The organism is uncultured Granulicatella sp. (assembly GCF_963515615.1).
Classification (GTDB): Bacteria; Bacillota; Bacilli; order Lactobacillales; family Aerococcaceae; genus Granulicatella.
Map to the genome: position 1 here is coordinate 1 of NZ_CAUPZT010000009.1, position 46,213 is coordinate 46,213.

Consider the following 46,213-nt stretch of genomic DNA (forward strand, 5'->3'; position numbering starts at 1 on the left):
GTTTCAGAATTTTATAGTGCTTTCTTCTATTTTTGAGACTTTTTGCCCAGCCTCTCGGCAAGCTCGTATATTATCCGACAAATATCATGTGATATTACCAACACTTAATGGTCACGGAGAAGAATATCAAAAAGAGTATATTTCAACTGAAAATTCCGCACAGCAAATTATGAACTATATAAAAAATAATTGTGATGGAAAATTGTTTGCTGTGGGTGGTGTTTCTTTGGGAGGTCAAATTGCTATTGAGTTATTATCACTAAATAGTGATATAGCTCAGAAAGCAATAATAGACGGTAGTATATGTATTCCTCAGCCAAAGCTGGCAAGAGTTAGTACAATTATTGTAAAATTATTCGGAAAACTTATGTTTAGCAAATATGCAAGTAAAATTCAGTTGAGTTTAATGAAAAAAATGTATCCCAATATGGCTTATTCGGAAGAAATAGAAGGCTATTATATGGAGGATATGCCAAGGATTCCGATTAAAACATTGGTGACTATGTATCAAACATATATGGGAGAATATAGGCTTAAAAATTCTATTACAGAAAGTAAATCACAGGTTCTATATATTTATGGTGAAAAAGAAATGGGTTGCGTTAAGGAATCGGCTAAGCTGTTTCAAAAAATGCATCCTAATTGTACTGTATATGAAGCGAAAGGATATAACCACGGTTATCTATCGGCTTATCTGCCTTTGGAGTGGATGAATTTGGTTAATCCATTTTTGGAAAACGATGTTCATTATAATAACTAAACTATGAAGTTATATAATAGTTCCTAGGTTTGTCGACTTCTCATAAATTTTGTTTAAAAAGTATTATCAGTGAAAAAAAAGCAAATACAATATAAAAGAAAGCAGAAAAATCTTTTTGTAGCCAAGAGACTCGCAAGCGAGGCTACTGGCAACCTCGCAAACAAAAAGTATTTTTTGCTTTCTTTTATTACGTAAAAAATGTATGCACTTTCTTATAAACATGCGAAGAAAGTCTCTCAAAACCTTGACAAATCGCTAATTTCACGCTAAAATAATGTAACGCAATAAGTGTAACTATAGTCTTGCGGGAAACTGAAATATTGTCCAGAAATCCCGTGAATATAAGGAGAAACAAAAGAATGAGCACTCTTTTTAATAAGGGATAAAGAAGTTCTTTTGGTTTTTTTTTGTTCTAAAACGACTTACAGGCAGCATTTGTTACGAAAATTTAACAATGTAATAAATTTGTAATATTTATTCATAAAATTACGATATAGGGGTGGAAGAGTTGGCACATCATGATGTGAAATACGGTAAACACCGTGTGCGTAGAAGTTATGCACGAATCAGTGAAGTATTAGAATTACCAAATCTAATTGAAATTCAAACTGATTCTTACCAATGGTTCTTAGATGAAGGGATTCGTGAAATGTTTAAAGACATCTCACCAATCGAAGACCATACAGGTAATTTATCATTAGAATTCTTAGATTATGAATTACATGCTCCAAAATATAATCTTGCTGAAGCAAGAAATCACGACGCAAATTATGCAGCACCAATTTATGTGAAAATGCGTTTAGTGAACAAAGAAACTGGAGAAGTAAAAGACCAAGAAGTCTTCTTTGGAGATTTCCCATTAATGACAGAAATGGGTACATTTATCATTAATGGTGCAGAACGTGTTATTGTATCTCAATTAGTACGTTCACCAGGTTCATACTTCCATGACCGCCCAGATAAAAATGGTAAAGCCTTATATGGCGCAACATTAATTCCTAACCGTGGTGCATGGTTAGAATACGAATCAGATTCGAAAGACATTTCATATGTACGTATTGACCGTACTCGTAAAATTCCATTAACTGTACTTGTTCGTGCATTAGGTTTTGAATCAGATGACACAATTTTAGAAATCTTCGGTGAAAGTGAAACATTACGTTTAACATTAGATAAAGATGTTCATAAACGTATGGATGAATCACGTACAGAAGAAGCCTTAAAAGACATTTATGACCGTCTACGTCCAGGAGAACCAAAGACAGCTGAAAGTTCACGTAACTTATTAACAGCTCGTTTCTTTGATCCACGTCGTTATGATTTTGCGGCAGTAGGTCGTTATAAAGTAAATAAAAAATTAAACTTAAAAACACGTTTATTAAATCAAACAGTTGCTGAAAACATCGTACATCCTGAAACTGGAGAAATCGTTGTTGAAGCAGGAACAGTTCTTGAAAAAGAAATTATGGAAAAAGTAGCTCAAGCATTAGAAGCAGGAGCAAACTTATTTACATTATATCCTTCAAGTGAAGGGGTTATCCAAGAGCCTGTAACGATTCAATCCGTTCAAGTGTATTCACCACAAGACCCTGAACGTATTATTAAAGTAATCGGAAATGCGAATATTCCAGATGAAATTAAATGCGTAACAGCAGCTGATGTTTTAGCTACAATCAGCTACTTCTTAAACTTATATGAAGGAATCGGCTCAACAGACGATATCGACCACTTAGGAAACCGTCGTATTCGTTCAGTTGGTGAATTATTACAAAACCAATTCCGTATTGGTTTATCTCGTATGGAACGTGTGGTTCGTGAACGTATGTCTATTCAAGATATAGCGACAGTAACACCACAACAATTAGTAAATATTCGTCCTGTAGTAGCAGCAATTAAAGAATTCTTTGGTTCATCTCAATTATCTCAATTCATGGACCAAACAAACCCATTAGGAGAATTAACACACAAACGTCGTCTATCAGCCTTAGGACCTGGTGGTTTGACTCGTGACCGTGCCGGATATGAAGTTCGTGACGTACACTATTCTCACTATGGTCGTATGTGTCCGATTGAAACTCCTGAGGGACCAAACATCGGGTTGATTAACAGTTTATCATCATACGCTAAAATTAATAAATATGGATTTGTTGAAACTCCATACCGTCGTGTAGACTGGAAAACTCATAAAGTAACCGATAAGATTGATTACTTAACAGCAGATGAAGAAGACCGCTATGTAGTAGCGCAAGCAAACTCACCATTAAATGAAGATGGAAGCTTCGTAAATGATGTAGTAATGGCTCGTTACGTATCAGAAAACTTAGAAGTTCCTGTAGAACGTGTAGACTACATGGACGTGTCTCCAAAACAAGTAGTTGCTGTTGCGACAGCATGTATCCCGTTCTTAGAAAACGACGACTCAAACCGTGCGTTAATGGGTGCCAACATGCAACGTCAAGCAGTTCCGTTATTAAATCCAAAAGCACCATTTATTGGTACTGGTATGGAATATGTAACAGCACATGACTCTGGGGTAGCTTTACTATGTAAACGTGAAGGTATCGTAGAATTTGTTGATGCAAATCAAGTACGTGTACGTACTGCAGATGGTTCATTAGACCAATATAATATTACTAAATTCCATGGTTCAAATGCTGGTATGTGTTATAACCAACGTCCAATCGTTTCAAAAGGAGACAAAGTAGAAGTTGGAGAAATCTTAGCAGATGGTCCTTCAATGGAACAAGGTGAATTAGCATTAGGACAAAACGTTCTAGTTGCATTCATGACTTGGGAAGGATACAACTATGAGGATGCGGTTATCATGAGCGAACGTCTTGTAAAAGATGACGTATATACTTCAATCCATATTGATGACTATGATTCAGAAGCTCGTGATACAAAATTAGGACCAGAAGAAATTACCCGTGAAATTCCAAACGTTGGGGAAGATGCATTGAAAAACCTTGACGAAAACGGAATTATCCGTATTGGTGCGGAAGTTAAAGATGGGGATATCTTAGTTGGTAAAGTTACTCCTAAAGGATTAACAGAACAATCACCAGAAGAACGTTTATTACATGCTATCTTCGGTGAAAAAGCTCGTGAAGTACGTGATACTTCATTACGTGTTCCTCATGGCGGCGGCGGTATCGTTCGTGATGTACGTGTGTTCACTCGTGCAGCTGGTGATGAATTAGCGCCTGGAGTAAACAAATTAGTTCGTGTATACATTGTTCAAAAACGTAAAATCAATGAAGGGGATAAGATGGCCGGACGTCACGGTAATAAAGGGGTAGTTTCTCGTATTATGCCGGAAGAAGATATGCCATTCTTACCAGATGGAACACCAGTTGACATCATGTTAAACCCATTAGGGGTACCATCACGTATGAACATTGGACAAGTATTAGAGTTACACTTAGGGATGGCAGCTCGTGAATTAGGCATTTACGTCGCAACACCAGTATTTGATGGTGCTCAAGATGAAGATGTTTGGGGAACAGTTGCAGAAGCAGGTATGGCTCGTGATGCGAAAACAATTTTATATGATGGACGTACAGGGGAACCATTCGATAACCGTGTATCAGTAGGGGTAATGTACATGATTAAACTTGCCCACATGGTTGATGACAAACTTCACGCTCGTTCAATTGGACCATACTCATTAGTAACTCAACAACCTCTTGGAGGAAAAGCTCAATTTGGTGGACAACGTTTCGGAGAAATGGAGGTATGGGCGCTAGAAGCATATGGTGCTGCATACACATTACAAGAAATCTTGACATACAAATCAGATGACGTTGTTGGTCGTGTGAAAACTTACGAATCAATCGTGAAAGGTCAACAAATTTCTAAACCAGGTGTACCTGAATCATTCCGCGTATTAGTAAAAGAATTACAAGCATTAGGTCTTGATATGAAAGTACTAGATGAAAATGATGAAGAAATTAAGTTAGAAGACATGGATGATGACGCTCGTATGAATTTCAATGATGTTGAAAAAATGAGTGAAAAGAAACGTATTTTAAATGAATATTCTGACCGTATTGCTGAACTTTCTTCAGATAAAGTAGAAGTTGAAGAAACAACAGTAGAAGAAATTGAAGAAATTCAAGAATCAGAAGATACAGATGTAACTTTAGACTAAGAATAACTATTGGAATCGTAGGGCAATTCCAAAGAAGAGGGAGGTTGGCCCCTTGATAGATGTAAATAATTTTGAAAGTATGCAAATTGGTTTAGCGTCTCCTGATAAGATTCGTGAATGGTCATATGGTGAAGTAACTAAACCAGAAACAATCAACTATCGTACTTTGAAACCAGAACGTGATGGTCTATATTGTGAAAAGATTTTTGGACCAACTAAAGATTTAGAATGTTCATGTGGTAAATTAAAGAAAATTAACAATAAAGGAAAAGTGTGTGATCGCTGTGGCGTTGAAGTAACTCGCTCAAAAGTTCGTCGTGAACGTATGGGACATATCGAATTAGCAGCTCCAGTATCACATGTTTGGTACTTTAAAGGAATTCCTAGCCGTATGGGACTTGTGTTAGACATGAGTCCTCGTGCGTTGGAAGAAATTATTTATTTTGCAAGCTATGTTGTTATCGATGCTGGTGACACAACATTGATGAAAAAACAATTATTAAGTGAACGTGAATACCGTGAAAAACGTATGGAATTCGGAACTCGTTTCCACGCAGCAATGGGTGCTGAAGCTGTTCAAGAATTATTAAACAATGTTGACTTAGAAGCAGAAATTGCAGAATTAAAAGAAGAGCTAAAAACAGCTCAAGGACAAAAACGTACTCGTGCAATCCGTCGTTTAGATATTTTAGATGCTTTCCGTGAATCAGGAAATAAACCTGGTTGGATGGTAATGGATGTTATTCCAGTTATTCCACCAGATTTACGTCCAATGGTTCAATTAGAAGGTGGACGTTTTGCAACAAGTGACTTAAATGATTTATACCGTCGTGTAATTAACCGTAATAATCGTTTGAAACGTTTATTAGAATTAAATGCTCCACGTATCATCGTTCAAAATGAAAAACGTATGTTACAAGAAGCGGTAGATGCTTTAATCGATAATGGTCGTCGTGGTCGTCCAGTAACAGGACCAGGTAACCGTCCATTGAAATCATTAAGTCATATGCTTAAAGGGAAACAAGGTCGTTTCCGTCAAAACTTACTTGGTAAACGTGTAGACTACTCAGGACGTTCTGTAATCGTAGTAGGACCAAACTTGAAGATGTATCAATGTGGTTTACCAAAAGAAATGGCGATTGAATTATTCAAACCATTCGTAATGAAAGAATTAGTAGAACGTGAAATTGCTGGAAATATTAAGAGTGCAAAACGTAAAATTGAACGTTTAGACGATGATATTTGGGCAGTTTTAGAAGAAGTGATTCGTGAACACCCAGTTCTATTAAACCGAGCACCTACTCTTCACAGATTAGGGATTCAAGCATTCGAACCAACTCTAGTAGAAGGTCGTGCAATCCGTCTTCACCCATTAGTGTGTGAGGCCTACAATGCCGACTTCGACGGAGACCAAATGGCGGTTCACGTGCCACTTTCACAAGAAGCTCAAGCAGAAGCTCGTTTATTAATGTTAGCGGCACAAAATATCTTAAACCCTAAAGATGGAAAACCAGTAGTTACTCCATCTCAAGATATGGTTTTAGGAAACTATTACTTAACATTAGAACAAGAAGGTCGTGTTGGAGAAGGTATGTACTTCAAAGACATGAACGAAGCAATGTTAGCATACCAAAATGGATATGTTCATTTACACAGCCGTATTGCAATTCACGCAAGTGCGCTTCCTCATAAACCATTTACAGAATGGCAAAAAGAACGCATGTTAGTAACTACAGTTGGTAAATTATTATTCAATGAAATTATGCCTGACGAATTCCCTTACTTAAATGAACCATCAATGGAAAACTTAGAAGTAGCTACTCCAGATAAATACTTCTTAGAACCAGGTTCAAATATTAAGGAAGAAATTGAAAAACGACCAATCGTTTTACCATTCAAGAAGAAAAACTTAGGTCAAATTATTGCGGAAGTCTTCAAACGTTTCCACATTACAGAAACATCAATGATGTTAGACCGTATGAAAGACTTAGGATATAAATATTCAACTCGTGCTGGTTTAACAGTAGGGATTGCAGATATTTCTGTTGCAGGAAATAAAAAAGAAATTCTTTCAGATGCACACAATCAAGTTGATGAAATTTCTAAATTATTCCGTCGTGGTTTGATTACAGATGACGAAAGATATGAACGTGTTATTGAAACATGGAATGCTGCAAAAGATGAAATTCAAAGTGCATTAACAAAAACACTTGGTTCTCGTAACCCGATCTTCATGATGAGTGACTCTGGAGCCCGTGGTAACATCTCTAACTTTACACAGTTAGCGGGGATGCGTGGATTGATGGCAGCCCCGAATGGTAAGATTATGGAATTACCAGTAACATCAAACTTCCGTGAAGGTTTAACGGTTATGGAGATGTTCTTATCAACACACGGTGCCCGTAAAGGGATGACGGATACAGCCTTGAAGACAGCCGACTCAGGTTACTTAACTCGTCGTTTAGTAGACGTAGCGCAAGACGTTATTATCCGTGAAACAGACTGTGGTTCTGATCGTGGTTTAACAATTTCAGCTATCCGTGAAGGAAATGAAATGATTGAAACATTAGAAGAACGTATGATTGGACGTTATGCTCAACGTTCTGTAAAAGATCCAGTAACTGGAGAAGTATTTGTTGGTCACAATGAATTAATTACAGAAGATATTGCTCGTAAAATTATGGATGCTGGTATTGAAGAAGTAACAATCCGTTCTGCATTTACATGTGATACGAAACATGGTGTATGTAAACATTGTTATGGACGTAACTTAGCAACAGGTTCAGAAGTAGAAGTTGGGGAAGCAGTTGGTACAATTGCCGCTCAATCTATCGGGGAACCTGGTACTCAGTTAACAATGCGTACCTTCCATACCGGTGGGGTAGCCGGAGATGATATTACTCAAGGTTTACCTCGTATCCAAGAAATCTTCGAAGCTCGTAATCCTAAAGGGGGAGCAACGATTACAGAAGTAACAGGTGAAGTTGTATCGATTGATGAAAATGCAGGAAGCCGTACGAAAGAAATCACAATTAAAGGTGCAACAGATACTCGTACGTATACTGTTCCATTTACAGCTCGCTTAAATGTTGAAGAAGGACAAACAATCCATCGTGGTGAACCATTAACATCAGGTTCTATCGATCCAAAAGAATTATTACGTGTTCGTGATGTATTATCAGTAGAAAACTACTTATTACGTGAAGTACAAAAAGTATACCGTATGCAAGGGGTAGAAATCGGCGATAAACACGTTGAGGTAATGGTTCGTCAAATGTTGCGTAAAGTTCGTGTAATGGATCCAGGTTCAACTGAAATTTTACCAGGAACATTGTTAGATATCGCAGACTTTACTGAACGTAACCGTTCTGCAATTATGAATGGTGAAGTTCCAGCGACTGCACGTCCAGTATTACTTGGTATTACAAAAGCTTCATTAGAAACAAACAGTTTCTTATCTGCAGCTTCATTCCAAGAAACTACTCGTGTGTTAACAGACGCATCTATTCGTGGTAAGAAAGACCACTTACTTGGACTTAAGGAAAATGTTATCATTGGTAAGATTATTCCTGCTGGTACAGGTATGGCTCGTTACCGTAATATGGAAACAAGCACTTCTACACCAGTTCAAACAGAAGAATTCGTTGAGGCTACTGAAGAGTTAGCGGAAGGAATTGTAACTGAAGGAACAGTGGAAGAAACAACAGAAGCTTAATAAAATAGAACTAGACTTCCTTAGAATAGTAGTATAGGACGCAAGCAGACCTTCGGTCTCATTGCTAAATTTTGAGCCTAAGGTCTCAAAATTTCCTAGTAAAAGTAGCCACAAAAGTGGCTGCTTTTACGCACACTACTATAGGAAGTCTTTTCTGTTGGACGTGAATTTATGAGAGAACGTAAGGAATTAGACTTCCTTAGAATAGTAGTAAAGGACGCAAGCAGCCTCGCGAAGCGAGTCTCATTGCTAAATTTTGAGCCTAGAGTCTCAAAATTTCCTAGTAAAAGTAGCCACTTTTGTGGCTACTTTTACGCATACTACTATAGGAAGTCTTTTCTTTTTGATTTTTTTAGCGAACGTTTTCAAAAAGTATAAAATTATGGTATAATCTTACAGTTAAGGTATTCAAATGATACCTATAAGGAGGAAGAGAGATGCAAAATTATTCAGAAGAAGGATTACAATATCATTTAAACATTCGTAAAGGAGATGTAGGTAAATACGTTATTTTACCAGGAGATCCGAAACGTTGTGCGAAAATTGCTGAACACTTTGAAGATGCAAAATTAGTAGCAGATAACCGTGAATATGTAACATATACAGGATACTTAGATGGAGAAAAAGTTAGTGTAACTTCAACAGGGATTGGTGGCCCATCCGCTTCTATCGCTTTAGAAGAATTAGTGAGAAGTGGTGCAGATACATTCGTTCGTGTAGGAACTTGCGGCGGAATTGATATCGATGTAAAAGGTGGCGATATTGTGATTGCTACAGGTGCAATTCGTACTGAAGGAACAACTCGTGAATATGCGCCAATCGAATTTCCAGCAGTTGCAAACTACGATGTCGTTACAGCATTATTACAAGCAGGGAAAACATTAGACTATACAACTCACGCTGGTATTGTTCAATGTAAAGATTCATTTTATGGACAACATGAACCAGAAGTAATGCCAGTTAGCTATGAATTACAACAAAAATGGGAAGCTTGGAAACGTCTAGGAGTAAAAGCTTCAGAAATGGAATCAGCAGCTTTATTTGTAGTAGCAAGCCATTTAGGTGTAAGAGTTGGCTCAACATTTTTAGTAGTAGGAAACCAAGAAAGAAATGCAGCTGGATTAGAAAATCCAATTGTTCATGATACAGAAGCAGCGATTACAGTTGCTGTTCAAGCATTACGTAACTTAATTGCACAAGATCGTCAAAAAGCATAAGGAAGGTGAATCACATGGAATTAAAAGAAATTTTAGCAACTGTTGATCATACCTTATTAACACAAAATGCTACGTGGAAAGAAATTCAACAAATTTTAGATGATGCGATTCATTATGAAACAGCTTCAGCTTGTATTCCTGCAAGCTATGTAAAACAAGCAACAGAGTATGTGAAAGGTAAATTACCGATTTGTACGGTTATTGGATTCCCTAATGGCTATTCAACAACAAGTGTAAAAGTTTTTGAAACAAAAGATGCCATTGCCAATGGAGCAAGTGAAATCGATATGGTCATCAATATTACGGATGTAAAAAATAAACGCTTTGACTTAGTAGAAGAAGAAATTCGTCAAATTCATGAAGCTTGCCAAGGAAGAATCTTGAAAGTAATCGTAGAGATTTGTTTATTAACAACAGAAGAATTGATTGGATTATGTAAAGTAGTGACTTGTGCAGGAGCAGAGTATATTAAAACATCAACTGGATTTTCAACAGGTGGAGCTACATTTGAAGCAGTAGCTTTAATGAAAGAACATGTAGGTCCTTCAGTGAAAATCAAAGCTGCAGGTGGAATTTCAAGCTTAGAAGATGCAGAAAAATTCATCTCATTAGGTGCTAGCCGTTTAGGTACAAGCCGTATTGTAAAAATCGTTAAAAATCAAGCAGTTGAAGAAAATAGCTATTAGAAATTTAATCAAAGAATGTAGGTTAAATCCTGTGAGTAAGAAATTACTTGCAGGATTTTTTGTGTTATAAGGGGATTGAAAATAAAAAAAGAAAAGAGTAGAATGAGATAAAGTTTAGGTATACCTAAAAATAGGAGTTGATAGAATGGGAGAATTATTTGAAAATAAAGTTTCTAAAACGATGCTAATGACACTACAAGCAAAAGCTTTAGAAGGTTCGCAAAAGAATCGGTTGTTTATTGATCAAAAAGCCGAAGAAATGATGAAGCAAGTTCCATCAATGGTAAAGGTTTCTTTTTTTGATCGAATTGGAGTTTGTTTAAGAACGAAATATTTTGATGATTGCTGCAAGAATTTTATTGAGAGTCATGAACATCCAGTCATCGTTCAATTAGGTTGTGGTTTAGATGATAGGCAAGGAAGAATTGGAGCAGAAGATATTCCATTTTTTAATGTAGACTTTTTAGATGTCATTACATTAAGACAAGAGTTTTTTGAAGAAACAGCTACTTCACAGATGATTGCTGACTCAATATTAGATGATAAATGGATTCAAATTGTTAAAGAACAATATCCAAAAGGAGACTACTTATTCATTATTGAAGGCGTGTTAATGTACTTTAATACAAATGATATTAAGGAATTAGCTTTAAGATTAGAAAGAGAATTTCATCAATATGAATGTTATTTCGATACGTTACAACATCATATGGTTGCTACTAAAAATAAACAAAAAGAATTTAGAGAACAAGGGGTTAAAATGCATTGGGGACTTTCTTCTCAAGAGGAGTTGTATGATTTGTTTGGTAAACATGCAGAATTATTGAGTTTAGATTATACAATGGCACAATATCCAAACCGATGGAAAGTAGTACATCGTATCGTTTCATTTATCCCGTTTATTCAAAAAGCCGCTATCTTAATAAAGATGAGAATTTCTAGATAGTATGTATTTAGAAATATAATATGATATTTATAGTAGTAAGAAACATAAAATGGAAATTTGAGACTATAAGCTCAAATTTCCATTTTTTTACTAATCTTTTCTTCAACTCTGGCAAGTTCTACAGAATCGGTTAATTCTAAGAACATAGGCGTCCCAACTTACCCTTTCTTCGCTAATAATGTCGCAAATCTGAATCGAAGACGATTGCCGTTTTCGTCTGTTTTGTGGAGTTCACCAAAGTCTTCATTATATTTTAAAATTTCCCAACCGGCATAATATTCTAGTAATTCACCTTCTTTGAATGTAAATGGAAAATTCAAAGGACAAGGTGTATCTTCAGTAGACATAGCAGCAACAATTAGATTATATCCACCAGGAGCTGTGTGTGATTGCATATTTTCAATAACATCTGAAATCACTTCTTCGTGTAAAAACATCAAGACAACTGTAGAGATAATCCAATTATATTGACCTCCAGGAATATCTGCAGATTCAATATCATACGGTTCAATTTCAAGTGAAAGTCCTTCTTGAGTAGCTACTTCTTGTAATTTTTGTAAGCTTGAAATATTCCAATCAAGTGAAGTAACATCGTATCCTAAAGAAGCAAGGTATAAACTATTACGACCTTCTCCACTTCCTAAGTCAAGAACTCGTCCTTTTGGAATAAGAGGCTGAGCAGCTAATACTTCGGAGTGAGTCTTTGTATAGCCATATTTTTTGGCAAAATAATCTTCTTTTTTACAGAAAAACTCTAAATAACATTTGATATCGTCACTTGTTCCTGCAATTCGATGCCACTGTTGTGGTTCAACTAGTGGAATAGGAGTAGTCGCATTTAATTGTACAGTATCAATGACACTACCATCTTCATTTAAAAATTCAAACGTAATTTCGCCTTTTAAAATATGAAGTTGCGCCCAAGTTCCAACCTTTGTATTATGCATTTTTTTAAAAGGTTCGGGTAAAGTGTCCAACGTCCATAGTGGCATTTTTTTATAAGAAATTAAATTATTCATGTATATCACCTCGTAAGTTTATTGTAGGGAAAACTATTGGAATATGCAAGAAAAAGGGTATAGGTAAAAATTATAATAAGTGATAGGAATCTAGAAATTGACTGGAACAGACTTTGCTGGTATTCTAGTTTCATAGTCATAACGGCACTGTGACAAGGAGAGTAAAAGTGAATCTATTTTAGAGAGTCTCGGTTTGCTGAAAAGAGATAATAGTTGAAACTTTGAAGATGGCCTTTGAGTGCTAATCGTTGAATCATGAGACGATTACGGGAAAGCCCGATACAGCTTATCAGTTAGAAAGATTAACTGACAGAGATAGGATTTGTGAAAATGCTATGAATAAAGGTGGTAACACGAGAGAACTCGTCCTTTGGTTGGTGAGTAAGACCAAAGAGCGGGCTTTTTATTTGCTTGAAAGGAGAAACAAATGATTGAATTAAAAAATATTGATGTAACATTTCAGCAATCAGGTAAAACGGTCGAAGCTGTAAAGCAAGTAAATATTACTATTGAAGATGGAGATATTTATGGCATTATCGGATACAGTGGTGCTGGAAAAAGTACATTAGTACGTACCATTAATTTATTACAAAGACCAACAAATGGAACAGTAATCGTTTCAGGAGTAGAGTTAACAAGTCTTAAAGAAGCTCAATTAAGAGATGCTCGTAAAAAAATAGGAATGATTTTCCAACATTTTAACTTGATGAATACTTTATCGGTATTTGAAAATGTTGCCTTTCCATTAAAACGTTCAGGATTATCTAAAGCGGAAATTAAGCAAAAAGTTGAGTCATTGCTACACTTAGTAGGATTGGAAGATAAGATTACTAGCTACCCAAGACAATTATCTGGTGGGCAAAAACAAAGAGTTGCGATTGCAAGAGCATTAGCTAATGATCCAGATGTACTACTATGTGACGAAGCAACAAGTGCATTAGACCCTAAAACAACTGAATCTATTTTAGAACTTTTGAAAAAAGTAAATGAACAATTAGGCATTACAATCGTAATTATTACTCACGAAATGCAAGTTGTAAAAGAGATTTGTAATAAAGTTGCTGTAATGGAACAAGGACTAATTATTGAGCAAGGATCAGTATTAGAAATCTTTACAAATCCACAAAAATCGTTAACAAAAGATTTTATTGATACAGCTACACATATCAATAAAGGAATTGAAACAGTTCTACAACATGAACATTTACTAAACTTAAATCCAGGAGATGTTCTTGCAAAAATTTCATTTGTCGGTGCTTCAACTGGAGAACCATTAATTACGAAATTATCAACTCAATTCCAAGTAGCAGCGAATATTTTATTTGCCAATGTTGAAGTTATTCAAGAAACAGCAGTTGGAACTTTACTAGTAGGATTATCTGGTGAAGCTGAAAATATTAAAAGAGCTCTAGAACATATTCATCAATCGGGTGTTCAAACAGAAATTTTAGATGAGCCAAAGGAGGTTGAGTAAGATGAACTTACACCAATGGTTTCCAAATATTGATGCACGTGTAACACAAGAAATCATTAAAAGTACAATTGATACATTATTAATGGTTGGAATTACAGGACTGATTGCTGGAGTGTTAGGGATTGCCTTAGGAGTCGTGTTAGTCGTTACTCGAGAAGGAAATATTTTAGAAAATAAAGTGTTATACGCTGTATTAGATAAAGTAGTGAACTTATTCCGTTCGATTCCATTTATCATTTTAGCAATGTTATTAATCCCATTAACAAGACTTATTGTTGGAACAACAATTGGAATTCCGGGGGCAATTGTACCACTAGTGATTGCAACTGTTCCATTCTTCTCACGACAAGTGCAATTAGCGCTTTTAGAGGTAGATAGAGGAGTGATTGAAGCTTCGGTAGCGATGGGATGTACACCATTAGAAATTATTTTCCGAGTGTACTTAAAAGAAGGATTGCCAAGTTTGATTCGTGCTTCTTCTTTAACAACAATCAGCTTAATTGGTTTAACAACAATGGCTGGCGCGTTTGGAGCTGGAGGGATCGGGAACTTAGCAATTTCAAGAGGATATAATCGGTTCCAAGGGGATGTCATCGTAGTTGCGACAATTATTATGTTGATTATCGTATTTATCAGCCAAGCAGTCGGCGACTTCCTAGAAAAAAGAGCCACGAAATAACAAGATACAAGACCGAGCGTTCTGAAATGAATCACTGGAGCGACGCACATAAAGCATCGTAGTGGCGTGGGGGTGGCGTGAAGTGGATGTCATTTCAGTGAGGTCGAGTTCAATTAAAACAAGATACAAGGCCGAGCGTTCTGAAACGAATCACTGGAGCGACTCGATTAGAATAAAATTTTAAAACAAGAAAGAGGAAATTATATATGAACATTAAAAAATTATTTGTAACAGCATTAGCAGGATTAACATTAGCAGCATGTGGACAAGCTGCACAAACTTCTTCAAACTCAAACCAAGCAGCAGATGCTAAAAAAGAAGCAAAAACAGTTAAATTAGGGGTAAACGCAGGAAACCATGATGTATGGGATGACGTTATTAAACGCTTAAAAGAAAAAGAAAACATCAATGTTGAATTAGTAGAATTTACAGACTATGTACAACCAAACCAAGCATTAGAAAATGGAGATGTTGACTTAAACTCATTCCAAACAATTATTTACTTAGAACGTTTCAACAAAGAACAAAATACTCATATCAAACCAATTGGATATACAGTAATTGCTCCAATGGGTGTGTACTCTAAAAAAATTAAAAACGTTAGCGAGTTAAAAGATGGCGATACAATTGCAATCCCAGAAGATACTTCTAACAACTCTCGTGCATTACGCTTACTACACGCAGCTGGCGTAATCAAATTAAAAGATGTAAATAACACATTAGCAACTAAAGATGATATTGTAGAAAATCCTAAGAAAATTAATATTAAAGAATTACCAGCTGGACAAACAGCTCGTGCTTTAGACGATGTGGCAGCTTCATTAATCAACAATGGTTTCGCAGTTGAAGCAGGATTCCAACCAACAAAAGATTCAATCTTTATCGAAGAAATCACAGATTCATCACAACCATATTACAATGTTATTGCTGCTAAAGAAGGTAACGAAAATAACGAAGTTTACAAAACAATCGTTAAATACTACCAATCACCAGAAACAGCTAAGAAAATTGAAGAAGTTTCAAAAGGTGCAAACGTACCAGTTTGGGAAAAAGCTTCTTTAAAATAATCGATTAATTAGATTATTGAACTATTTATTTTATCATCATTTATCTCCTAAGAGGCATGCTCGTCATGCCTCTTTATTACAATAGAAAGAAGGAATTTTAATGAGTACGATTAAAGAAAAAGCATTTGCCCTAAAAGAAGAGTTAGTAGTCTTAAGAAGACATTTTCACGAACATCCTGAAGCTAGTTTAAAAGAATATAAAACAGCAGAAAAAATTCAAGAAGAATTAACAACATTAAATATTCCGTTTGAAAAAATTGCAGATACAGGAACATTAGCTATTATTAAAGGAGAAAAAGGAGAAGGGAAAACAATTCTTCTTCGTGCAGATATTGATGCCTTAGAATTACCAGATTGTACGAATAAATCGTATTCTTCGAAAAATGAAGGATTAAATCATGCATGTGGTCATGATGCTCACATAGCAATGGGATTAGGGACAGCAAAAGTATTAAATAGTATTAAAGATACATTTGCAGGAACAGTGTATATTGCTTTTCAACCAGCTGAAGAAATTGGAGCAGGTGCAAAACAATTTGTAGCTTCAGGAAAAATTGATTCAATTGATGAAAGTTTTGCTATTCATGTGAATTCAGGATTACCATTAGGTTCATTTGCAGTTCAAGGCGGACCTGTGAATGCCTCTTGTGATATTTTTAAAATTAACGTTAAAGGAAAAAGTTCGCACGTAGGTCGTCCTCATTTAGGGCATGATGCATTAGTGACAGCTAGCGAAATCGTTGTTGCGCTGCAAACAATTGTTAGTCGTGAAGTGGATCCAGGAGATAGAGCAGTAGTAGGTGTAGGAAAATTATATGCAGGTACACGTTATAATATTGTCGCGAATGATGCTTTATTAGAAGGGACAATTCGCGCCTTTAGTCATACTACAAGAGCTCATTTAAAAGAAGCAGTAACAAGAATTGCACAAGGAATTGCGGCTACACATCGTTGTGAGGTAGAAATTGATTGGTATGATGCAGCGGCTCCAGTGATTAATACTCATGAATTAGCAGAGAAATTTCAAACAGTTGCTCAATCCATTGATTCGATTAATAATATTATTACCAAATATGAATTAACAATGGGTGCGGATGATTTTGCAGATTATTTAGTTGGAAAACCAGGAGTATATGGACTTTTAGGAAGTCAATCAAGTGTAGAAACAGCTTATGGTCATCATCATGAAAAATTTGATATTGATGAGGCTGTTTTACCAATTGGAGTGGAATTAGAAGTAAGTTATATTTTAAATCGTTTAGCAAATTAGAAGTAGAACAATATGGAAGAAAAAATTTTGAGTATTTTAGAAGAAATTTGCGAAGATAAAGTTGTCTATGAAGATAAGGATATTAATTTAAAAGAAGAAGGATTGATGGATTCATTAGCGTTTGTAGAATTATTGGTAAGGTTAGAAGAGTTTGGACTTGAAGTAGCTCCTACTGAAGTGACTTATGGGGAAATTGATACGCCGAATAAGATTATTGAATATGTGAAAAAAAGAATATTAAAATAAATCAAAATCACCATAAAAATTACAGTAATCACTCCAGCAGTATATCAATCTTAGCAGCTCTAGGATTAGTAGTACCAAAAGGTAAAAAAAGAAGATAAATAAAAACTGAATTCTTAACTAAAAAAGGATGAGAGGTATTGCCCATCATCCTTTTTTTGTGTTTTTATAATCCTTTTAAGACTTCTTCAATCGTTGCTTTATCTTTTACTTCATCGATAACATTTTTGATTTTTCCTTCTTGATCCACAAAAATCATGGTTGGAATGGAATGAATTTCTAATGCTTTTTGGAAGCTTTTTTCTTTGTCTGAGTAATAGTTGAATGCTAGTCCTTTTTCTTTTAAGAAGGCTTGTGCTTTTTCAGGAGTTTCTCCTTTAACGAGTAAGTTGACTAAGACGAATTCAATAGAATCTTGATATTCTTTTCTTAATTCATTTAGAATAGGGAGTTCTTGCTGACAATTTGGACACCAACTTGCCCAAGCGACATAGACAATTTTCTTTCCTTTAAAATCAGCAGGAGTTTTTTGCTGAGTATCTGCTGTTTCAAATGTGAAGTTCGGTAAAACTTGTCTAATTAAATCAGTAGTAGTTTTTTCTTTTGAGGTAGTGGTTGTAGCAGTTGTCGTACTAGTGTTAGTTGTAGTTGACGTTGTTTGGCAACCGGCAGCTAGTACAAACAGACTTCCGAATAGAATAGAATGAGTTAGGATTTTTTTGTAGTTTTTCATAAAGTATCTCTCCTTTAAAACGTTACGTTCATTGTATCACATTGGTGGGAACAAAAAAAGGAACCTTCTCATGAAGATTCCTTTGACTATGATGATTATCCTTGAATACTGAAAGTATATTTGTGACCTTGAGTTAAGCTATGGTAGAAGCCTTTTCCTTCATATAATTGGAATACTTGTACTCCAGCACGTTGTGAATCATCTGGATACACATTTTTAACAAATGGATTTCCTGCTAAGATTTCTTCTAATCCTTCTTTTCCGATTTCACGAACTTTTCCTTCGATACGAATGACTTGAATTAAGTAGTCATCGTGTGAAAATGCAGCAATTGCAACATTTGGATTTTCTTGTAATTGTTTGTAGAAATGAGTTTCTGGGCTTGTCATAAAGAATACCCCATGTTCATTTGCAACACCGATATGAATTGGACGAGAATGAGGTTTTCCGTCTTTATCCACGGTAGCAAAAATAGCTACTTCCAAGTCTTCTAAAATGCTTAAAATTTCTTCTGTATTCATATTAACACTCCTTATTTAATAATTGTTTTATTTGTTTCTCGATTGATAAGGGAGAAGTAGTTGGTGCAAATCTTGCGATGACTTCTCCGGATACATCTATAAGGAATTTTGTAAAATTCCATTTAATCGAACTGCCTAATAGTCCTTTGGTTTCTTCTTTTAATAGTTTGAATAATGGATGAGTTTCTGGGCCATTAACGAGTACTTTTCCAAACATTGGGAAAGTGACTTGATAATTGAATTGACAACTTGAAGCAGCTTCCAGTGCGCTTAATGTTTCTTGATTACCAAACTGATTACAAGGGAATCCTAGAACGCTAAATCCTTGTTCGTGGTATGTTTCGTATAAGTTTTGTAATTGGGCAAACTGTGGAGCTAATCCACATCCGCTAGCGGTATTGACAATGAGAAATACTTGCCCTTTATAGGCTTCTAATGTACTTGTTCCATCTAAAGTAGGAATTTCTATTTCATAAATTGACATGACTTCCTCCTATATTAAATGATAATGTTTTAATCCTTGAATAATGCCCCCTTTATCGTTGTCAGCACAAACATAGTTTGCTTTTTCTTTTAAAAGGGGAATAGCATTTCCCATGGCGATAGCAATATCAACTTCTTGGAACATTTCTAAATCGTTGGCGCCATCTCCAAAAGCGTATGTCATGATAGAATCCGTATTTAAGGTGTGGATTAAGGCTCGAATTCCTGTTGCTTTAGAATTTCCAGCGGTAATAACATCCAATGCATAAGGAAAATTCCGGATAAATCTTAATTCTGGAAAAGCTTGTTGATAAGCTTCATCATTATTATCTCTTGAAAGTAAGAGCAACATATTAATGGCTTCTTCTTTATAAAATGTTGGAATAATATCCGGTGCTGGTGTATGAATATATTCATAGGCTTCTTTGGCAAATGGGACTGATTCGATCATTTTAAAGGCATTAACATTATAACATGTAATTCCATGATGATTTTCTTTTGCAAATTGCAGCAGTCCTTCAATCGTTTCTTTTGGAATTTCATGATGAATCATTAATTCACCTTTGAAAATAACGACTTGTCCATTCATAAAAATTCCAGAATGAATGTTCGTAGAGCGTATTACTTCCGAAACTTCGATAGGAGATCTTCCTGTTGCAAGAAGTGGTTCATATCCGTTTTTCTTTAACTGTTGAATCGCTTCTATAACTTCAAGGTCGACTTGACCTGTTTTATTTAAGAGAGTTCCATCCAAGTCAAAAAACACTAAACCTTTCATAAAAACCTCCTTTTCATATTACGTTCATTATATCACGAAAGTGGAGGGAATAGGTGTTTGATGCTTAAAAAATCACCTTACACTAAAGAAATTAAGGGCAATTGGTAGTAATTACGCTATTTTTATGGTAGAATTGGAAAGAATATTAATAGAGGAGGAAGATCCTTTGTATCAAACAATTTTAACATTGATGATTATTATTAGTGTGTTACTAATTATTATTGTAGCTATGCAACCATCGAAAACAAATGCAGCAAATTCATTATCAGGCGGTGCTGAGCAATTATTCGGAAAAACAAAAGCACGTGGATTTGAAGCATTCTTAATTCGAGTAACTGTTGGATTAGGAGCAATCTTTATGATTTTAGCAGTAGCCTTAGCGTACATTTCATCAAAATAAAAATGATTAAGCACAATGTTGAAGGAGTATCTCTAAGACATTGTGTTTTTCTATATGGAAAATATCAATTAAAGGTAGGAGTGAACAACTTGGAAACAATTTGGTTAGAGGAAACAACAAATAAACGGGCGGTTATTTTATTTCATGCATATACTGGGAAACCAACAGATCTGAGAATGTTAGCTTCCTTTTTACATCGTCATGATTATGCAGTTTATGTACCAGCATTTAGTGGACATGAACATTCAAATGCGTGTGAAATTTTAAAAGAAACACCAGAAAAATGGTATGAAGATGCAAAACAGGCAGTTCAATTTGTGAGAAATCAAGGGTATTCAACGATTGCTGCACTAGGATTATCGATGGGTGGTATTATGGCAGCAGCACTCGCAACTGATCAATTAGTGGAAATTGCGGGAACATTTTGTTCTCCTGTTTCAAAAAGAAATGCGCAATTACCAGATTTATTAAAGAGTTTTATAGCTTTTGCTACTCATTCTGGGATGTGTGAAGATGAAATGTTCACATTAGGGAAAAAAGCAAAGCAACAATTATTAGAGTTACATGATTTTTCAGCTAAAGTGGCAGAAAAACTAGAACAAGTGACAGGTCCTTTTTATATTGCGCAAGGGGAATTAGACAGATTAGTCGATCCAGAAGTATCAATTGAGATGAAAGAAGCATTAGTGAATGCTGCTGTTGATTTTCATTGGTTTGAAAAATCAGGGCATGTTATTACAGTCGGAAAAGAAAAAGCAGAATTTCAACAATCTGTATTAGAATTTTTAAACCAACAAGAATGGAGGTAAGAAATGAGAGAATCATTGAGAACTATTTTGGTGTCCTTTTTTGAGGAATATACACCAGAAAGTTTTTATGTAAAAGAAATTAGTGAACATTTTGGGATGAATCAATCTCAAGATTTTAAAATATTAGTAAAAGAATTAGCCGCTTTAGAAGAAGAGGGCGTTTTAGAATTAAATCGAAATGGAAAGTTTGGATTGAATCCTTTGAATCAAACATTAAAAGGGACGTATCGTGCCAATGACAAAGGATTTGGATTTGTCACAGTAGTCGAAGGAGAACCAGATATTTTCATTCCTCGTGGAGATACGATGAGTGCAATGGATGGGGATGAAGTAGAATTAGTGATTACAGAACCAGCAGATAGCTATCGTCAACGCTCTGCGACAGGGAAAATTGTCCAAATTATTCAACGAAATACGACTCAAGTGGTAGGAATTTATACTCGATTTAGTTCTGAAACTGCTGAAGATACAGGATATTGTGGTGAAGTAGTCGTTAAAGATAAAAAATTAGCAGGCACTCGCTGTTTAATTCGTCCAAATGGATTGCATCCAGTAGATGGAACAGTGGTTATTGTAGAATTAACGAAATATACGAATGAAAAAAATCGTTCTTCATTAGAAGGAATTGTTGTCAAAGAAATTGGGTATAAAGATGCCGTAGGAATGGATATTTTAATAATTTTACAACAATTACATATTCCAACAGAATTTCCACAAGAAGTGATAGACCAGGCTAATCTTGTTCCTGAAGTCATCACAGATGAAGATCGACAAGGGCGTAAAGATTTACGTGAACAATTAACGGTGACAATTGACGGGGCAGATGCCAAAGACTTAGATGATGCCGTGGCATTAACAAAACGTGAAGATGGAACATTTGAATTAACCGTTTCGATTGCGGATGTATCCTATTATGTAATAGAAAATTCAGCCATCGATAGAGAAGCATTTGAACGTGGAACAAGTGTGTACTTAACAGACCGAGTCGTTCCAATGTTGCCACAACGATTATCAAATGGAATTTGTTCATTACATCCACATGAAGAGCGACTAACGATGTCTTGTCGTATGGAAATTGACCGTAGTGGAACGATTTATCAATATGAAATTTTCCCAAGTGTCATTCGTTCAGACATGCGATTAACGTACAGTTTAGTGAATGAATTGTATGAAAAAAAAGAAGTAGAAATTCCAGAAGAAATTCAGCAAATGTTGTTAGATATGAGAGAATTACATCATATTTTAGAAAGGCGAAGAAAAGAACGTGGAGCGATTGACTTTGAAACGCATGAAGCAAAAATTATTGTGGATGAACAAGGAGTACCAATTGATATTCAAATTCGTGAACGTGGAGTTGCAGAACGATTAATTGAATCGTTTATGTTAGCAGCCAATGAAACAGTGGCGATGCATTATCAACGCAGAAATATTCCATTTATTTACCGTGTCCATAAACAACCACAACAAGAAAAAATGCAACGTTTCTTAGAGTTTGTCACAGCATTTGGCATTAATATTAAAGGAACAAGCGACACCATTAGTCCGAAAAAACTGCAAAAAGCTTTAGATGAAGTAAAAGGGGAAACATATGAAGCAGTTGTATCGACAATGATGTTACGTTCTATGAAACAAGCTAAATATGATATTACACCTTCTGGACATTATGGATTAGCAGCAGAAGATTATACTCACTTTACTTCACCGATTCGTCGTTATCCAGACTTAATTGTTCACCGTATGATTCGTCAATACGAAGGTACTGGAAGTTTCTTATCGAAGCAACAAGAAGAATTAAATGCTTCTAAATTAGAAAGAATTGCGGATCAATCGAGTAAAATGGAACGTTTAGCAGTTCAAGCAGAACGTGAAGTAGATGCGATGAAGAAAGCTGAATTTATGGCTGATAAGATTGGACAAGAGTTTGAAGGAATTGTTAGTTCCGTTACCAAGTTTGGAATGTTTGTGGAATTGCCAAATACTGTTGAAGGTTTAGTGCATATTACGCATATGAATCAAGATTACTTTAACTTTATTGAAAGTCATATGGTCTTAATTGGTGAGAGAACAGGAGTAACTTATCGAATTGGAGATCGTGTTAAAGTAAAATTAATTAAAGTTGATGTAGAAGCGCATGAAATTGATTTTATTTTAGCGGCGGATAATGCAGATTTGATTAATCAAAACAAACGTCCAATTAAAGGAAAAGAAGCGCCTAAGAAAACTGCGAAAAAAGAAAGCAGAAGTAAAAAATCAAAGAGGTCTTCCAAAAATAAAGGAAGACAACATTTTAAAGCGCAAGCAAAGCAAAAGCGTAGAAAAAAACATTCGTAAGGAGAATTCGGATGCCAAAAGGAACAGATAATAAAGTTTTAGCGCAAAATCGTAAGGCGAATCATGATTATACGATTTTAGATACGATTGAAGCAGGTTTAATATTAACGGGAACGGAGATTAAGTCGGTTCGTCAAGCTAGAATGAATTTGAAAGATGGTTATTGTAGTTTTAAAAATGGAGAAGCTTTTTTAGTAGGGGTTCACATTAGTCCGTTTGAGCAGGGGAATATTTTCAATCATGATCCGCTTCGTACGAGAAAGTTGTTATTGCATAAGAAACAAATTCAAATGCTTGAGCAAGAGGTAAGACAGGCAGGAAATACGGTTGTTCCATTGAAGGTTTATATTAAAAATGGGGTTGCCAAGTTGTTGATTGGAATTGCGAAAGGTAAGAAAAACTATGATAAACGTGAAGCGTTAAAACAAAAAGATATAAAACGAGATGTACAGAGAGAGTTAAAAAACTATAGGTAGACTACGAAAGACTTCCTGAGATAGTAGCATAGGACGGCAGCAGACCTTTGGTCTCATGCCTAAAAATCAAGCCTAGGGTCTTGATTTTTCCTTGTGAAAGTAGCCGAGTTTCGGCTGCTTTCACGCATGCTACTATGAGGAAGTCTTTCTCCGTTTTTCCGTAAATTAATGAGGGTACGTTTAGGAGGTGGACTTCCTTTATAGTGACAAAGGACGGCAGCAGCGCTTCGGTCTCATGCCTAAATTTCGAGCCTTGGTCTCAAAATTTCCTAATAATAGTAGCCGATGTTTTGGCTGCTATTATGCATGCTACTATAAGGAAGTCTTTCACGCATGCTACTATGGGAAGTCTTTCTCCGTTTTTTCGTAAGGAAAAGTAGAGTGCATATTATCACTTCCTGTCATGCAGAAAAACTATGGAGTATAATAGTTAAAAACTATATTAAATATTCATCTAAAGTTGTTGACAATAGCTTGAATATATATTATATTATCTACAACAGATAAATAACTGATGCAATGAACAGATAAGTAAATAAAAGCGAACGTAAAAAGAGAGTCCGGTTGGTGAAAAAGGATGCAGGAACTTTATTGAAAATGGTCTGGGAGCAACAGAAGTGATGAAGCTTCTGCGAATGGTGCCCGATACCGTACTAGAGTATAAATATGTACTTATAGAGTAACAAGCTGTGAAGTTTGTTAAAAATAGAGTGGTAACGCGATCCTTCGCCTCTAGTTAAAAACTAAGGTGGAGTTTTTTTATGGCTCAAATACTTATAACATCAATTATCTGATTCGACGATTGACGGAAAGCGCGCCCGTTAATCATCATTAATCAATGGAAAAGAAAAGGGGAATTTATTTATGAACATTTCAAAATTAATTAAAACAGCAGCGTTAGGATTAGTAGCTACAACATTAGTAGCATGTGGAAACGGAGCATCTCAATCAAAAGATACAGCAACAACAGCAGCTCCAAAAGTAGAAGATAAAAAGATTACAGTAGTAGCTTCACCAGCACCACACGGTGAAATTTTAGAAGCAGCTAAATCAATTCTTAAAAAAGATGGATATGATTTACAAATCAATATCGTAAACGACTACGTAACACCTAACCAAATCGTGTTCGGAGGAGATGCAGATGCTAACTACTTCCAACATACACCTTACTTAGAAAAATTCAATAAAGAACACAATGAAGATTTAGTAAGTATCGGTAATGTACACATTGAACCAATGGCTATTTACTCTAAAAAATATAAATCTTTAGCAGATTTACCAGAAAACGCAACAGTATATGCTTCAACAAACCCAGCTGAAGTTGGTCGTTTCTTATCATTCTTCACTAAAGCAGGTTTAATTAAATTAAAAGATGGTGTTAAACCAGTTGACGCTCAATTAAGTGATATCGTTGAAAACAAAAAGAACATTCAAATTAAAAATGAAATCGCTCCTGAATTATTAGTTTCAACATTTGAAGCTAACGAAGGAGATGCAGTAATTATCAACTCAAACTTTGCAATTGATGCAAAATTATCTCCTAAAAAAGATTCAATCGCATTAGAAGATGAAAGTTCACCATATGCAAACTTAGTAGCAGTTAAACCAAAAGATAAAGATTCAGATAAAATCAAAGCTTTAATCAAAGCATTACAAAGTGATGAAATCCGTAAATTTATCTCTGATAAATATTCAGATGGGTCTGTAATTCCTGCAAAATAATGGATAGAATAAAAGGTGTGGCACGCGCTATTTTGCCACACCTTTTTAGAGTATAAGGAGAAGAATGATGATTAAAATACAAGAAGTTTCTAAAATTTATCATGGTAAACAAGGAACAGTTGAAGCAGTAAAAGATGTTTCGTTAGACATTAAAAAAGGTGAAATTTTTGGAATTATTGGTTTTTCAGGAGCAGGTAAAAGTACATTAATTCGTTTATTAAATGGTCTTGAATCTGTTACAACTGGTCATATTTTTGTCAATGATAAAGATATTACTACATTAAAGAAAAAAGAATTATTACAAGAACGTCGTAAAATTGCGATGATTTTCCAACATTTCAATTTATTATGGTCACGTACAGTAGAAGAAAACATTGCTTTTTCATTAGAAATTGCAGGAGTAGCAAAAGATGTTCGTCAAAAGAAAGTAGCAGAATTAATTGAAATTGTAGGCTTAACAGGAAGAGAAAAATCTTATCCATCTCAATTATCTGGTGGACAAAAACAAAGAGTGGGGATTGCTCGTGCATTAGCCAATGATCCAGAAGTATTATTATGTGACGAAGCAACAAGTGCATTAGACCCAAAAACAACAAAAGATATTTTGAACTTATTAGTTGAAATTAATAAACGTCTAGGATTAACGATTGTATTAATTACACATGAAATGCATGTTGTTCGTCAAATTTGCCATCGTGTTGCTGTAATGGAACAAGGAAGAGTTGTTGAAACTGGAGAAGTATTGGAAGTGTTCAAAAATCCTCAACAAACTATTACAAAACAATTTGTTGGTGAAGAACGTTCTGAACAAGATTTAGCAGATGTTTTTGATCATTTATCAACTTCACTTCGTCCGGGAGTAGCTGTTCGTATTCAATATTTAGGGGATACAACAGCAGAAGGAATTTTATCAGAAGTTATTCGTAAACTAGATGTTTCAATTTCGATTTTACAAGCGCATGTAAATGTAACGCAAAAAGGTGTGCTTGGAAGTATGATTATTTTAATTGAAGAAGACTCTGCTAAAGCTGAAGAAGTGATTGATTACTTAAGAAAAGCAGAAATTATTGTGGAGGTACTAGAAAATGTTTAATGTGTTTTTAGCTCAAACGAGTTTTTCAGAATTATTCCAAGAGATGATTAGTTTTAAAAATGTAGATTGGAATGAAGTGATTAAAGCGACAAATGAAACAGTTTATATGAGTTTTCTATCTACTTTCTACGTATTTATTATTGGTTTAACATTAGGGTTATTTTTATATTTAACAAGTCCGGGTAGAAGTTTAGAAAATAAATGGGTGAATTTATTCCTTTCTGGAATTATTAATATTTTCCGTTCGGTTCCATTTATTATTTTACTGGCTTTATTAATGCCATTTACGAAAGCGTTGATGGGGACTATTTTAGGGCCTAAGGGTGCGATTCCTACTTTAGTCATTAGCGCAGCTCCTTTCTATGCTCGTTTAGTGTCTATTTCATTAAATGAGATTCCTTCTGGGGTTGTAGAAGCGGCTGAATCGATGGGGGCTACGACTCGTCAGATTATTACGAAGGTGTTAATTCCTGAATCTCTTCCTGCATTAGTGTCTGGTATTACGGTAACAACGATTGCGTTAGTGGGTTCTACTGCTGTTGCGGGTGTTATTGGTGCTGGGGGATTAGGGAACTTGGCTTATATGATTGGTTTTACTCGTAATAAGCAGGATATTATTTTTGTAGCTACGGTTGCGATTTTAATTCTTGTATTCTTGATTCAATTTGTCGGAGACTATGCAGTGAAGAGAATCGACAAACGTTAGAAATTTTGAAATAGACTTTGCGTGATAATAGCACCGGACGGCAGCAAACAGCTTTGCTGTTTCATGCCTAAAATTCGAGCCTTGGTCTCGAATTTCCCGGTAATATAATCTACGTGTGTAGATTATATTACTTATGCTACTATGCAAAGTCTTTTCTTATGGACGTATATTTATGAGAGTCCGTATATAAATTAGACTTCCCAAGTGTAGTAGCAGGGGACGGCAGCAAACCTACGGTTTCATGCCTAAAAATTGAGCCTGTAGTCTCAATTTTTCCTGTCATATAAGCCATTTCTGGCTTATATGACTAGTGCTACTAAGGGAAGTCTTTTCTTGTGAACGTTTTTTATTTAGAGTACGTATCTGAAATAGACTTCCTTTAGTAGTAACGGTTGTACGTTTCCTTGTTAATGCCGTCACACAATCTTTTATCCGTACAAAAAATAAAAATACAACGGACTTTTCAAGTAGCATTGGTAATAGAAACTGTTACATCAGTTTCTATTACTGGGAAATTTGAGACCGAGGCTCAAATTTTAGCCAAGAGATTCGCAAAGCGAAGCTACTGGCGTCCATTGCTACAGCCCCAAAAGTCGGTTGTATTTTATTTTTTATATAAATGATGCAGATGAAAATAACCTTTTCATGAAATTTACATTATTTACATAAAGACAAGTGGTTGACAAGTGCTTGTTTTTCCTTTATCTTATGTATGCAAACCGGTTCCACATCGTGGTTCCCAATTGAAAAAAGAAAGGATAGTTCAACATGAATTATGATGTAATTGCAAAAGAAGTCCTTGAAAATATCGGTGGACGTGAAAATGTTCAATCTGTCGCACACTGTGCAACACGATTAAGAATTATGGTTCTTGACGAAGCAAAAATCAATAAAGAAGCCATTGACCAATTAGAAGGTGTAAAAGGAGCATTCTTTAACTCAGGTCAATACCAAATTATCTTCGGAACAGGAACAGTCAATAAAGTCTATGAAGCTGTTGCTCGCTTAGGAGTAGCAGAATCTTCAACAGCACAAATGAAAGAAGAAGCGAAAAAACAAGGGAACTTATTCCAAAGAATGAGTAGAACATTCGGAGACGTATTCGTTCCAATTATCCCAGTTTTAGTAGCAACAGGACTATTCATGGGATTACGAGGATTATTAACAAATCCAATTTTCCTAGGATTATTCGGAATGACACCTGACGTCATCGACAAAAACTTCTTATTATACACACAAGTATTAACAGACACAGCCTTTGCATTCTTACCAGCATTAGTAGCATGGTCAACATTTAAAGTATTCGGCGGTTCACCAGTACTTGGAATTGTTTTAGGATTAATGTTAGTAAACAGTGCCTTACCAAACGCTTATGTAGTAGCTGCCGGTGGAGCAGAGCCAATTGTATTCTTTGGTTTCATTAAAGTAGTAGGTTACCAAGGAACAGTATTACCAGCATTCTTCGTAGGAATGATTGGTGCTAAATTAGAAAAATGGTTACGTACAAAAGTTCCAGATGCATTAGATTTATTAGTAACACCATTCTTAACATTCTTAGTAATGAGTGTTCTTGGATTATTCATCATTGGACCATTCTTCCACTCAGTAGAAACAGTCGTATTAAACGCAACTGAGTTTGTTTTACAATTACCATTTGGTCTAGCAGGAATTATTATTGGTGGATTACAACAAGTCATCGTAGTAACTGGAGTACACCACATCTTTAATTTCTTAGAAACACAATTATTACAATCTTCAAAAATTGCTACAGGAGTGGAATTAAATCCATTTAATCCAATTATTTCAGCAGCAATGGCTGCACAAGTAGGAGCAACATTAGCTGTTGCTTTCAAAACAACAGATACAAAATTAAAAGCTCTAGCATTACCATCAGCATTCTCTGCTGCATTAGGAATTACAGAGCCAGCAATTTTTGGGGTTAACTTACGCTTTGGTAAACCATTTGTAATGGGATTAATCGGAGGAGCTACAGGAGGATTCTTAGCAGCTTTATTCCAATTAAAAGCAACAGGTATGTCTGTAACAGTATTACCAGGGATGTTATTATTCTTAAATAGCCAATTCCCATTATATGTATTAGCAATCGCAGTAGCCTTTGCAGTAAGTTTTGGATTAACATATACAATCGGTTATAGCGACGATATGTTGAAAAAATAAAAACAGTAAAATGTAAAAAAGAAAGTCGAAGCGTCACATGATAGCTTCGACTTTTATGTAGATGAGGAGTATCAATGAGTTTAGTAAGAAAAAGTAATACTGGAAAATATGGTTTAGTGTATCATATTGTTCCTCCTTATGGATTAATGAACGATCCAAATGGATTAATTTATTTTAAAGGACAATATCACGTATTTTTCCAATGGAATCCAACAGATACAAAGCATGCGAATAAACATTGGGGACATCTTATTTCGGATGATATGATTCAATGGAAAAGAGTCGAATTAGCATTAGCGCCAGACCAATGGTTTGATAAAAGTGGGGTATATTCTGGTAGTGCATATGTTCATAATGATCAATTATGGTTATTTTATACAGGAAATGTAAAAGATGAAGAAGGAAATGCATCAAGTTATCAATGTTTAGCAGTCTCAGAAGATGGGATTCATTTTGAAAAGAAAGGTCCATTATTTGAACATCCAAAAGGTTATACAAGACATGTGCGTGATCCAAAAGTTTGGTATGATTCTCGTGTCGATCATTACTGGATGGTTGTAGGAGCTCAAACGGAAGATTTAAAAGGAGATACATTAGTATATCGTTCAGAAGATTTACTTCATTGGGTATTGAATGGTTCTATTAGTGTTGAAGAAAAAGACTTCGGATATATGTGGGAATGTCCAGATGTGATTACATTTGAAGAAAAGGATGCATTTATTTATTCTCCGCAAGGAATTGAAGCTCAAGGAGAACGATTCAATAATTTATATCAAACTGTAGTGCAATTAGGTCAGTTTACAATTGATGGAAAATTTGTTGTGGAAGAGGACAACGTAACTGAAGTTGATGCAGGATTTGATTATTATGCTCCGCAAAGTTTCCAAGCAGAAGACGGTCGCATTCTTCAATATGGTTGGATGGGAATTCCAGAAGGAAAAGAAGGCCTTATCCCAACAATTCAAGATGGCTGGATTCATACGTTAACCATTCCACGTGAAGTGTCGGTTCAAAATGGAAAATATCTTCAAAAACCTGCACGTGAATTATGGGGTTTAACAACAGATGTTCAAAAAATCCAATGGAATGCGACTCGATTTGAATCGGTCTTTTCTTCACCTGCACAAGTGTGGACAGTGAATTGGAAAGAAGCCGTTCAGGACAAATTAACGATTCAATTACGCAATGAAATTTCAATTCAATATGATGCAGAATCTCAAGTGTTGTCTGTCAGCCGTACCGATTGGGAAACAGGAGAAAAAGAAACAAGAGAAAGAACCTTACAATCTCCTTTGCAACATCTAAACGCATGGATGGATTACTCAAGTTTAGAATTATTTGTTAATGAAGGAGAAGAAGTATTTACGCTTCGATTCTTTACAGAAGAAGATTCTTTAGACTTCCTAATTCAACAAATAGTTGAACAAGAAATGGTGATTGAAGTCTATAGTATGAAAGAAAGTGGATTTATCGTAGAGTAAGGCACTACAAAAAAATTCCGTTTTGAAATGAAGTAATGAGAGTCGTATGAGTGAGAGATACAAAAGAATTTTTTCCGATACGTAGGATGGAAGCAACTCGAAGTGGAGGGCTCATACTATTCGCTATCGGGAATGTTTTTTTGTGTGACCAAAACACTTGCTTTCTAGCCGTTTTTTCGGTAGTATAATGCATGGAATAGTAAGTTCTTTAATGGGTACAGAAAGTTCTTCATGGCTGAGAGAGAACCCCCGCTTTTAGAATTGAACCTACCAGAATATTGATTATGAAAATAATCCGGTTCACGTACCGTTATCACGTTCCAAGAGACATTTAACAATGAAAATGTAATTAAAGGTGGTACCGCGAGTCATTCGTCCTTTTATAGGGGGAATGGCTCTTTTTGTTCCACAATCATTAGAAAAGGAGTGCTACTATGGCAGAAAAAACAAACTTACAAAGAGAAGATTTCTCAAAATGGTATATTCAAACCATTCAAAAAGCTGATTTAATGGATTATTCACCAGTGCGTGGATGTATGATTTTTAAACCAGATGGTTATGAAATTTGGGAACATATTCAAGAAGAATTTAACCGTCGTTTTAAAGAAGAAGGAATTCGTAATGCATACTTCCCAATGTTAATTCCAGAAAGCTTCTTCACAAAAGAAGCAGATCATATTGAAGGATTTGCGCCAGAATTGCCATGGGTAACAGAAGCAGCAGGTGAAAAATTAGAAGAACGTTTAGCATTACGTCCAACAAGTGAAACAATGATTGGGACTGCATTCTCAAACTGGATTAATTCATATCGTGATTTACCATATGAAGTAAACCAATGGGCAAATGTATTCCGTTGGGAAAAGAAAACTTTACCATTCTTACGTACATCTGAATTTTTATGGCAAGAAGGACATACAGCTCATGCGGATGAAGCAGATGCACGTCGTCGTACAATGAAAATGTTAGATATTTATAAAGAAGTAGTAGAAGGCGTATTAGCTGTTCCTGTTTATGAAGGACAAAAGACTCCATCAGAACGTTTCGCTGGTGCGGTAGATACTTACTCAATCGAAGCAATGATGAAAGACGGAAAAGCTGTACAAGCTGGAACTTCTCACTATATGGGTACAAAATTTGCGGAAGCATTTGATATTAAATATTTAACAAAAGAAAATGAGCACGTACATGCACATACAACTTCATGGGGAGTTTCTACTCGTTTAATCGGTTCATTAATTATGACACACGGAGACGAACAAGGATTAGTATTACCTCCAAAAGTAGCGCCAACACAAGTAGTCTTAATTCCAGTTGGACCATGGAAGAAAAATCCAGCCATCTTAGAAAAATTAGAAGAGTTACAACAACAATTAAAAGCAGCAGGCTTACGTGTGAAAATTGATGACACAGACAACTCACCAGGATTCAAATTCAATGAATGGGAATTACGTGGAGTTCCAATGCGTATTGAATGTGGCCCACGTGATTTAGAAAATAATCAAGTCATGACAAAAATGCGTGACTTAGATGAAAAAGTTGCGGTAGGTTTTGATGTGTTAGTAGAAACAATTCAATCTGAATTAGAGAAAATGCAAGGACGTTTATTAGAAACAGCTCGTGCAATGCGTGCTTCTAATGAATATACAAACATTGATACTTTAGATGAATTAAAAGCTCATATTGAAGCAAAACGTGAAGCTGGCGAAGTGCCTGGTTGGGTATTAGTTGGTTGGGATGGAACAGAAGAAACAGAAGCGAAAATCAAAGAAGAAACTGGATTTACGACTCGTAATATTCCATTCAACCCTCCAGTGAAAAAAGAAACATGTATCGTGTCAGGAAAACCAGCAACACAAACAGTATGGATTGCTAGAGCGTACTAATAATAAGATGCGAAGAAAGATGCTCTGAATCGAACTGAAACGAATGTTGATTCACTCTTTCTGAGCCGGATTAAATAAGGTGCGAAGAAAGATGTTCTGAATCGAACCAAAACGCACGTCGATTCACTCTTTCTGAGCCGTATTCAAACAATGTGAGAAGAAAAAATATTTGAAAAAAGGATTGAAGAGGGTAAAGGTGCAACAAGTAGCACGAATTGCCCTCCTTCACACTTTTTAAACAAAAACTAGAAAGGAAGTGCTCTATGCCCGTATTGGCTATTGATACCTCAAATAAAACTTTATCGGTTGCCATTGTCAAAGATGAGGGAACGATTGTTGAACAAACAGTTCCAGACACTTTACAACATAGTGTCAAACTAATGCCGGCAATTCAAGAAGTACTTCAAGAAAGTCAAGTCAGTATGCAAGAACTAACAGGTGTGATTGTTGCCAAAGGACCAGGTTCGTATACTGGACTTAGAATTGGAGTAACAGTTGCAAAAACTCTTGCGAAGACATTGCGCATTCCGCTAAAAGCTGTCTCAAGTTTACAAGCAATTGCTACAAATGTTGTAGAAGTTGTTCCTGAGGGAACCTATGTTGTTCCATTTTTTGATGCTCGTAGAGAAAATATTTTTACGGGTCTTTATCAAGTGAACCAACAGTTTCCTCAATTAATAGCCCCAGAACGTCATATTTCTTGGGTGGATTGGTTAGAAGAGTTAGCGACTTATGAAGCAGCTCTTTATTTTGTAGGACAATTGACAGATGCACAAAAAGAGTTGGTGGTAGAGAGATTAGGAGATAAAGTGGTATTTTCTAAAGAAAGTGATGCTATTGCTCATGCCGGACTCTTTGGTAAATTAGCACAAGATGCACCAGAAGAAGATGCGGACGTTTTTGTGCCAACGTATTTAAAATTAGCGGAAGCAGAGGAAATTTGGAAAGCGAGCCATCAAGAAGAACAGGAGACAAACTATGTGGAGCGCATGTAAAGATTGGACACAATCTTTATGGCAACAATTAGAAAAATTAGCAGAACAAGCAATTCCTGTAGGAGACTTTGTCGTAACCGAATTGCCTCAGCAATCAAAACGAATTCCTTTATCGAATGGATTAATTGCGACGATTCGCCTTGCTACCATCGAAGACATTGATACGATTGCCTATGTAGAAGAAGAAGCGTATATGGGAAATCCACCTTGGATGAGAGACGCTTTTGCAGAAGATTTAACGTATAATACAAAAGCAATTTATATTGTTCTTGAAATAGATGACGAGATTCAAGCGTTTATCGGTGCAAGAGTGACAACGAAGGACCTTCATATTACGAATATTGCTGTTCATTCGGATATTCGATTTTTAGGATGTGCAACTTTATTAATGAAGCAATTAGAAAAGTATGCACGATTTTTAGAACAAGATTTCATTTCCCTAGAAGTCAGAGTTTCCAATACTAAAGCCATTCGTTTATATGAAAAGTTTGGATTTATTCAAACAGGGTATAAAGAAAAATATTATAAAAATGAAGTAGAGGATGCGGTACTGATGACTTATCCATTACCCCCTAAAACACCAGAATCCTTCTCATCATCAGAGTTTTCGTTTAAACGATTGACAGTAGAAGATGATGTAGCAGAACAGTTATACCAATTAGTGCAACAACATTATGAACAACCTGGACATTGGAGTGCAAAAGCGTTCCAAGAAGATATTACTTCTGAATATGGAGCTTATTATGGTGTCTATCATGTCGATACATTAATTGGATTTGTTGGGATGCAAGTCGTATTAGATGAAGCAACGATTACTAACATTGTGATTCACACAGGATTCCAAGGGAAAGGACTTGCCCAACGTTTATGGCAAATGGCTTTATATGATTTAGGGTTGCAAGAAGTCGCAACAGTATTTTTAGAAGTGCGAGAATTTAATCATCGTGCTCAGCAATTATATGAAATTTTAGGATTTGAGTGTTATCATAGAAGACGTGATTACTACAAAGATCCGCTAGAAGATGCCTTACTCTATCGATTAGAACTCAAGAAAGGAGCATGTGAACAATGACAAAAGAAGTTGTTATATTAGCTATTGAAAGTAGCTGTGATGAAACAAGTGCTGCAGTTGTTGTGAATGGTCGTACCTTATTATCAAACATTGTCGCTTCTCAAATCAAAAGTCATATGCGATTTGGAGGAGTTGTACCAGAAATTGCCAGTCGTCATCATGTGGAACAAATTACGCAAGTGATTGAAGAAGCATTAGTGCAAGCTGGCAAAACAATGGAAGAAATCGATGCAGTAGCGGTGACGATTGGTCCAGGATTAGTAGGAGCTTTATTAATCGGGATTTCAGCTGCAAAAGCAGTAGCGCTAGCAGCGAACAAACCATTAATTGCCGTCAATCATATGGCAGGACATATTTATGCAAACCAATTAATTGAACCGTTACAATTTCCATTAATGGCATTAGTCGTGAGTGGCGGGCATACAGAATTAGTTTATATGCCACAAGACGGACAGTTTGAAATTATCGGGGAAACACGAGATGATGCAGCTGGAGAAGCCTATGATAAGATTGGAAGAATTTTAAACTTACCTTATCCAGGTGGAAAGAAAATGGATGAATTAGCGCATATTGGAGAAGATGTTTATGATTTCCCAAGAGCGATGATTCATGAAGACCATTATGACTTTAGTTTTAGTGGATTAAAATCAGCGGTTATCAATCGTATTCATAATGCAAAACAAAAAGGCGAAGAAATTGTTCCAGAAAATGTTGCGGCAAGTTTCCAAGCAAGTGTTGTAGAAGTATTAGTAGAAAAAAGTAAACGTGCGTTACAAGAATATCCTGTGAAACAATTTGTGTTAGCAGGAGGCGTCGCAGCAAATCGTGGACTTAGAACAGCATTACAAGAGATGATGAAAAGTCATTATCCAAGTGTAACGTTCTCGATTCCACCAATGAACTTATGTGGCGATAATGCTGCAATGATTGGTGCAGCTGCGTATTCAAAATGGTTAGAACAAGATTTTGTGGCGATGGATGTCAATGCAATGCCTGGTCTAGAATTAGGGGATTAGGGGAAGTTCGGTTGGCAATTTTATACTAAGAAAATCCATCAAACCTAATAAAAATAGTTGCATTATAGGTCTAAGCATGCTATTATACTTGTGTTGCTTTATGCATAAAAATAAATAACTCTGGATTAGGCAATAATTCAGGGCAGGAGGAATAGAAAATGAAACAAGGAATTCACCCAGAATATCGTCCAGTTGTTTTCATGGATACAACTACTGGATTCAAATTCTTATCAGGTTCAACAAAATCATCAAACGAAACTGTACAATGGGAAGATGGTAACGAATACCCATTATTACGTGTTGAAATTACTTCAGATTCTCACCCATTCTATACAGGTCGTCAAAAATTCACACAAGCAGACGGACGTGTGGATCGTTTCAACAAAAAATACGGTCTCAAATAAGAAGACAATTAACAAACCTTTCTCGAAATCGAGAAAGGTTTTTTTGTGTTTAATCGGGGGAGTGGAAACTAGCTCATACTATGTGAAAAAACGATTTAACTAATAAATTAAATAGTGAAAAAACGTTATAAAACATTTATTTTATGTAAAAAATAAATAAACGAAAATTTTCACAAAAACGTTGACATGATGCAGTTTGAGTACTATTATGAGCTGTGATATACAGCTTTTTTCATAAAAAACAAGGGAGTGTCATTGTGAAAAAAAGAAAGTTATTAAACGGTATTTTAGTATTCATTTTAGTGTTCTCTCAAATATTATTTCCGGTAAAAAAAATCTGGGCTGAGGAAATAGATCCAACAGTCACTTATCATAAAACAATTACACCAATGAGAGATAGTAATGGAAATACAATTCCAGACCAATATGAATTGATGTTAGACATCACTTCAAATAGTGGACAAAATATTACGTATCAACCATTAGATGTTGTTTTTGTAGCGGACTTATCAGGAAGTATGGGGGATAAAATAAGTGAACAGGAAAAGGTAGTTAGAATTGATGCGTTAAAAAAAGCATTAAATGGAAGTAATAATCAACCCGGTTTGATAGATTTACTTCTTTCTAATCCAAATAATGAAAATAGAGTTTCCTTAGTGGGATTTGCTGGGAGAGCAGATAATGACCCTCATCTTTGGAATGGTGGATATACAGAACCAAAAGATCCTGGTGATAAACCAAGAGTTCACGGTTTTTTATCGGGAATTAGACAATATGATGATGCATATACTTACTCTAATTGGACCACAGATAAGATAGCTCTTAAAAATGTTGTTTCTAGAATCCAATTGGCTTCATATGAGTCTTGGGGGAATGAGCCCTTAAATACAATAGGAACAAATACTAATGTAGAAGCTGGTTTAAGAAATGCGATAGAATTACTAAAAAATGCCAGAGGGAATGCTAAAAGAATTGTTATTCTTTTATCTGATGGAGAAGCTAATATGTACTATAACAAATATGGTCATAGTGTTTTTAAATTTCCAACCAATAAAGGTGGTTGGTTCCAAAATAGATTATATGGAAATATATTTCAAAAACTTAAAATAATATCCCCTGCAGTACATGGTTTTTATTCAATAGCATTTGCGTATAAAAATGGTTTTGATACGTTAGGATGGATTTCAGCAAAGGCAAAAGAAATTAATCCTAATATTAATGCTGAAGAATTATATGCCAATACTGAGCAAGAATTGATTGAACGATTGAATGATATTACACGAAAAATAAGACCATTAGGAATCAGAAAGGTAACAATTACAGATACTTTATCAAAATTCGTGACATTACTTCCGAATAATGCTTCAAATCTTCGAGTCGTTAAAATAGTAAATGGAGTTGAAACACCTTTAACAGAGCAAGAAGCAAGAGTGACAACAGAACAAAATCAGCAAGGGCTAATGTCTGTTACTGCACAATTTGCTGACGATTATCGAATGGAAGACGGTGTCAAATATGCACTGAAATTCACCGTTAAATCTTCTCAAGAAGCATTAGATGCGATTACAGGAGATAAGAAAGTTACAGCTTCTGATGCGCTAAACGGAGATAAGACAAAACTATATTCGAATCAATCAGCAACAGTAACTTATACTTATGGAATTGAGAAAGAAAAAACGAAAACTCTTCAATATTCTGAAGTGCCAAGTTTTAGCCCGTCTACTCCTTTAAATATTCCGGTAAAAGTTGAGTGGAAAGATGCACGTGGGGGAACGAATGTTACAGCAACAAAACCAAATTCGATTACATTAGGACTAACAAAGAAAAATAAAACAGGTGGACAAGATACACCGAATTATCGACAAATTACAATTCCTCAATCGAATAAAGGAGAAATTCAAAACGTTGCTAAAGGGTATGAATATCAAATTGCTCCGCAAGAACTGTCTGAATTTGATGCAAAAGTTGAAAATGTTGGAACAATAGATGCATCTTCTTTCAAGGTGACGTATCAACAAAAACCGAGCTTAACCATTCAGAAAAAATTGACAGGAGAAGAAGTTCAGCAACAAAAATATAACGTTAAAATTGAATTACGTGATAGTAATAATAGAGAGTTGTCGGGAACATATGGTGGATTAACATTTAAAAATGGTGTTGCGAATATTGAACTTCGACCAAATACACCGATTCAGCTCTCGTATCTTCCAAGAGGAGCTCATTATACCGTTACAGAGGATGAAAAATATGCAGGTCATTATAAAATCGATTACTCTGTAAAACAAGGAGTATTAACGGAAGATAAGACAGTAACGATAACCAATCAAAAATATCCTAGCTTATCCATTACAAATAAGGTGAGCGGTGAATTAGCAAATTATCAACAAGATTTTGAAATGGAAATTCAAATTACTGGATTGAAAAACAAACAAATAAAAGCACAAAAAGGAAATAAAGAAAGTGTTGTTTTATTTTCTAATGATCGAGCTACTGTAAGTTTGAAACGAGGAGAAACGATTCGGTTTGATGATCTTCCAATTGGAGCTCATTATGAAGTTCGAGAATCTTCACGTTCTCAAAGAGGGTATACAGTCACTTATGAAAATCAGAGTGGACAATTAGATTTTGATAAGCAAGTTCGAGTTATCAATAAACGAGTGTCTGTTCCAGCAACGGGATTAGACATATTGGATTCATCTAATATGATGCTCATGATAGTTGGGTGTATCGGGGTTTTAGGTTTATTAGTGATGATTACGAATAGGAGAAGAGTCTAAATGTTAAGTAGAAGAGAAAGTTTACAACTGAAAAAAGTCAAAGAAGAAAGACCAAAGAGAGGGAAAGGTCCTCCAGGAATTAAAGATGACATCATTTATCTTCTAGGAAAAATAGTATTTGTTATAGCAACATTAGCAATTTTATATTTCTTTTTGTTTGGAATTATTCGCTACAATGATGATGGAATGAAACCAGCTTTAAAAGATGGAGATGTAGTAGTTTATTATCGATTAGATAAGAAATACTCAGTGGGAGATTTGCTAACGTATGAATATAAAGGGAAACTTCGTGTTGCACGTGTCATTGCAACAGCAGGAAGTACGATTGATATTAACGAAGATGGATTAATTGTCAATGGTTCACCCCAACAGGAGCAAGATATTTATAAAGAAACTTTGCTTTATAAAGAAGGAGTAGAATTTCCACTTAAAGTACCTGAAGGAAGTCTATTTGTGCTAGGAGATAATCGAACGTCAGCAGTAGATAGTCGTGTATTTGGAGCAATCCCAATTAAAGATACACAAGGAAAAGTGGTCACAATTGTTAGAAGAAGAGGATTTTAAAAAGAGGAGAATTAGGAAATGAAAAAAACAATGATGAAAAAAATTGTAACAGGTGTAGTAGCAGCGGGAACAATCTTATCTTTATTACAAGTACCAAATGTATTAGCTGAAAATGAAGTAGCAAGTTCTCAAAATGAAAAAAATGTTGTTGTCAAAGTGAATAAAGAACTAGATATTGCAGAAGGAATTACTACTCCAACAGCCACATTTACATTTAAATTTGCTCCAAAATCAGGGCAAAATAGTGCAAATGTCCCATATGAAACAGTGACACCAACAAATGGAACAATTCCAAATCGAACAGTTACTTACAATGGAAGTGATACACTTCCGCAAGGGAAAACAGCCATTACAAAAGCAACAGATGATATTTTTGCAGGAGTAACTTATGAAAATGCTGGGGAATATGTGTATACAGTATCAGAAGAACAAACAGGTTGGACAGCTTTAGCTAATAATATTGATACATTAACATTTGATACAAAAACATATGAAATGCACGTATTCGTTAAGAACAAATCTCAAGGAACAGGAACATATATTTCTAATGTTTATTTCGTAGATACAACTGCTGGAAGTACAACAGCTGCAACTGCTAAAAAAGCAGGAAATGCTGAACCAGGAACAGAAGGTGGTTCAAAAGTCTATAAATATGATTTGTTCAAAAATAAATATACAAAAAAAGCAGGTAAAACTGGTGACTCACCATCAACTATTAATCCAAATGCAGATGCATTAACCATTACAAAAAAAGTTGCTGGGGGATTAGCAAGTAAAACTAAAAACTTTACTTTCAAATTAACATTCAAAGCAGCTTCGACAGATGAAACTGGAACTTATACTGGTACAAAAGGATCAGAAAAAATTCAATTTACAAAAGATGTTGAAAAAGAATTCACTCTACATGATGGCGAAAGTTTAGTATTCCCTGATTTACCAGCAGGTACAAAATATACCTTAAAAGAAGAAGGAGCTTCAGGTTATACACCATCTTCAGCTTATAAAGAAAACGGAACTCTAAAGAATGGTTCAACTGGAACTCAATCACAAGCTTACACTGTTGCAGATGTATTAATTGGGGAAAAAGAAAACAATAATATTGTAACGAATACATTACCAGAAGTTACACCAACAGGTTTATTAATTGATAATCTTCCATTTATTATCATGATTGGATTAGGATTGTTTGGATTTATTTTAGTAGCAAAAAGACGTAGAGAAGCGGAATAATTAAGAGATGAAGACGAATCAGGAAAAACCAAAGAAAACTATTTCAAGACATATTGTTCTGTTTCTAGATAATTTATTGAACCATATTCTCTTGCTTGTAACAGCGTTAGTTTTTCTATTTGGATTTTACGCATTATGGGATTCGAATCAAGTCTATTCATTAGCATCCTCAAGTGAGTATGAAGCGTATCGCCCTGTATCTTCGTCTCAAAAAGATGAATTAGCTAGCTTTTCGGGATTTGAAAAACTTCAAAAGTTAAATCCAGAAGTTATTGGTTGGATTAATGTTTATGGAACGAATATTGATTATCCTTTAGTACAAGCAAAAGATAATGAAAAATATTTAACACGAGATTCAAAAGGAGAATTTGCTTCTACAGGAGCTATCTTTTTAGATGCTCGAAATAACCCGAAGTTTGAAGACTTTAATACGATTATTTATGGACATCATGTAGAAAATGGAGTCATGTTTGGAGATGTAGCGAAGTTTTCAGATAAGGAATATTTTGAACAACATCACTATGGAAGCATCTTTTACAATGGACAGGAAAAAGGACTTGAAATATTTGAAATGTTGGAAGTGGATGCTTATGATTTCAATATTTATGATCCAGGGATTGTAGGAGAAGAACGTCAACAAGAGTATATTCAACATTTGCTTTCTGTAGCGCTCAATAAACGAAATATATCTATAGGAAAGAATGATCATATTATATTATTGAGCACATGCTTTCTAGATGTCACAAATGGTCGCCATATTGTCGTTGCGAAAATTACGGATGATGTTCCTGAAAATACATTCCATACGAAAAAATCAAAACCATTCCCATATAGTGTGTTTGATGATTCATCCTTAGGAAAATATTTATCATCCATTCCATTATGGATTTGGTATATCATTATATTAGTATTAATCATTGTAGTATTATTCTTACTCGTAATATTAGTGTTAATGCTACAACAACGTAAAGAAAGAAATCGTTAAAAAATAAGGATGGATAGTGAGTGATGACTATCTATCCTTTTTGATTAGAGGTGGATTTGTGAAGAAGATTATAAAGATGATTACTATCAGTTTTATTCTATTTTTTATACATACTTCACTTGTGTTGGCGGATGAATTAGAGAACTACAATCCAATTGACCATCATGAAGAAAAAGGATTTTATCAGTTACAACAAAATCATCCGGATGTAAAAGGGTGGATTAGTATTGATGGGACACATATTGATTATCCGTTACTGCAAAGTGAAGATAATGTAAAGTATTTGGACCATAATGCATTTGGAGATTATGTAGTGACAGGTTCAATCTTTTTAGACTATCGTTTTAATGCTAATTTTACAAATTTTAATACTATCATTTATGGACATCATGTTCCAACAGGAGATATGTTTGGAGATATCAAAAAATTTACAGATATAGATTTCTTTGAGACACATCGTTATGGAACGATTTATTACAATGGTGAAGAAAAGGAATTGGAAATTTTCGGAATCTTAGAAGTGGATGCTTATGATATGAATATTTATCGCCCTTTATCCGATAACATAGAAGAAAACCAAGCGTATTATCAATATTTATTGTCAAAAGCAACATATAAAAGGGATGTATCGGTTACTTCAGAAGATAAGATTTGTTTATTAAGTACGTGTTTTGTAGATGTAACCAATGGAAGACATATCTTATTAGCAAAAATTAATCCTGTTTTTAAGAAAGAGCAGATAAATTCATCGTCAAATCCAACGAATCTTCCTCAACAAAGTGGTGTTTCTAAATGGATTTTTTATGTCGTGTTATTGTTACTAGTAATGATTATTTTTTTGTTAGTCATTATTATTATTTTGCTACGACGTAGCCATGTTAAAGAATAATAACTATTTTTATATATAAAAATATATAATGTTTAAGTAGTTTAAAGAATAATATTGAAAATTTTACTAGTGTATAAGGGGGAAATTTCTGGAAATGTTGATATAACAATAAAGGTAGCGTTTTCAAAAAAAAAAAAATAGACTGTTTTTTTGTTGCAATTTTATTGAGTTTCCTTTACATTTAGAGTGTTATAAAATTAGTATACAAAAAGAATATTTCCGAATGAAAAGCGAAATATTCTAGAACTAGGAGGGGTCATATTGAAAAAGAATCAAAATTTACGTGCAATTCAAGCACAGAGATTTTTGAGATATAGTATCCGTAAATTTACGGTTGGAGTTGCCAGTGTAGCAATTGCTTCTGGATTAGCTGTACTTGGTGGTACAAATGTACAAGCAGCTGAAGAAGTAAATACACATGCAACGGAAACGAAAGCTCCAGATGCTGGAGAGAATATTAAAATCGATGTTGCTGAAAAAGTCAACACTTCAAAATTATCCGAAGCGATTGCTCGTTTAGAAGCAGCTTTAGAGAAAGCTGCATCAACTGAAAAAACAGCTTCAGCAATTGAGTCTGCAAAAGCAGAATTAGCAAATGTAAAAGCTGTAGCTGCAAATGAAGCTGCAACAAAAGAAGAAGTAGCAAAAGCTACATCAGAAGTAAATGGTAAAGCATTCGTTGTTGAAAGTATGCCAAAAGCAACTGCAGACAAGAAAGAAGAAAAAGAGAACAAAAACCAAGATCCAAGAAATGGAAAAGCCATTCCAGGAAAAGGTGAGAGTGGGTTCAGAGATACAGGGACGGTTGCAGATGGTACTGAAAATCCTGTTGTTGTAAATACAAACGATATTACACAAAAAGCTTCTGAATTAGAGGCAGAAATCGCAAAAGTTGAATCTTTAATCTCAGCTGAAAATGCTAAAGGAGAAGGGAAAACAGATAAAGAGTTCGTAGGAATATTAACACAGGTAAAAGAGTCTGCACAAGCTGTTAAAAATAAGGGAAACAACATTCCAACAACAGAAAAAGAAAAGCATACACTTTTACAAGAGTTAAAAGAAAAAGTAGATTTATTAAAACTATACCAAGCTAAAAAATTAGACTGGGGAGCACCTGCGAATAATCACTTAGCAAATTATGGGAATAATCCATCTAATGCAGTAATTAGTAATTTAAATGATACTTTTGGAACACCTGATTTCTCAAATGCTACATCACATACAAAACGTGTAGAAAATCAAGCTTCGGGTATAAATGGTGCTATTAATTTGGGTTCAGCAACTTATCATTGGAAACAAAAAGAAATAACTGCTGATGAAGCAAAAGCAGGAGCTTTAGGCGGCTGGAAGATTGTAGATAAAGAAGGCGCAAACACCGTAAATATTGTTAAACCAGAAGCACCTACTGAAATAGAATATAAAGCAGGACAATCAGCAACCACATATGCACCAAAACCAGCAAAAGTTTATGATAATAACGGTCATGTTACAGCTACTGGTGGTCAAAACAGACCAAATGCTAGTGGTGGAGTACTAAGATATATGATTAGTACTGATCGTTTGGGAAATGAAAGTATAGGAAAAGTTAATAAAGATTATTATGTAGAATTAAAAAAACAAGGAACAACTATCTATAAAGATTTCGACGTAAACCCTAACTCTCATTTGTATGCTAATCTTGTCTTTTCTAGTGCTTATGGTAAATTAGGTTTGACTTCATCAGGTGAAAAAATAAAAATGAGAATAGTGGATGCATATACAGGTCAACCATTATCAGAATTAACTAGAAAAGATGGAAAAGCTTCAGATACAGAATTTATTGGACAACCTGGCTCAGATTCGGATGGTTTTGCTGCATTATGGCGTGTAGTAAAAGTGCCTGAAGGGACGACTAAAGTACGTGTATTTGTAGAAGCAGGAGATCAGCCAACAACTTCTGATTACTTGAATGGTCATAAGGTTGAAGATGGATATATAGTTGCAGGACTAGGATTAACTCCAGGACCAGCACTGACTTTAACAACGACAGTTGCTTCAGGTAAAGATAAAGAAGCATATGGTTATACAGAGGATTCTATTTATAAAAATGCTCAAAAAGGAACGTTTAATGTAACGCTAAGTAATAATGGTGGAGTAGGAGTAATATATCAGACTAAGTATGAAGTTACTTTGAAAGTTCCTAAGGGTATTAAGTTAGGTACATTACAAGGAACAGACTTAAATGAAGTAAATGGCAAAAGTTTATTTGCTCCAAGTTATACTTATGACTTTAAATATAACAAAGATACACGAGAACTTACTTTTAAAATTGATTTACCAAAACGAGATATTAATCCAACAAGTGGTAAATCCAACACTGTTACAATACCATTTGAAGTAACGCCTGATTTTGTCGGAGAAGCAACTTTTGAAGTAGTAGGGAAAAATGGATTTGGAGGAAAAGATAAATTAGGAAATATGATCTTACCGTATGGAATAGTTGGTTCGAATAGATATGATACTCCAGTGAATGTAAATGCTAATAGTTTAGAAACTTCCGATAATCCAGACTATAAATATAATCGTAGTATTTATATTGATTCTATGACAGGAAATAGCACTATAACTGTACCAGTTGGAACGACTTTTGAAAAAGCAAAAGAGGCAGCAAAAGTAAGTGCTGAAGAATTAATAAATTCAGAAGCTTATAGAGAAAAATTAGCAACATTAAAATCTACTGCTGCTCTAAATTTAAGTGAAACAAGTTTAATTGCAATGGTACAAGGTTATTCTACAGCTGCTGTAAAAGAAAATAGTGGAACTCTAAAAGTACCGGTTACTCACACTGTTGGAGGTAAGAAATTTAATAATCAAATAGACATTAATGTGAATGTAGTGGCATCTACTACGCAACAGAAAGTTGTTTTTGAAGGAGATACAATCCAAAATGATGATATTAAGGGGAAAATAACTCCTGCTACAGTTCCTGGATATACAGCTGTAGTTAATGATGTTCAAAATATGCCGACAACAACTGGTAAAGCTGGACAAATCATTAATGTTGAAACAACAGTATCTTATACGAAGGGAAATGTTGTACTTCCTGAAACAGTAACAGTTCCTGTGTTGGTTTTACCAAAAGCGACAGGTAATGTAGAAGTACAAAAAGGAGCTTCAGTAGATAAAGTTAAAGAAGTAGCGAAAGCAAAAGCGACAGAAGTAGCAACATCAGCTGACTTCAAAGCTAAATTACCAGAAGGCTCTAAAGATGTAGTGGTTGGTGAGATTACAGAAGAAGTTTTAGCAAGAATCACTGCAGAAAAAGGAACGAACAAAGGAACTGTTAAAGTTCCGGTAACTTACACAGTAGATGGAACAACTTATACAAAAGAGGCAGAAATTACGGTTAATGTACTAGGTTCAGAACCAAAAACAGTATACACTGTAGAAGGAACAAAACCAGACGCTGAGAAAGTTAAGAA

At 35.1% G+C, this 46,213-nt stretch carries 35 protein-coding genes, 1 pseudogene and 3 other annotated features; of the genes and pseudogenes, 31 read left to right on the forward strand and 5 right to left on the reverse strand.

Annotated elements, in window-relative coordinates; translation table 11 throughout:
• Nucleotides 1-13 precede the first annotated feature (13 nt).
• The 6 genes from RYL55_RS02715 (at nucleotide 14) to RYL55_RS02740 (ending at nucleotide 11,474) form a co-directional block, all read left to right on the forward strand.
• Entirely contained in the window at nucleotides 14-760 is a 747-nt protein-coding gene (locus RYL55_RS02715; RefSeq protein WP_315007114.1) for an alpha/beta hydrolase, read from the forward strand.
• 508 nt (nucleotides 761-1,268) lie between these two features.
• Entirely contained in the window at nucleotides 1,269-4,910 is a 3,642-nt protein-coding gene (rpoB, locus tag RYL55_RS02720; RefSeq protein ID WP_315007048.1) for a DNA-directed RNA polymerase subunit beta, read from the forward strand.
• Nucleotides 4,911-4,962: 52 nt separating this feature from the next.
• Complete coding sequence (gene rpoC, locus RYL55_RS02725) at nucleotides 4,963-8,625, forward strand: DNA-directed RNA polymerase subunit beta' (protein ID WP_315007050.1); 3,663 nt, start codon at nucleotides 4,963-4,965, stop codon at nucleotides 8,623-8,625.
• A 437-nt stretch (nucleotides 8,626-9,062) separates the two neighbouring features.
• Nucleotides 9,063-9,842 carry a uridine phosphorylase gene (udp, locus tag RYL55_RS02730; RefSeq protein WP_315007052.1) on the forward strand — a complete coding sequence of 260 codons (780 nt, stop codon included), beginning with the start codon at nucleotides 9,063-9,065 and terminating at the stop codon, nucleotides 9,840-9,842.
• Nucleotides 9,843-9,856: 14 nt separating this feature from the next.
• Nucleotides 9,857-10,528, forward strand: a complete 672-nt coding sequence (gene deoC / locus RYL55_RS02735; protein WP_315007054.1) for a deoxyribose-phosphate aldolase — start codon at nucleotides 9,857-9,859, stop codon at nucleotides 10,526-10,528.
• A gap of 145 nt (nucleotides 10,529-10,673) precedes the next feature.
• Nucleotides 10,674-11,474, forward strand: a complete 801-nt coding sequence (locus RYL55_RS02740) for a class I SAM-dependent methyltransferase (RefSeq protein ID WP_315007056.1) — start codon at nucleotides 10,674-10,676, stop codon at nucleotides 11,472-11,474.
• A gap of 158 nt (nucleotides 11,475-11,632) precedes the next feature.
• On the opposite strand, the gene tehB is transcribed toward RYL55_RS02740, so the two are convergent.
• Nucleotides 11,633-12,493 carry an SAM-dependent methyltransferase TehB gene (tehB, locus tag RYL55_RS02745; protein ID WP_315007059.1) on the reverse strand — a complete coding sequence of 287 codons (861 nt, stop codon included), beginning with the start codon at nucleotides 12,491-12,493 and terminating at the stop codon, nucleotides 11,633-11,635.
• Nucleotides 12,494-12,633: 140 nt separating this feature from the next.
• Nucleotides 12,634-12,867, forward strand: a binding site (T-box leader).
• Nucleotides 12,868-12,920: 53 nt separating this feature from the next.
• On the opposite strand from tehB, the gene RYL55_RS02750 reads away from it, so the two are divergent.
• From RYL55_RS02750 to dltC, 5 genes are all read left to right on the forward strand, one after another.
• The gene (locus RYL55_RS02750; protein ID WP_315007060.1) at nucleotides 12,921-13,967 is read left to right on the forward strand and encodes an ATP-binding cassette domain-containing protein; all 1,047 of its coding nucleotides are present in this window, start codon (nucleotides 12,921-12,923) and stop codon (nucleotides 13,965-13,967) included.
• A 1-nt stretch (nucleotide 13,968) separates the two neighbouring features.
• On the forward strand, nucleotides 13,969-14,646 hold the full coding sequence (locus tag RYL55_RS02755; RefSeq protein WP_315007063.1) for a methionine ABC transporter permease: 678 nt from the start codon (nucleotides 13,969-13,971) through the stop codon (nucleotides 14,644-14,646).
• 206 nt (nucleotides 14,647-14,852) lie between these two features.
• Nucleotides 14,853-15,713, forward strand: a complete 861-nt coding sequence (locus RYL55_RS02760; RefSeq protein WP_315007064.1) for a MetQ/NlpA family ABC transporter substrate-binding protein — start codon at nucleotides 14,853-14,855, stop codon at nucleotides 15,711-15,713.
• Between the two features lie 100 nt (nucleotides 15,714-15,813).
• Entirely contained in the window at nucleotides 15,814-16,983 is a 1,170-nt protein-coding gene (locus RYL55_RS02765) for an amidohydrolase (protein ID WP_315007066.1), read from the forward strand.
• A 12-nt stretch (nucleotides 16,984-16,995) separates the two neighbouring features.
• Nucleotides 16,996-17,229: a D-alanine--poly(phosphoribitol) ligase subunit 2 gene (dltC, locus tag RYL55_RS02770; RefSeq protein ID WP_315007068.1), complete on the forward strand. Its 234-nt coding sequence runs from the start codon at nucleotides 16,996-16,998 to the stop codon at nucleotides 17,227-17,229.
• A 163-nt stretch (nucleotides 17,230-17,392) separates the two neighbouring features.
• Here dltC and RYL55_RS02775 read toward each other — a convergent pair whose 3' ends face one another.
• The 4 genes from RYL55_RS02775 to RYL55_RS02790 form a co-directional block, all read right to left on the reverse strand.
• Nucleotides 17,393-17,959 carry a TlpA disulfide reductase family protein gene (locus tag RYL55_RS02775; protein WP_315007072.1) on the reverse strand — a complete coding sequence of 189 codons (567 nt, stop codon included), beginning with the start codon at nucleotides 17,957-17,959 and terminating at the stop codon, nucleotides 17,393-17,395.
• Between the two features lie 95 nt (nucleotides 17,960-18,054).
• Complete coding sequence (locus RYL55_RS02780) at nucleotides 18,055-18,480, reverse strand: pyridoxamine 5'-phosphate oxidase family protein (protein WP_315007074.1); 426 nt, start codon at nucleotides 18,478-18,480, stop codon at nucleotides 18,055-18,057.
• Nucleotide 18,481: 1 nt separating this feature from the next.
• Nucleotides 18,482-18,964 carry a glutathione peroxidase gene (locus RYL55_RS02785; protein ID WP_315007075.1) on the reverse strand — a complete coding sequence of 161 codons (483 nt, stop codon included), beginning with the start codon at nucleotides 18,962-18,964 and terminating at the stop codon, nucleotides 18,482-18,484.
• A 9-nt stretch (nucleotides 18,965-18,973) separates the two neighbouring features.
• Entirely contained in the window at nucleotides 18,974-19,741 is a 768-nt protein-coding gene (locus RYL55_RS02790) for a Cof-type HAD-IIB family hydrolase (protein WP_315007077.1), read from the reverse strand.
• Between the two features lie 166 nt (nucleotides 19,742-19,907).
• Here RYL55_RS02790 and secG point away from each other — a divergent pair, with 166 nt between their 5' ends.
• The 20 genes and pseudogenes from secG to RYL55_RS02890 form a co-directional block, all read left to right on the forward strand.
• Nucleotides 19,908-20,141 (forward strand): preprotein translocase subunit SecG, encoded by a 234-nt coding sequence (secG, locus tag RYL55_RS02795; RefSeq protein WP_006703884.1) that lies wholly within the window; start codon nucleotides 19,908-19,910, stop codon nucleotides 20,139-20,141.
• An 80-nt stretch (nucleotides 20,142-20,221) separates the two neighbouring features.
• Nucleotides 20,222-20,950 (forward strand): alpha/beta fold hydrolase, encoded by a 729-nt coding sequence (locus RYL55_RS02800; protein WP_315007079.1) that lies wholly within the window; start codon nucleotides 20,222-20,224, stop codon nucleotides 20,948-20,950.
• 3 nt (nucleotides 20,951-20,953) lie between these two features.
• Complete coding sequence (rnr, locus tag RYL55_RS02805; RefSeq protein ID WP_315007081.1) at nucleotides 20,954-23,281, forward strand: ribonuclease R; 2,328 nt, start codon at nucleotides 20,954-20,956, stop codon at nucleotides 23,279-23,281.
• Between the two features lie 11 nt (nucleotides 23,282-23,292).
• Nucleotides 23,293-23,757, forward strand: a complete 465-nt coding sequence (gene smpB, locus RYL55_RS02810; RefSeq protein WP_315007083.1) for an SsrA-binding protein SmpB — start codon at nucleotides 23,293-23,295, stop codon at nucleotides 23,755-23,757.
• Nucleotides 23,758-24,267: 510 nt separating this feature from the next.
• Nucleotides 24,268-24,494 (forward strand) — a binding site (T-box leader).
• Between the two features lie 127 nt (nucleotides 24,495-24,621).
• Nucleotides 24,622-25,479, forward strand: a complete 858-nt coding sequence (locus tag RYL55_RS02815) for a MetQ/NlpA family ABC transporter substrate-binding protein (RefSeq protein ID WP_315007085.1) — start codon at nucleotides 24,622-24,624, stop codon at nucleotides 25,477-25,479.
• Between the two features lie 67 nt (nucleotides 25,480-25,546).
• A complete protein-coding gene (locus tag RYL55_RS02820; RefSeq protein WP_315007087.1) occupies nucleotides 25,547-26,572 on the forward strand; it encodes a methionine ABC transporter ATP-binding protein in 1,026 nt (341 codons plus the stop codon).
• Nucleotides 26,565-27,278, forward strand: coding sequence for a methionine ABC transporter permease (locus tag RYL55_RS02825; protein WP_315007089.1), 714 nt, complete (start codon nucleotides 26,565-26,567; stop codon nucleotides 27,276-27,278). Before RYL55_RS02820 ends, RYL55_RS02825 begins: the two co-directional genes overlap by 8 nt.
• Nucleotides 27,279-28,046: 768 nt before the next feature.
• A pseudogene (locus RYL55_RS02830) lies at nucleotides 28,047-29,438 on the forward strand (sucrose-specific PTS transporter subunit IIBC); the annotation flags it as partial.
• A 92-nt stretch (nucleotides 29,439-29,530) separates the two neighbouring features.
• Nucleotides 29,531-30,937: a glycoside hydrolase family 32 protein gene (locus tag RYL55_RS02835; protein ID WP_315007092.1), complete on the forward strand. Its 1,407-nt coding sequence runs from the start codon at nucleotides 29,531-29,533 to the stop codon at nucleotides 30,935-30,937.
• A gap of 178 nt (nucleotides 30,938-31,115) precedes the next feature.
• Nucleotides 31,116-31,320 (forward strand) — a binding site (T-box leader).
• A 51-nt stretch (nucleotides 31,321-31,371) separates the two neighbouring features.
• Nucleotides 31,372-32,820, forward strand: coding sequence for a proline--tRNA ligase (gene proS, locus RYL55_RS02840; RefSeq protein WP_315007094.1), 1,449 nt, complete (start codon nucleotides 31,372-31,374; stop codon nucleotides 32,818-32,820).
• 263 nt (nucleotides 32,821-33,083) lie between these two features.
• Nucleotides 33,084-33,815, forward strand: a complete 732-nt coding sequence (gene tsaB, locus RYL55_RS02845) for a tRNA (adenosine(37)-N6)-threonylcarbamoyltransferase complex dimerization subunit type 1 TsaB (protein WP_315007096.1) — start codon at nucleotides 33,084-33,086, stop codon at nucleotides 33,813-33,815.
• Nucleotides 33,799-34,887 carry a ribosomal protein S18-alanine N-acetyltransferase gene (gene rimI, locus RYL55_RS02850; protein ID WP_315007098.1) on the forward strand — a complete coding sequence of 363 codons (1,089 nt, stop codon included), beginning with the start codon at nucleotides 33,799-33,801 and terminating at the stop codon, nucleotides 34,885-34,887. Before tsaB ends, rimI begins: the two co-directional genes overlap by 17 nt.
• Nucleotides 34,884-35,903: a tRNA (adenosine(37)-N6)-threonylcarbamoyltransferase complex transferase subunit TsaD gene (gene tsaD, locus RYL55_RS02855; RefSeq protein WP_315007100.1), complete on the forward strand. Its 1,020-nt coding sequence runs from the start codon at nucleotides 34,884-34,886 to the stop codon at nucleotides 35,901-35,903. The genes rimI and tsaD overlap by 4 nt, the downstream gene beginning before the upstream one ends.
• A gap of 158 nt (nucleotides 35,904-36,061) precedes the next feature.
• On the forward strand, nucleotides 36,062-36,307 hold the full coding sequence (locus tag RYL55_RS02860) for a type B 50S ribosomal protein L31 (protein ID WP_006703870.1): 246 nt from the start codon (nucleotides 36,062-36,064) through the stop codon (nucleotides 36,305-36,307).
• Nucleotides 36,308-36,564: 257 nt separating this feature from the next.
• Nucleotides 36,565-39,084 carry a vWA domain-containing protein gene (locus RYL55_RS02865; RefSeq protein ID WP_315007102.1) on the forward strand — a complete coding sequence of 840 codons (2,520 nt, stop codon included), beginning with the start codon at nucleotides 36,565-36,567 and terminating at the stop codon, nucleotides 39,082-39,084.
• Nucleotides 39,085-39,648 carry a signal peptidase I gene (lepB, locus tag RYL55_RS02870; protein ID WP_315007104.1) on the forward strand — a complete coding sequence of 188 codons (564 nt, stop codon included), beginning with the start codon at nucleotides 39,085-39,087 and terminating at the stop codon, nucleotides 39,646-39,648.
• A gap of 18 nt (nucleotides 39,649-39,666) precedes the next feature.
• A complete protein-coding gene (locus RYL55_RS02875; RefSeq protein ID WP_315007105.1) occupies nucleotides 39,667-40,878 on the forward strand; it encodes a DUF5979 domain-containing protein in 1,212 nt (403 codons plus the stop codon).
• A gap of 7 nt (nucleotides 40,879-40,885) precedes the next feature.
• Entirely contained in the window at nucleotides 40,886-41,863 is a 978-nt protein-coding gene (gene srtB, locus RYL55_RS02880; RefSeq protein WP_315007107.1) for a class B sortase, read from the forward strand.
• A gap of 58 nt (nucleotides 41,864-41,921) precedes the next feature.
• The gene (gene srtB, locus RYL55_RS02885) at nucleotides 41,922-42,752 is read left to right on the forward strand and encodes a class B sortase (protein ID WP_315007109.1); all 831 of its coding nucleotides are present in this window, start codon (nucleotides 41,922-41,924) and stop codon (nucleotides 42,750-42,752) included.
• Nucleotides 42,753-43,013: 261 nt separating this feature from the next.
• On the forward strand, nucleotides 43,014-46,213 hold a 3,200-nt coding region (locus tag RYL55_RS02890; protein WP_315007112.1), incomplete at its 3' end, for a YSIRK-type signal peptide-containing protein.

Coding starts and splice junctions, on each gene's coding strand:
- udp (WP_315007052.1), top strand. CDS start 9,063: ATGCAAAATTATTCAGAAGAAGGATTACAATATCATTTAAACATTCGT.
- deoC (WP_315007054.1), top strand. CDS start 9,857: ATGGAATTAAAAGAAATTTTAGCAACTGTTGATCATACCTTATTAACA.
- RYL55_RS02740 (WP_315007056.1), top strand. CDS start 10,674: ATGGGAGAATTATTTGAAAATAAAGTTTCTAAAACGATGCTAATGACA.
- tehB (WP_315007059.1), bottom strand. CDS start 12,493: ATGAATAATTTAATTTCTTATAAAAAAATGCCACTATGGACGTTGGAC.
- RYL55_RS02750 (WP_315007060.1), top strand. CDS start 12,921: ATGATTGAATTAAAAAATATTGATGTAACATTTCAGCAATCAGGTAAA.
- RYL55_RS02755 (WP_315007063.1), top strand. CDS start 13,969: ATGAACTTACACCAATGGTTTCCAAATATTGATGCACGTGTAACACAA.
- RYL55_RS02760 (WP_315007064.1), top strand. CDS start 14,853: ATGAACATTAAAAAATTATTTGTAACAGCATTAGCAGGATTAACATTA.
- RYL55_RS02765 (WP_315007066.1), top strand. CDS start 15,814: ATGAGTACGATTAAAGAAAAAGCATTTGCCCTAAAAGAAGAGTTAGTA.
- dltC (WP_315007068.1), top strand. CDS start 16,996: ATGGAAGAAAAAATTTTGAGTATTTTAGAAGAAATTTGCGAAGATAAA.
- RYL55_RS02775 (WP_315007072.1), bottom strand. CDS start 17,959: ATGAAAAACTACAAAAAAATCCTAACTCATTCTATTCTATTCGGAAGT.
- RYL55_RS02780 (WP_315007074.1), bottom strand. CDS start 18,480: ATGAATACAGAAGAAATTTTAAGCATTTTAGAAGACTTGGAAGTAGCT.
- RYL55_RS02785 (WP_315007075.1), bottom strand. CDS start 18,964: ATGTCAATTTATGAAATAGAAATTCCTACTTTAGATGGAACAAGTACA.
- RYL55_RS02790 (WP_315007077.1), bottom strand. CDS start 19,741: ATGAAAGGTTTAGTGTTTTTTGACTTGGATGGAACTCTCTTAAATAAA.
- rnr (WP_315007081.1), top strand. CDS start 20,954: ATGAGAGAATCATTGAGAACTATTTTGGTGTCCTTTTTTGAGGAATAT.
- smpB (WP_315007083.1), top strand. CDS start 23,293: ATGCCAAAAGGAACAGATAATAAAGTTTTAGCGCAAAATCGTAAGGCG.
- RYL55_RS02815 (WP_315007085.1), top strand. CDS start 24,622: ATGAACATTTCAAAATTAATTAAAACAGCAGCGTTAGGATTAGTAGCT.
- RYL55_RS02820 (WP_315007087.1), top strand. CDS start 25,547: ATGATTAAAATACAAGAAGTTTCTAAAATTTATCATGGTAAACAAGGA.
- RYL55_RS02825 (WP_315007089.1), top strand. CDS start 26,565: ATGTTTAATGTGTTTTTAGCTCAAACGAGTTTTTCAGAATTATTCCAA.
- RYL55_RS02835 (WP_315007092.1), top strand. CDS start 29,531: ATGAGTTTAGTAAGAAAAAGTAATACTGGAAAATATGGTTTAGTGTAT.
- proS (WP_315007094.1), top strand. CDS start 31,372: ATGGCAGAAAAAACAAACTTACAAAGAGAAGATTTCTCAAAATGGTAT.
- tsaB (WP_315007096.1), top strand. CDS start 33,084: ATGCCCGTATTGGCTATTGATACCTCAAATAAAACTTTATCGGTTGCC.
- rimI (WP_315007098.1), top strand. CDS start 33,799: ATGTGGAGCGCATGTAAAGATTGGACACAATCTTTATGGCAACAATTA.
- tsaD (WP_315007100.1), top strand. CDS start 34,884: ATGACAAAAGAAGTTGTTATATTAGCTATTGAAAGTAGCTGTGATGAA.
- RYL55_RS02860 (WP_006703870.1), top strand. CDS start 36,062: ATGAAACAAGGAATTCACCCAGAATATCGTCCAGTTGTTTTCATGGAT.
- lepB (WP_315007104.1), top strand. CDS start 39,085: ATGTTAAGTAGAAGAGAAAGTTTACAACTGAAAAAAGTCAAAGAAGAA.
- RYL55_RS02875 (WP_315007105.1), top strand. CDS start 39,667: ATGAAAAAAACAATGATGAAAAAAATTGTAACAGGTGTAGTAGCAGCG.
- srtB (WP_315007107.1), top strand. CDS start 40,886: ATGAAGACGAATCAGGAAAAACCAAAGAAAACTATTTCAAGACATATT.